The sequence below is a fragment of the Halorubrum sp. B53 genome (assembly GCF_059752395.1).
Genome location: NZ_MWTH01000001.1, coordinates 1 through 57,322, shown reverse-complemented (window position 1 = coordinate 57,322; position 57,322 = coordinate 1). Strand labels below are relative to the sequence as shown.

The 57,322-nt window shown below is 59.5% G+C and carries 54 protein-coding genes and 6 pseudogenes; 47 read left to right on the top strand and 13 right to left on the bottom strand.

Going from position 1 to position 57,322, the window contains the following annotated elements; genetic code table 11:
- Positions 1-110: 110 nt before the first annotated feature.
- From B4V06_RS00300 to B4V06_RS00270, 7 genes are all read right to left on the bottom strand, one after another.
- A complete protein-coding gene (locus tag B4V06_RS00300) occupies positions 111-494 on the bottom strand; it encodes a SpoIIAA family protein (RefSeq protein ID WP_142987657.1) in 384 nt (127 codons plus the stop codon).
- A 26-nt stretch (positions 495-520) separates the two neighbouring features.
- On the bottom strand, positions 521-1,447 hold the full coding sequence (locus tag B4V06_RS00295; RefSeq protein WP_498166502.1) for a cation diffusion facilitator family transporter: 927 nt from the start codon (positions 1,445-1,447) through the stop codon (positions 521-523).
- 22 nt (positions 1,448-1,469) lie between these two features.
- Positions 1,470-4,118: a heavy metal translocating P-type ATPase gene (locus tag B4V06_RS00290; protein WP_498166499.1), complete on the bottom strand. Its 2,649-nt coding sequence runs from the start codon at positions 4,116-4,118 to the stop codon at positions 1,470-1,472.
- A 109-nt stretch (positions 4,119-4,227) separates the two neighbouring features.
- Positions 4,228-4,533, bottom strand: a complete 306-nt coding sequence (locus B4V06_RS00285; protein ID WP_321166838.1) for a cupredoxin domain-containing protein — start codon at positions 4,531-4,533, stop codon at positions 4,228-4,230.
- 141 nt (positions 4,534-4,674) lie between these two features.
- Entirely contained in the window at positions 4,675-5,931 is a 1,257-nt protein-coding gene (locus B4V06_RS00280; protein WP_498166495.1) for a ZIP family metal transporter, read from the bottom strand.
- 1 nt (position 5,932) lies between these two features.
- Entirely contained in the window at positions 5,933-7,192 is a 1,260-nt protein-coding gene (locus B4V06_RS00275) for a multicopper oxidase domain-containing protein (protein ID WP_498166492.1), read from the bottom strand.
- A 128-nt stretch (positions 7,193-7,320) separates the two neighbouring features.
- The gene (locus tag B4V06_RS00270) at positions 7,321-7,998 is read right to left on the bottom strand and encodes a metal-dependent transcriptional regulator (RefSeq protein WP_498166490.1); all 678 of its coding nucleotides are present in this window, start codon (positions 7,996-7,998) and stop codon (positions 7,321-7,323) included.
- Between the two features lie 218 nt (positions 7,999-8,216).
- On the opposite strand from B4V06_RS00270, the gene B4V06_RS00265 reads away from it, so the two are divergent.
- The 5 genes from B4V06_RS00265 (at position 8,217) to B4V06_RS00245 (ending at position 10,628) form a co-directional block, all read left to right on the top strand.
- A complete protein-coding gene (locus B4V06_RS00265; protein WP_498166487.1) occupies positions 8,217-8,384 on the top strand; it encodes a DUF1931 domain-containing protein in 168 nt (55 codons plus the stop codon).
- Positions 8,385-8,459: 75 nt separating this feature from the next.
- Entirely contained in the window at positions 8,460-9,512 is a 1,053-nt protein-coding gene (xseA, locus tag B4V06_RS00260) for an exodeoxyribonuclease VII large subunit (RefSeq protein WP_498166484.1), read from the top strand.
- Between the two features lie 3 nt (positions 9,513-9,515).
- Entirely contained in the window at positions 9,516-9,698 is a 183-nt protein-coding gene (gene xseB / locus B4V06_RS00255; RefSeq protein ID WP_498166481.1) for an exodeoxyribonuclease VII small subunit, read from the top strand.
- Between the two features lie 147 nt (positions 9,699-9,845).
- Positions 9,846-10,220, top strand: a complete 375-nt coding sequence (locus B4V06_RS00250) for a hypothetical protein (RefSeq protein ID WP_498166478.1) — start codon at positions 9,846-9,848, stop codon at positions 10,218-10,220.
- 183 nt (positions 10,221-10,403) lie between these two features.
- Positions 10,404-10,628 carry a hypothetical protein gene (locus B4V06_RS00245; RefSeq protein WP_498166475.1) on the top strand — a complete coding sequence of 75 codons (225 nt, stop codon included), beginning with the start codon at positions 10,404-10,406 and terminating at the stop codon, positions 10,626-10,628.
- 20 nt (positions 10,629-10,648) lie between these two features.
- On the opposite strand, the gene B4V06_RS00240 is transcribed toward B4V06_RS00245, so the two are convergent.
- Entirely contained in the window at positions 10,649-10,852 is a 204-nt protein-coding gene (locus B4V06_RS00240; RefSeq protein WP_498166473.1) for a hypothetical protein, read from the bottom strand.
- A 139-nt stretch (positions 10,853-10,991) separates the two neighbouring features.
- Between B4V06_RS00240 and B4V06_RS00235 the strand changes: the two genes are divergently transcribed.
- The 18 genes and pseudogenes from B4V06_RS00235 to B4V06_RS00150 form a co-directional block, all read left to right on the top strand.
- Entirely contained in the window at positions 10,992-11,414 is a 423-nt protein-coding gene (locus B4V06_RS00235) for a hypothetical protein (RefSeq protein ID WP_004594540.1), read from the top strand.
- 25 nt (positions 11,415-11,439) lie between these two features.
- Entirely contained in the window at positions 11,440-13,095 is a 1,656-nt protein-coding gene (locus tag B4V06_RS00230; protein ID WP_498166470.1) for a DUF8186 domain-containing protein, read from the top strand.
- Positions 13,095-13,997: a hypothetical protein gene (locus B4V06_RS00225; RefSeq protein ID WP_498166468.1), complete on the top strand. Its 903-nt coding sequence runs from the start codon at positions 13,095-13,097 to the stop codon at positions 13,995-13,997. Before B4V06_RS00230 ends, B4V06_RS00225 begins: the two co-directional genes overlap by 1 nt.
- Complete coding sequence (locus B4V06_RS00220) at positions 13,990-15,363, top strand: TrbL/VirB6 family protein (protein WP_498166466.1); 1,374 nt, start codon at positions 13,990-13,992, stop codon at positions 15,361-15,363. The genes B4V06_RS00225 and B4V06_RS00220 overlap by 8 nt, the downstream gene beginning before the upstream one ends.
- Positions 15,364-15,369: 6 nt before the next feature.
- Positions 15,370-16,383 (top strand): TraC-like domain-containing protein, encoded by a 1,014-nt coding sequence (locus tag B4V06_RS00215; RefSeq protein ID WP_498166463.1) that lies wholly within the window; start codon positions 15,370-15,372, stop codon positions 16,381-16,383.
- Entirely contained in the window at positions 16,380-18,464 is a 2,085-nt protein-coding gene (locus B4V06_RS00210; RefSeq protein ID WP_498166460.1) for a VirB4 family type IV secretion system protein, read from the top strand. Before B4V06_RS00215 ends, B4V06_RS00210 begins: the two co-directional genes overlap by 4 nt.
- Complete coding sequence (locus tag B4V06_RS00205) at positions 18,457-22,821, top strand: primase-like DNA-binding domain-containing protein (RefSeq protein WP_498166457.1); 4,365 nt, start codon at positions 18,457-18,459, stop codon at positions 22,819-22,821. The genes B4V06_RS00210 and B4V06_RS00205 overlap by 8 nt, the downstream gene beginning before the upstream one ends.
- 39 nt (positions 22,822-22,860) lie before the next feature.
- Complete coding sequence (locus tag B4V06_RS00200; RefSeq protein WP_498166454.1) at positions 22,861-24,894, top strand: hypothetical protein; 2,034 nt, start codon at positions 22,861-22,863, stop codon at positions 24,892-24,894.
- 469 nt (positions 24,895-25,363) lie between these two features.
- Positions 25,364-25,654 carry a DUF8069 family protein gene (locus tag B4V06_RS00195; protein WP_498166451.1) on the top strand — a complete coding sequence of 97 codons (291 nt, stop codon included), beginning with the start codon at positions 25,364-25,366 and terminating at the stop codon, positions 25,652-25,654.
- Positions 25,654-25,980, top strand: coding sequence for a DUF7558 family protein (locus tag B4V06_RS00190; protein ID WP_498166448.1), 327 nt, complete (start codon positions 25,654-25,656; stop codon positions 25,978-25,980). The genes B4V06_RS00195 and B4V06_RS00190 overlap by 1 nt, the downstream gene beginning before the upstream one ends.
- Positions 25,981-26,135: 155 nt before the next feature.
- Positions 26,136-26,486, top strand: coding sequence for a DUF8105 family protein (locus B4V06_RS00185; protein WP_498166618.1), 351 nt, complete (start codon positions 26,136-26,138; stop codon positions 26,484-26,486).
- A 6-nt stretch (positions 26,487-26,492) separates the two neighbouring features.
- Positions 26,493-26,822 carry a DUF8158 family protein gene (locus tag B4V06_RS00180; protein ID WP_498166446.1) on the top strand — a complete coding sequence of 110 codons (330 nt, stop codon included), beginning with the start codon at positions 26,493-26,495 and terminating at the stop codon, positions 26,820-26,822.
- Positions 26,823-26,906: 84 nt separating this feature from the next.
- A complete protein-coding gene (locus B4V06_RS00175) occupies positions 26,907-27,167 on the top strand; it encodes a HalOD1 output domain-containing protein (protein ID WP_498166443.1) in 261 nt (86 codons plus the stop codon).
- Between the two features lie 583 nt (positions 27,168-27,750).
- Complete coding sequence (locus tag B4V06_RS00170; RefSeq protein ID WP_498166441.1) at positions 27,751-28,611, top strand: DNA-binding protein; 861 nt, start codon at positions 27,751-27,753, stop codon at positions 28,609-28,611.
- Between the two features lie 220 nt (positions 28,612-28,831).
- Complete coding sequence (locus B4V06_RS00165; protein ID WP_142980670.1) at positions 28,832-29,965, top strand: homing endonuclease associated repeat-containing protein; 1,134 nt, start codon at positions 28,832-28,834, stop codon at positions 29,963-29,965.
- A 481-nt stretch (positions 29,966-30,446) separates the two neighbouring features.
- A complete protein-coding gene (locus tag B4V06_RS00160) occupies positions 30,447-31,802 on the top strand; it encodes an AlbA family DNA-binding domain-containing protein (protein WP_142980668.1) in 1,356 nt (451 codons plus the stop codon).
- A 354-nt stretch (positions 31,803-32,156) separates the two neighbouring features.
- Positions 32,157-35,507 carry a KAP family P-loop NTPase fold protein gene (locus B4V06_RS00155; protein WP_498166438.1) on the top strand — a complete coding sequence of 1,117 codons (3,351 nt, stop codon included), beginning with the start codon at positions 32,157-32,159 and terminating at the stop codon, positions 35,505-35,507.
- Between the two features lie 290 nt (positions 35,508-35,797).
- Positions 35,798-36,315 (top strand): annotated as a pseudogene (locus tag B4V06_RS00150) (transcription initiation factor IIB); the annotation flags it as partial.
- A 66-nt stretch (positions 36,316-36,381) separates the two neighbouring features.
- On the opposite strand, the gene B4V06_RS00145 reads toward B4V06_RS00150, so the two are convergent.
- The 3 genes from B4V06_RS00145 to B4V06_RS00135 all read right to left on the bottom strand — a co-directional run bounded on the left by B4V06_RS00145 (position 36,382) and on the right by B4V06_RS00135 (position 39,298).
- Positions 36,382-37,659 carry an RNA-guided endonuclease InsQ/TnpB family protein gene (locus tag B4V06_RS00145; RefSeq protein ID WP_142980666.1) on the bottom strand — a complete coding sequence of 426 codons (1,278 nt, stop codon included), beginning with the start codon at positions 37,657-37,659 and terminating at the stop codon, positions 36,382-36,384.
- Between the two features lie 581 nt (positions 37,660-38,240).
- Positions 38,241-38,729 carry a hypothetical protein gene (locus B4V06_RS00140; RefSeq protein WP_092663182.1) on the bottom strand — a complete coding sequence of 163 codons (489 nt, stop codon included), beginning with the start codon at positions 38,727-38,729 and terminating at the stop codon, positions 38,241-38,243.
- Positions 38,730-38,746: 17 nt separating this feature from the next.
- Positions 38,747-39,298, bottom strand: coding sequence for a DUF7342 family protein (locus B4V06_RS00135; protein ID WP_142980664.1), 552 nt, complete (start codon positions 39,296-39,298; stop codon positions 38,747-38,749).
- A 136-nt stretch (positions 39,299-39,434) separates the two neighbouring features.
- On the opposite strand from B4V06_RS00135, the pseudogene B4V06_RS00130 reads away from it, so the two are divergent.
- From B4V06_RS00130 to B4V06_RS00060, 15 genes and pseudogenes are all read left to right on the top strand, one after another.
- Positions 39,435-39,585: pseudogene (locus tag B4V06_RS00130) on the top strand (biosurfactant protein 1); the annotation flags it as partial.
- A 50-nt stretch (positions 39,586-39,635) separates the two neighbouring features.
- A complete protein-coding gene (locus tag B4V06_RS00125; RefSeq protein ID WP_430639634.1) occupies positions 39,636-39,824 on the top strand; it encodes a DUF8012 family protein in 189 nt (62 codons plus the stop codon).
- Positions 39,825-39,911: 87 nt separating this feature from the next.
- Positions 39,912-40,292: a hypothetical protein gene (locus B4V06_RS00120; protein ID WP_092663175.1), complete on the top strand. Its 381-nt coding sequence runs from the start codon at positions 39,912-39,914 to the stop codon at positions 40,290-40,292.
- A gap of 69 nt (positions 40,293-40,361) precedes the next feature.
- A complete protein-coding gene (locus B4V06_RS00115; RefSeq protein WP_498166433.1) occupies positions 40,362-41,024 on the top strand; it encodes a DUF6735 family protein in 663 nt (220 codons plus the stop codon).
- A gap of 74 nt (positions 41,025-41,098) precedes the next feature.
- Positions 41,099-41,521 (top strand): DUF8025 family protein, encoded by a 423-nt coding sequence (locus B4V06_RS00110; RefSeq protein WP_498166431.1) that lies wholly within the window; start codon positions 41,099-41,101, stop codon positions 41,519-41,521.
- A gap of 103 nt (positions 41,522-41,624) precedes the next feature.
- Positions 41,625-41,744 (top strand): annotated as a pseudogene (locus tag B4V06_RS00105) (DUF7995 family protein); the annotation flags it as partial.
- A gap of 79 nt (positions 41,745-41,823) precedes the next feature.
- On the top strand, positions 41,824-42,021 hold the full coding sequence (locus B4V06_RS00100; RefSeq protein WP_498166429.1) for a hypothetical protein: 198 nt from the start codon (positions 41,824-41,826) through the stop codon (positions 42,019-42,021).
- Positions 42,018-43,280 carry an RNA-guided endonuclease InsQ/TnpB family protein gene (locus B4V06_RS00095; protein WP_498166427.1) on the top strand — a complete coding sequence of 421 codons (1,263 nt, stop codon included), beginning with the start codon at positions 42,018-42,020 and terminating at the stop codon, positions 43,278-43,280. Before B4V06_RS00100 ends, B4V06_RS00095 begins: the two co-directional genes overlap by 4 nt.
- Positions 43,281-43,639: 359 nt before the next feature.
- Complete coding sequence (locus B4V06_RS00090; RefSeq protein WP_498166425.1) at positions 43,640-45,193, top strand: ATP-binding protein; 1,554 nt, start codon at positions 43,640-43,642, stop codon at positions 45,191-45,193.
- Between the two features lie 193 nt (positions 45,194-45,386).
- On the top strand, positions 45,387-47,036 hold the full coding sequence (locus B4V06_RS00085) for an ATP-binding protein (RefSeq protein WP_498166423.1): 1,650 nt from the start codon (positions 45,387-45,389) through the stop codon (positions 47,034-47,036).
- Positions 47,037-47,222: 186 nt separating this feature from the next.
- Entirely contained in the window at positions 47,223-47,723 is a 501-nt protein-coding gene (locus B4V06_RS00080; protein ID WP_498166615.1) for a DUF7995 family protein, read from the top strand.
- 6 nt (positions 47,724-47,729) lie between these two features.
- The gene (locus B4V06_RS00075) at positions 47,730-48,095 is read left to right on the top strand and encodes a DUF7568 family protein (RefSeq protein ID WP_142980775.1); all 366 of its coding nucleotides are present in this window, start codon (positions 47,730-47,732) and stop codon (positions 48,093-48,095) included.
- 72 nt (positions 48,096-48,167) lie between these two features.
- Positions 48,168-48,562 (top strand): annotated as a pseudogene (locus B4V06_RS00070) (DUF7567 family protein).
- 82 nt (positions 48,563-48,644) lie between these two features.
- Complete coding sequence (locus B4V06_RS00065) at positions 48,645-49,229, top strand: hypothetical protein (protein WP_142980774.1); 585 nt, start codon at positions 48,645-48,647, stop codon at positions 49,227-49,229.
- A 44-nt stretch (positions 49,230-49,273) separates the two neighbouring features.
- The gene (locus B4V06_RS00060; protein ID WP_142980773.1) at positions 49,274-50,224 is read left to right on the top strand and encodes a MarR family transcriptional regulator; all 951 of its coding nucleotides are present in this window, start codon (positions 49,274-49,276) and stop codon (positions 50,222-50,224) included.
- Positions 50,225-50,260: 36 nt separating this feature from the next.
- Here B4V06_RS00060 and B4V06_RS00055 read toward each other — a convergent pair whose 3' ends face one another.
- Positions 50,261-51,625: a restriction endonuclease gene (locus B4V06_RS00055; protein WP_498166418.1), complete on the bottom strand. Its 1,365-nt coding sequence runs from the start codon at positions 51,623-51,625 to the stop codon at positions 50,261-50,263.
- A gap of 137 nt (positions 51,626-51,762) precedes the next feature.
- Here B4V06_RS00055 and B4V06_RS00050 point away from each other — a divergent pair, with 137 nt between their 5' ends.
- The 3 genes and pseudogenes from B4V06_RS00050 to B4V06_RS00040 form a co-directional block, all read left to right on the top strand.
- The gene (locus B4V06_RS00050) at positions 51,763-52,209 is read left to right on the top strand and encodes a hypothetical protein (RefSeq protein WP_498166415.1); all 447 of its coding nucleotides are present in this window, start codon (positions 51,763-51,765) and stop codon (positions 52,207-52,209) included.
- A gap of 32 nt (positions 52,210-52,241) precedes the next feature.
- Positions 52,242-52,760 carry a DUF6166 domain-containing protein gene (locus B4V06_RS00045; RefSeq protein ID WP_498166413.1) on the top strand — a complete coding sequence of 173 codons (519 nt, stop codon included), beginning with the start codon at positions 52,242-52,244 and terminating at the stop codon, positions 52,758-52,760.
- A 78-nt stretch (positions 52,761-52,838) separates the two neighbouring features.
- Positions 52,839-53,027: pseudogene (locus B4V06_RS00040) on the top strand (DUF6166 domain-containing protein); the annotation flags it as partial.
- Between the two features lie 232 nt (positions 53,028-53,259).
- On the opposite strand, the gene B4V06_RS00035 reads toward B4V06_RS00040, so the two are convergent.
- Positions 53,260-53,736, bottom strand: coding sequence for a hypothetical protein (locus B4V06_RS00035; protein WP_142980877.1), 477 nt, complete (start codon positions 53,734-53,736; stop codon positions 53,260-53,262).
- A gap of 287 nt (positions 53,737-54,023) precedes the next feature.
- Here B4V06_RS00035 and B4V06_RS00030 point away from each other — a divergent pair, with 287 nt between their 5' ends.
- The 6 genes and pseudogenes from B4V06_RS00030 to B4V06_RS00005 form a co-directional block, all read left to right on the top strand.
- Positions 54,024-54,509: an HNH endonuclease signature motif containing protein gene (locus B4V06_RS00030; RefSeq protein ID WP_142980876.1), complete on the top strand. Its 486-nt coding sequence runs from the start codon at positions 54,024-54,026 to the stop codon at positions 54,507-54,509.
- The gene (locus B4V06_RS00025; RefSeq protein ID WP_498166409.1) at positions 54,506-55,123 is read left to right on the top strand and encodes a DUF6166 domain-containing protein; all 618 of its coding nucleotides are present in this window, start codon (positions 54,506-54,508) and stop codon (positions 55,121-55,123) included. Before B4V06_RS00030 ends, B4V06_RS00025 begins: the two co-directional genes overlap by 4 nt.
- Positions 55,123-55,254 (top strand): hypothetical protein, encoded by a 132-nt coding sequence (locus B4V06_RS00020; protein WP_498166406.1) that lies wholly within the window; start codon positions 55,123-55,125, stop codon positions 55,252-55,254. The genes B4V06_RS00025 and B4V06_RS00020 overlap by 1 nt, the downstream gene beginning before the upstream one ends.
- Positions 55,251-55,916, top strand: a complete 666-nt coding sequence (locus B4V06_RS00015) for a hypothetical protein (protein WP_498166403.1) — start codon at positions 55,251-55,253, stop codon at positions 55,914-55,916. Before B4V06_RS00020 ends, B4V06_RS00015 begins: the two co-directional genes overlap by 4 nt.
- A complete protein-coding gene (locus B4V06_RS00010; RefSeq protein ID WP_498166401.1) occupies positions 55,913-56,455 on the top strand; it encodes a hypothetical protein in 543 nt (180 codons plus the stop codon). Before B4V06_RS00015 ends, B4V06_RS00010 begins: the two co-directional genes overlap by 4 nt.
- 121 nt (positions 56,456-56,576) lie before the next feature.
- Positions 56,577-57,322 (top strand): annotated as a pseudogene (locus B4V06_RS00005) (hypothetical protein); the annotation flags it as partial.

Genomic DNA, 57,322 nt, shown 5'->3' with positions numbered 1-57,322 from the left:
TGATTCTTCATCGAAACTCACAGCAGAGACGTATCTCATCCGCTGGGATGCCAATCTCCCGGGGCGAGAACGTGCTGTTTGCGGTACGGGAACCGAAGCCAATCTGTCACTCATCCCTTCTCGGAAAGCCAGTCGAGCGCTCTCTCGCGCTCGATACTGTCGAAATATCGCATCTCGTCGGGCGCGACCGGCCAGATCGGCCGGATGACACGCCACCAGTCAAAGAGCAGCTTCGCCCACCTCGAATCGCCGACTGCGGCGTACCGGTCGATATCGAAGTCAGGACCGTACCGGAGATCGGGAACCACCCCGTGGAGATGTGTGAGAAACGTCCCGAACGTCCAGTTCGGAACTTCCTCGTACACGTGGATGCGTCCCTGCTGGTCGCTTTTTTCGACGAGTAGCGAGTACAGCTCTCGATAGCCTGCTCTCGTCCCTCGCCCGACGCGAATCGCAACGAGGTTCCCGTTCGTCTCGTCTAACACTTCGAACATTCGATTGGGTGCTGCGTGAGCCATCGTTAGTGGGAGTGATTCGTCGTACCGACAGGGTCGGTATCGGGGTCGGCACTCCCGACGAGCTCGACGGTTGCGTGGTCGATTCTTCGATCCGTGAGATGATCGTGAACTCGCGCCCGGATCTCTCGTTGTTCTTCGAGAGTGGTCGCTGTCTCGGTGAGCCGGACGGTTGCGACGGTGAGTTGACTACACATCTGCCAGACGTGGAGGTCCTCAACTTGGTCGACGCCGTCGAGTGTCGTCAATTCATCCTGAAGCTCTTCTGACGACACCGGGCTCCGTTCCAACAGGATCGAGGTGCTTTCCCGGAGAACGTTCCCGGCCGACGCGAGTACCACCAGCCCGATGACTACGGCCGCCATAGGGTCTGCGATGGGGAGATCGAACACTGCGACAGCGGCAGTCGAGACGATTACCGCAACAGAGCCACCGGCGTCTCCGAGCAGGTGGTAGAACGCGCCCCGTTCGTTGAGGCTCATCTCATCACCTTGTAACACGTACACGGAGCCGATGTTTACCAGCAGTCCACCCGTCGCGATGATCAGCGTCAACTCCGGATTGATCGCTACCGGCTCAAGGAACCGCTGGTAGGACTCCCAGACGATGTATCCGACCATTGGAAGGAGCAAGACCCCGTTCAGGAAGGCCGCAACCGGCTCCAGTCGGTGGAGACCGTACGACCACGCCTCACCGCCCTGGAATCGTTCGGCGGTGTAGCTCGCCCCGAACGCCATCGCGTACGCAAGCATGTCGAACAGCATGTGGAGTGCGTCGCTGATGAGCGCCACCGAACCGAACAGGAGTCCACCAGCCAGCTCGACGGCGAAGCCGACGAAGTTGATAACGGCCACGAACGCCAACCGTCGAGTACTCTGCTCTGTCGTCTGACGCCGGTCCTCGTCGTCGTGCTCGTGCGTATGGAGGGACATCGTCTCGACCAGTGAAGAGTGGTTAGCTGTCGGCCACCGCGTCTCTATCGTCAGTCGCAGGACGGATCCGCGAGAGTCGCATCGCGTTTCCGGTCACCGCGGTCGTCATGCCGGCGTCTCCGGCGAGGACGGCGAGCCAGATCGGAACGTATCCGAAGGGGACCGCGAGCGCCAGTCCAGCCTTCACTCCGAGACTCGCCCAGATGTTCTGTCGGATGACGCCGTTCGCGTCGTTCGCGAGTTCGTAGAGGTACGGGAGCTTCGCGAGGTCGTCGCCCATCAGGGCGATGTCGGCCGTCTCTAACGCGGTGTCCGTCCCGGCCGCGCCCATCGCAACGCCCACCGTCGCCGTCGCGAGTGCCGGGGCGTCGTTGATGCCGTCACCGACCATCGCAACGCCGTCGTACTCGTCGACGAGCTCCTCGATCGCCGTCACCTTGTCCTCGGGGAGTAATTCGGCCTGGTACTCGTCGACGCCGACCTGCTCGGCGATCGCGCGGGCAGTCCGCTCGTTGTCACCCGTCAGCATCACCGTTCGGGCAACACCGAGCTGCTTCAGTCGCGCCACCGTTCGCTTCGCTTCCGGCCGAATCTCGTCGGCAACCGCGATGACGCCTTCGAGTTCGTCTTCGGTCCCAACGAGAACGACGGTCTTGCCTTCTGCTTGGAGTTCGGGAACGGTCTCTTCGAGGAGATCGAGACAGTTGTTCCGGTCACACATCTGTCGGGCTGTCTGCGTCACGACGCCACCCTCGGTCGTCGCGTGAACGTGCGACAGGTCGAACTCTAACTCCTCAAACAGACCCGGCTTGCCTGCGAAGTGAGGAGTCCCGTCGAGATCGGCGCGAACACCCTTTCCGGTGATGCTCTCGAAGTCATCAACCTCGCGCTCGGCAACCCCTGCGCTGCCGGCTTCGGCGACGATTGCCTCGCCGATGGGGTGTTCACTCCGTTGCTCGAGCCCGCGTGCACACCGAAGTACGTCCTCCTCCGAGTTCCCGTTCAAGGGTACGACGTCGGTGACGGTGAGCTCACCTTTGGTGAGGGTCCCCGTCTTGTCGAACGCGACCACATCGACGCCCCCCATCGCTTCGAGGTGATTGCCGCCCTTGATCAGGACGCCGTTCTTCGCGGCGCTCGTAATTCCCGACACCACCGAGACGGGCGTCGAGATGACGAACGCACACGGGCAGGCCAGGACCAGTAAGGTCAGCCCATAGACGACGGCCGTGGACCAGGTTGTGCCGAGGATATACGGGCTTGCTAGTGTCGTCAGGATGGCGAAGGCGACGACCACTGGCGTGTAGTACGTTGAGAAGCGCTCGACGAACTGCTCGCGCTCGGTCTTGTTTGACTGAGCGTCTTCGACCATCTCCACGATACGCGAGAGCGTGTTATCGCCGGCCTCGGAGGTAACCTCCACCTCGAGATACCCCTCTTCGTTGATCGTACCGGCGTACACCTCGTCGCCAGTCGTCTTGTCGACGGGCACGCTTTCGCCCGTGATAGGCGCCTGGTTGACGGCGCTTTCACCGTCGACGACGCTTCCGTCCATCGGGATTTTCTCCCCTGGCTTGACGACGACGATGTCACCAACAGCGACCTCGTCGACGGGAATCGTCTCCGTGCTCCCATCACGCTTGACGGTCGCTTCATCCGGCGAGAGGTCCATTAGCTCGCGGAGCGAGTTCCGGGCACGGTCCATCGAGTACCGCTCCAGCAGTTCGGCGATGCTGAACAGGAACGCGAGGGTGGCGGCCTCGAAGTAGAGTGCCTCCCCGAAGGCGAGGCTTGCAACGAGTGCTCCGAGGATAGCCACCGACATCAGGAAGTCGATATCGAGGTTCAGATTTCGCGCCGAGTAGTAGCCGTTGCGAAGGATTTCCTGGCCGCCGAAGGCGACGGCGACGAGGAATAGTCCGTCGGCAACGAACAGCTCCGTGCCGAGAAGGCTCGCAATCTCTCCGTTCTGCCCAGTGAGGAAGAATTCGAGGAGCAGACCGAGAGCGACGAACCCACCGCTGATCCACGTCTTGAGTGCCCGCGGACTCACCCAGATGCTCTCGCGTTCCTCGGTCGCGTTCTGACCTTCGGACTCGTCGCTCGAACTGTCTGTAACCTCGTATCCAGCACGTTCGATAGCACTGATTATCTCGGCTTCTCCGGCCTCCGAAGAATCGTACGTGACAACGACGGTTCCGGTCGTTGGCTGAGTTTCATATGCTGTGACTCCGGCTTTGTCGAGTGACTTTTCGATCTTCCCCGCACACGAGGGGCAGTCCATCTCGGGCACCGTAAATTTCGTCGTTATTTCGTCGACGTCCTCAACGGTGTATCCCGCTTTTTCGACCCGATCAGCTATCTCGGTAGCGCTGGTTTGATCGCGGTCGTATGAGACTGTCAACGTTCCCGTCGTCACTTGCGGGTCGAGACTGTTGATCCCGTCCAGTTTTTCGACGCTGTTCTCAACTTTTCCTGCACACGAGGGACAGTCCATCTCCGGAACCGAGAGCTGTGCAACATTCCCTTGTCCGTGTGGTGGGGAGGTGTCATCGACATCCCTTGTATGCTGAGTGGACTCGTGACTATGCTGAGATCCCTCTTCGTGCGTGTGGGTTCGATTCGGCGGTTCGCCACGTTTGTCGTGGGAATTATCGTCAGGTGGGGTCATTACTCGCCGGTTGCCGCTACAGATTTATTAAATCTACTGCGATAAATGCTCCCTATTATGTTAATTATTAATAAAAACTATGTATTGAGCTATTAATATTCCCGTCAGATCATCTCACTCGAACTGTCCCGACCATTCCAGAACTCTCATGCGGAATACAACAGTACCCATACGTTCCGGGTTGATCGAACGTGTGCTCGTAGTTCTCCCCCGGGGCGATGAGTCCCTCAGTAACCCGGTTCCTCGCAGCACGCTCTGACTCGAAGCCACCACTTGCGAAGTACACGGCCTCGGCAGGAATCTCGTCTTCGTACGCTGTGACCGTGTGCTGGATGTCGCTCTCGTTCGTCCACGTCACTGTCCCTTCGGTTTCGATCGTCGCAGTCTTCGGCTCGAACGTGTGATCGTCGGGCATCGTGACGGCCAGGCTCGACGATGCCTGCCCGCTCAAACATCCAGCGGTGCTCAGCGTCGCCAAGGCGGCAGTACTGAGTCGCAATACCGTCCGTCGATTGTAGAATTTGAGTGTCATTGGAACAGAGATGGGTGGTGCCTATCAGAGCGCCACGAAGAGGTCGGTCACGTACATCACTCCGAGGCCGAGCAGGAACGCAAGCAGGTTCGTGGCGCTGGCCACGCGACCGCCTGCATCCCGAACCATACCCGCGATCTCCCAGTTGACCTGTAGGATCGCACCAACCCCGATCGCGAGGAAGAAGGCTCCGATCGTCGGCGAGTACGCGAGACTACCGATCCACCCGCCGAGGATGACGGGGGCACCGGCGATGACGCCGAGCGCGGCGAAGTGCTTGAACGACGGACGCTCTCCGCGGGCGACCGGTGCAACGACGGCCGGGCCTTCCGTCACGTTGTGGAGCATGAACCCGATCACGAGGAACGCGCCGAGCGACACACGCCCGAGTGCGAACGAACTCCCGATCGCCAGCCCTTCCGCGAGGTTGTGCAGGCCGATCCCGACCGCGACCAGATAGGCGATCCAGAGACCGCTACTCGCCCGACTGTCACCGGCGGCGACACGGCCCTTGCGCCACGCGCTGATTGCCTGAACGAGAGTGAGTGCGCCGAGGATCCCGAAGACGACCAAGAGGTCGCCCTCGTACGCGCCCGGAACCCGTTGAGCGAGTTCGAACGCCTCGAATCCGGCGTCGAACGCCAAGAAGCCGAGGACGCCAGCCGCGAACAAGAGCACGGCGTGTAGCCACCGATCGCTCATCGTCTTGATGTAGGGGAACCACAACATCCCTAATGCGACCGGGATCACACCGACAAACAGCCCGATGACTGCAAGCGTCCAGAGCAGACTGAGGCTGAATCCAGGTGCCTGACTCGGAGCGATGATCGTATTCTCGAATGTTGCCCCGTCAGAGAGTACGAGGGCGACGTTGAGATCCCATCCCGGATTCCAGTGATACGGGATCACGATCTGTGCGCTTTCCATCGGAGCGAGCGTTTGGTCGCCACCAGCTCCTTCGACCTGAAAATTCCAGTAGGCCTCATCGACGAGGACCTGTGCTATCGTCACGGAATCGGGCCCGTTGTTCGTTACGTGTAACACGACCGTTTCGTCGCTCGGAAGCGTCGTGTGCGTGATCGTCACGTCGGGAAGCGGTTCACCACTCTGGCTCTGAATACTCGCGAGTGGTGACGTGAACGCGAACACACCCAAGACGAGCACGAGCAACACGATCGGGAGTATCGCGCTGACCCATCGCGGTAGTCCGAGCGGCTGTGTGACCTCGTTTTCAGTAGATACACCACCGTCTGGCGTTGGTTTTTGTGTCTCATCTGCCATGTTAGACCACCTCAAAGAAGCTCATCCAGCCGAGTTCGGCGAACTCGGATTGGTGGGCGTGGAACATGTACAGCCCGGGTTCGTGATCCGAGTAGTCGAGCTCGATGATACCGCGTTGCGCCTGCGTCTGCATGATCGTGTCTACGGTCTTGCGCGTCGGTGTCAGCGTAGTCCCGTGGTCATAGTAATCGAAGAACTGCGAGTGCGTGTGGAACGAGTTGATAAGGTCGAACTCAGTCGCATTGGAGAGATACACGCGTTGCCGTTCGTTCTTGTCGATCTGGATGGGACGCTTCGTCTCGCCCGCCGTCCAGTTGCCGGTGCCGTCGGTACTACCGACCCCGTATGCGAACGCCCGTGTGTTCGCCGCGTAGACCTCGTTCCCGCCGTCGAAGTTAGTGTCGAACGAGTTCATCACCATGACCATCTCGTTGACGGCGTCGTTTTCGGCGTACTCGTGGTTCCGGCTCTTCGCCTCTTCGACGAACCGCGTCCGCATGTCGTCGGTAATCGGTCCGGGGTAATTGACGTAGTCGCGTGGATTCTCCCTGACGCATTCGGGGTCCGGATCGACGATGATCGTGCCGTAGAGTCCGCGGTGGATGTGCTCTTTCAGCGGGAGCGAGTGGCAGTGATAGAAGTGCGTACCGGCGGGCTGGGCGATCCACTCGTAGGTGAAGGATTCACCCGTATCAAGCACACCGGGGCCGTTCTGGGGAATCCCGTCCATTCGCGGGTTGAGGTTCTTCAGGTGTGGATGAATCGTGTGTGCGTGTCGTCCCAGATTCGTGAACTTCACGCGGATCAGGTCACCCTCGACGGCGCGGATCGTCGGGCCCGGTACCTGGCCGTTGTACGCCCACGCTTGAAACTCGACGCCCGGCGCAATCGTGATCGTCGTGTCGACAGCAGTGAACTCGAATTCCCGTACGGTTTGGCCGTCCTCTTCGTAGACCTGTTGGGGAACGTTATCCTGTCCGCTCTCTCCGGTATTGAACGCAGTGAGGAACTCGTGCGGGTCGAAATCCAAATCCTGGTATTCACCTACCGCACCGAAGTTTCCGTGTCCATCCTCATCGTCGTGCTCGGATGAGGCAGCTGCTCGGGAACTCCCGAGTCCAACTGCTGCACTGCCTGCAACACCGAGACTGCCAAGGACCGTGCGGCGACTAACACTCGTTTCACCAGTGAGTGATTCGACCAGTCGCTCCTCAAGCCGTTTCGTGACGTCTGCTGCGCTATTGTAATCTATCGATGGCATGATCTCCTCCGCTGGTCAAGCCTTCGCATACCCATACACGTCCATTGCACCACCCAATATATAAATTAGACCCATCTAAACTTAGATTGAGGCTAAACTAATAGACTCGCTACTGGAGACACATCAGTTTAGTTTGAGGCTCCAGTGAGCGTTTGAGCGGTTATGGATCGGGCCACTTCCTCTGGGAGTGCAACTCGTTCGTCGGTGCCATCTGGATCAAGCGTCACCATCCCAAATGAGGTGGTCTCAACAATTTCGACTACAGTTGTTGGGGTAATCCCGTGTTCAGACAGGTACCGGAGTAGATCTGGATCATTGTCTGGCACCCGTTCGATTCGAACCTTGTCGCCGACCTGCTGATCAGCGAGGGTTTCACCGGATTGTGGCGGTGAAACGTCCAGATCCGCTGTGGGAATCGGGTCGCCATGCGGGTCAACTGCCGGATTCCCTAACTGCTCTGCAATTCTGTCGGCGAATTGATTGCTGATATGGTGTTCGAGGCGATCTGCTTCGTCGTGTACCTCAGCCCAATCGTACTCGAGGCGCTCCGTTAGGTATCGTTCTAAGAGCCGATGATGGCGAATGATCTCGAGCGCAACAGGAATTCCAGTGTCTGTGAGTACAACGCCCTTGTAGGGTTCGTAATGGACAAAATCCCGCTCTGCTAATTTTTTTACCATACTGGTGACTGACGGTTGTGCTACGTCCATATGCTCAGCGAGCGTCGAGGTCCGCACCCGTTCATCCGTTTCGTCCTGGAGGTAATAGATCGCTTTGAGATAGTCCTCCATGATGGCGCTCAGCATTAGAGTGAAATTAGACTGGGCTAAGTTTATAATTTGCCGCGAGATGATTTGTCTTGTCGACAGCTGTGAGCGTAAGTCTGAGATGGGCCGGTTATCGCCACGGTCAACACTTGCGTATTGATTTTCCGTATCTTCCTGCTGTGCCACTCACTGATGCTCAGAATGGCGCATCGAGAATTCGAACCTTTATAATATAGACGGGAGAAGTCGGCGATGGAATGTCTGACCTGATCGTCAAAGCAGCCGTGAAGGACGCACTTTCGGACCACAACGTCTCGGCAGATTTCTACGACGCCCTCAACGAAGAGGTCGCCGAACTGATTGACGACGCCGCAGAGCGTGCCGAGGCTAACGACCGGAAGACGGTCCAGCCCCGCGACCTGTAGGCCTACTTTGCGTAGCCGACCCCGCCACTCGAACGTAGCTTTTTGAGGTTCCTGTTCAGAAGTTAGGAAACGGAGATGGCGGACGCACCGGATACCGAACGGCAGGCGGTCGAACCCGATGCGAGAGAGGTCCTTAGCGTGTCACAACTGAACGACCGGATCGCGTCGGTCGTCCAGGACACGCCTGCCCTCAACGGCGTCCGCTGTATCGGGGAGGTCACTGACCTCCACGAGAACAGTACGGCGCTCTACTTCACGCTGACCGACGGCGACGCCGAACTCCCCTGTATGATCTGGGCGAACCGTTACCGGGGGATGGACACCGACCTCGAGGACGGGACCGAAGTCATCCTCGAGGGCGATATCGACTACTGGGTCGAAGGTGGGAAAATCGACCTCAAACCGTGGGAAGTGATCGTCGTCGGCGACGGCGACCAAGCAGCTGCCGTCGAGCGGCTGCGAAGCGAACTCGAAGAGCGTGGCTGGTTCGACGACGAGCAGAAACAGCGCCCGCCGGCGTTCCCGGAGCGGGTCGGTGTCGTGACCTCACTCCGAGGGGATGCTCGGTACGACATCCAGAGCGCGATCCACGAGCAAGACCCTACAGTCGACATCCTGGTGAAGGATGCGACCGTCCAAGGGTCAGAGGCCCCGACGTCTATCGCGAATGGGATTCACCATCTGGACCGCTCCGAGGACGTCGATTCGATTATCGTCGGCCGCGGCGGTGGGAGCGATTCGAACCTTCAGGCGTTCAACACCGAGCGGGTCGCGGAAGCGATCTTCACCGCGAACACCCCGATCGTCACGGCAATTGGCCATACTGACGACCGACTGATCGCGGACCGGGTGGCGGATATGGCTGCAATCACACCGACAGCGGCCGGCGAGTACATCGTGAAGTCTCGGAATGACTTCCTGGCTAGCGATATTGACCCGCTTGAGCAACAGCTTGAGGCCGCGTACGAGACCTTTGAACAGGAGCACGAACACGAACAGGAACTGGCCGAGGCAGTCGAAGAGGCGACCGCGCCTGAGGGTCTGTCGCCGGTTTACTACAAGGTTGCAATTGTCGTGCTCCTAATGCTGTTGCTGCTCATTACTGCACTCTGGCTGGGGGTGATCTAAGCGATGGCGAAAGACTCGGATATCAGGAGTCGGATGAACCGCATCGAAGAGATTATCGATCAATTCGACGCGGATGAGGTTTCACTTGATGAAGGGAGTGAGCTGTACGAGGAAGGGCAGGAGTCGCTGACTGAAATCCGCGAGCGACTCCACGAAGGCCAGGGCGAGGTCATCGAGATCGAATGAGGAACGGGGACAGTATCGACTGTTTCTCCGCGTTAACCAACAGCCTGCCGTTGATCACGAGATTGTTGGTTAAGGTCGCTGGCCACGGCTACCCTTCAGGCTTAACTGCGATGTGCTCCCATCTCGAACCGTTCGGCGAGAATTCCAATGTTCCATGAGACGGTTCTGATATTCGGCGTCTACCTACTCGCGTGTGGTGTAGCGTGGCTCCTCCACGAGTCCGCACACTACGCCGTCCACAGTTTCTATGCGGAATCAGTCTCGTTCGGTGTCAATCGACGTGGCCCATACGTCGACGCCGTTTACGCCCCGTCTACTCCGACGGTCGCTATCCGACTCGGTTCGATCGCGCCGACTCTCCTCTATACCCCTATTGTCGTACTCGGAATTGGAGCCTATCTCTCGTCGAATCCGGTTCCACAGCTGGATCCAGTCGGGTGGTCGCTTGTCGCCGTTCCCCTCGTGATTTTGACTTTTCCGACTGGTGCTGATATCCAAGCGTGTCTCAACGCCTCAGAATAGCGTTTCTTAACGTGTATTCGGTCGGCGTCAGACAAACACTTCATTAGTTATATAGTCAGATTTTAAGAAAGTCATTGGCCGTCAGTATTTAGTAGATAAGACGCAAGTATGTGCAAATGTATCATGGCACAAGCCAGTCCCCGCAGTACCCACCGTGAACCTGATACGGACGGGCGGTCCTCCGTGTCAATTGAAGCGTGGTTGGAGGCGGTCAGTAGAGAACTGGATCCCGCCGAGTGCGAGGACCTCTCCGAACTCGGCATCTACTCGATCCACGAACACAGCAGCGCCCGCACGATCACCCTTCCCCAGAATGCAGACGAGTTCGAGGACGCGACGACGGTAAAGCAGTACTATTTCGAGGGCGAGGATTGTCCGCTTCTCATCGTTGCTCCGCTGCAGATCTAAGTCGCCCTGTGGGTCGTAGATCAGCAGTCGGCGTCGTCTTCTTTGTGGTCGGAATAAAACTGGATGAGGTACTGAAATCGGCCTGTATCACTCGTGAATGAATCGAGTTCATCCTGTAACCACTCGTATTTGTCCTGCGGGATTCGCATATTGATTCGGGCCACATCGTCGCTAACATCCGAGCTGGAGTTACTGGCGCTGGTCGCTGTGTCTGCGTCTGACATTAGTTCGACCCAAGCTATGCGGTCGCATATATCCACGCGGAATGAGAACTTCTCTAGAGAACTTGGAGAACTTTGAAGATCTCCAAATTCATCCAAATTTTCTGACCTCTTTTGGTCGTGCTATCCTTTCCCACAAACGATGTGTGCTAAGGTCCCCTCCGGCGAGACGCCGGCCAGTACTGAGGAATCGACGTCCGTCATTCGGATCATCCACAGGTCCATCGGCCCGATTCTGCTGGCGCTCCTCCCGCTGATCCTGTTCGTGGGGACGGCGGCCGCACAGTCGGATCCAGGGAGCGCATTCTGCGACTCGAACATGGCCGATACCATCCAGAACATCTTCACTATCATCCAGTTCGGTGGACCGCTCATCGGCGGCGTCCTCGCGCTCGGCGCGACGGTGGCGATCCCGTTCACCCGTCGCTCGGACTGGAAGAAGGAGATGAAATCCGTCCGGAATCAGGGCCTGCTCTGGGGCGTGATCGTCGCCCCCCTCGGGACGGAGATCGTCCAGTTCATCCTGAACAACATCGTGGTCGGTGGCACGAGTTGTGGGTTCTAACTACGCAACAGGATTCGCACTCGTCATGTCCGCCGTCCTCGTCGCATCGACAGCCGCCGTTCCAGTGGGCGCCCATCCCCCGAATAGTACTGACCACGGCGTCCCGGAGGAGACCTTTCACAAACTGTGGTCGGGGGATCAAGACGGTGCGACCGACGGTGCGAATCTGAGTAACGGGTCGGCGGTCGAGCAGCTTGGCGAGGGGACCGATGTCCCGTTCGATTCGCCCCCGCGGGCAGTCGAGCGATGGAACCGGGGCGACCACCAGGAGTTCCCGGCGACCAACAGCTCCGTGTCGATCCATCCACCAGATGCGGACCTCACCAGCGACCAGTTCATCAAGGAAGCCTATACTGAGGTGTTCGCCGTCCAGCCGTCCACCCGAGCGCGCCTCTCGTCGTCCAGACAGCCGCTTTACGTCGCTCCAGACGGGACGCTCCGCGGCACCGTCGATTACCGGGTGGCGGTGCCGCCTGACGACACCTCCAGCGATCGACGCGTCTATTGGAGTCTGGAGAGCCATCAGGTTGAGGAGACGAGACTCCTCGTCGATGGCGACGAAGAGACGACGGCTGGTGGTTCCCACACGCCGGCACTGTCGTACTCCTTGGATGGATACGCCGGCGAGGACCATCAGCTCACGCTTCAGGCGAACATCTCGGTCCGACTTCGGAAGGAGGTCGAAGTTTGTACCGCTCACAACGACGAAGGCGATTGTACCAACTGGGAGAGTTCCGTTTCATACCCGACCGAGACCGTCACGGTAACCGATTCTATCGAGGTCACGAAGTACGACCTCGCGGTATCAGGGTTCATCGCGGAGTATCCGAACGGTGATCTCGGCCTCGTCGTTTACAAGAACCAGCCGTGGCTCGGCTACCAGTTGCCCAACGGTGACGTCCGAGGAGTCTGGCGGTTCTACTCGGCCCGTGACAAAGACTGGGACACGCTGGTCTACAGCTCGGACGATGGACAGCGGACCGCTCACTCACCGCTCCATCCACTCCAAGTGAACGCGTACCCCATCGAGACGGGGCCGACGCCGTCGCCCCGCCGGAACGTGACGATACTGGATGTGTACGGCACGTCGACGTCGCCGCCGACGCTCCCGTCGAGCGTCCACTTGGACGTTCTCACGGAGCCGTACACGGCCAGCTACGGCATCGCGACGCGAGCCACGACCGACGAACAGCCTGAGACCGTCCGTGCGTGGGGACTCGTCAGAGGGGTTGAGGCGGAACGACCCGCCGATGAGTTCGCTCGAATCCAGATCTACGAGAGCAACCTCACCCTGGAGGTGATGAACCAGACTGAAGACACCGTCACCGTCCGGGTTACGCTCCTGAACGCGAATACCGACGCACCAATCAACACCGCCGAACGAGACGGCTACGTTGTCGTCAACGGGCAGCGTGTGAACACGACCGGGAACGGAACCGTCAGGATGACGATTGAACGTTCCCCTGGCGGTGTTTCGGCACGATACGAACCCGGCCACTGGTGGCTCAATCCTCCCGGCTATACCGGCGACTCGGATACCGTCCTGCTGCAAGGCTCGGTGCTCCAGCTGGTGTCGACGCTGTTCCGGATCGGCGTTCCCGTCTCGCTGTTCCTCCTTGCAGTGTTCTTCATCGATCGGATTACAGGGTGGCGTATCTGGCCCCCGTGGAGGTCACTATAATGATCAGAGAACATTCAGAATCCCATGACCGGAATTCGGAACGGTGGATTAGTCGACGCCGTCTTTTGGCTTCGTCTGGAACAGCCCTGCTTGTAGGAGTAGCAGGGTGTTCCGGAACCGATGGTCCCGGCAACCAGACTGAATCCCCAACAGATTCGTCCTCAACGTCGCCGTCTACAGATTCGGTATTTGAGGAAATCAGCTTCGCGGGATCCCACCTTGTGGTGACGCTGGCTGATGATCACGACGTCGACCAACTCAATCTGATTGGCCCAGATGGTACTACGTTCGAACAGTCAACCGTTGCACAGGGAGCTACAAGAGTCGAAATACAGATCGTCTTCAAGACTGGTGGGACGTACTCTGCTGGCGAGTACGAGTTAGTCGCTGTTACCGGGGAGTCATCTGAGTCGATGTCGCTGGAGCTTCGGCCCGATATCCAGATCGTCGATGTCGAGCCGGAGTTCGATGAAGATGATGGCTACAGTAGCGGTCGGCTCTTTGTGACGGTCGAGAACGTCGGTACTGGCCCCTCTTGGGTGTATAATATTGGCTTCCGGAATGCGCCGTATCGGAACGCACCTGAGGTCATCGAAGGAGACGGCGTTGCTGATACAACGTTCGAGCGTCCGGAGGCGAGCGAAGAATTCCTCAGCCCCGGTACTGAACGGGAATTCCTGAAACAACGGGGTGTTCTCGTCATCGATGACAACGACGATGTCTCATGTCAAAGTGATACTACAGAATTAACCGTCGTTGTTCAGACCCCACACGGAGATATTGAGCAACCGATTCGGGCAGAGCTGTCCGGTGGATACCATATCGACGACCAAGGCGCGATCCAACACCCGTGTAAAGACGTCCAGATTGAACTACTGGACGGGGGTGGAGACAATGCGTAGTCCCGTTCGATTCCTAATTCGCTCTATCGTCGTCTTCTTCGGGCTACTGAGTACGGGCACTGCTCCGGTTTTAGCTCAAAGTGACGGGGGCAGCGATGGCGGTGCCCTTGGAGACATTATCATCAACGCTATCCAAGAACTCCTTGAGATACTCTTCAGCCCCATAGAGACCGTCATCGAAAATCACGGTGATGCAGTCTTGCGGACAGTGGTGGGTACTCCCCATCCAGATTCGGTGTTCAATCAGCCGACGAACGCAGCGTGGCCTGGAATTTACGACTACTACTGGGAGATAATTATCCCGCTTTCGCTATCGCTGTACGGTCTCTCGCTTGGGATCGTCATTTTCCTTGAATCGACGAGCCACTTGTTCAACGGATACCATCGCTCGAAGCTCAAGAAACGCGCCTTCGCCGGACTGCTCGGTATCTTGTCGTGGTGGTGGATCTCAGCGCTATCGTTGCGGTTTATGGATGCATTGGCTGGGTTCCTCGTCCCCTCGGTGTCAGAGATCTCGCTATTCCAGACGCTGTCGTTCACTGGGATGGGCGTGCTCGGCACGGTCGTCGCTCTCTCAACGAATTTGCTCCTATTCGTGTTGATCGGCCTGATTTACCTCGCGAGACAGCTGGCGCTCTACCTATTCGTGTTCCTGATGCCACTACTCATCGTATTCTGGATCCCTGGCGTCGGGCCGTTCGCCCTAGTCTCGAAATTCATGAAGAAGTTGGCCGGGTTCTACGTCCCTTTCCTGTTTATGACGGTCCCGGTTGCTCTCCTGTTCCGTCTCGGGGACATCTTGGGAACGAGTTTCGGCCCCTCAGCTGGTGAGTTCGGGGCTTGGTTGACGGCACTCGTTATCCCGCTTCTCGCCGTTGCCTCTCCGTTTGTTTTGTTCTGGCAGGCCGGGGCGTTGTTCTTCATCGCCGACAGGGCGGCCAGACATATGTCTGCTGAGAAGGCCCGTAGTCGGTTGTCTAGAGGGCGTGAACAAGTCCAATCGGCCAAACAGGGTGGGAGAAACTTCGTTCGAGGAGTGCGCGATGAGCCCGCAGTCAAGAGCGGTGGCCAATACGTCTTGAACTCTGGTGATTCGAGAGCCCACTCTACCGGCCAACGACTCAATACGACTGGCTCTCGCCTCCGTGAAGCGCTCACCGACGGCAGTGGTGGAGGGGGAGGAAACAGCGGAGGCGGAGACCTCGACGGCGGAAATGATGGTTCTACGGCCGATTCCACCACCAGCGAGGATAGTAGTGGGAACGATGGAAGCGAGGAGTTCGATCGAGACGATGCGTTCCGGGACCCCCAGACTCGGAACCGGAATCGAGACTCAGCAGATGACCCGCCACGCTACATCCACTAACAACCCATGAGCTCCGCAACTGACCCCGCAAAACGCATTCCGAAGTCGCTCGGTACCGACACCCAGTTCCTCGGGAAGTACTCGCTGACGGACCTCGCCGTTGCGGGCCTTCCCGGCGTACTGGTAGTCTTGGTGACGCAGGTCGCTATCCCACCGTCACTCACCGTTCGCGGCATTCCGGTGTCCGCCCTCACGATCCCACTCGCAGCGATTGCGATCGCCTTCGGTGGGCTGTTCGTCTACCTCACCCCCGGCTACACCAACAGTCTCGACTGGCTCGGCCTGTTCGTGAACTTCCATCGCAGCGAGACGGAGATCGCCCACGAGGAAGCGAAGGAGTACACCCACGTCGAGCGCGTCTACCCGCGACACAACGCCATCGAGCGGACGGATCGGGCCCTTGTCGGAGCCGTTCAGGTGTCGCCACCGACGATGGCGCTCGCGACCGACGAGGAGTGGGCCCAGAAGGCGGAGGCCTTCCAGGACTTCGTCAATACGACCGTCGAGTTCCCGATCCAGATTTACTCGACGACGCAGGCGTTCCCCGCCGACGAGTACGTCGGGCGGTACGAAGACCGGTTGAGCGACCCGGACGTCAAATCGAACGAGAAACTCCAGGCGCTCATCGAGCACTACGTCGACTGGTACGACCGGGAGCTGGCGCAGCGTCAGATGACCATTCGCGACCACTACGTCCTGATTCCGGTGCGACCTGAGGAGGTCCGATACGAACGGGCCAGCCTCCTCGAAAAGCTCGCTGGGATTCCTGTACTGGGCATCCTCATCCAGATTGTCACGGCGCCGCCGGAGGAGGAAGAGCGAGCCGCGATGCTCGAGGAACTGGACGAGCGGCGCCGGCGGGTCGAGCGCGGCCTCCGCGGCATCGAGGGGTGTGACACGCGCCCCGTTGATGCAGCCGAACTCACCCGCCTCGTCGCGGAATACTGGACCGGCACGGAAATCGAGTACGGCGACCCCGAACAGGTGCTTCGAACGTCCCCCGTCATCAACAAGTCATGATTGGAAACCTGCTTCCGTTCACCAGCTCGGATAGTTCGGAAACCGACGACGAGGCCACGGCAGACGAGGGCCCCGACGAAGAGGGGGAAGATGCTGAATCACAATTTACCGTGGACTACGAGGCCGACGGTGAGGCAGTCGACGGCATCCCCGAGATCCATCAGACCGTCGTCTCGCCGTCGAGTATCGAGCGAACGCCCAGCGCCCTCCGGACTGACACCCAGTGGGCGCAGAGTCTGTGGGTCGGTGAGTATCCCGATGCGCCGATGGATGGCTTCCTCGAAAAACTGTACGCGGCCGCCGAGACCCAACAGACAGATGTCAGCATCCACATCGATCCTCGTGATACGCGAGAGACGTTGGATTCGCTGGAGAACAAGATCGAGGACCTCGAAGCCGACTACGAGTACCTGACCGAGAAGCATCGTGCGAGCGCCCGGGGCGTCGAGAAAGACCTCGAGGACCACCAGGAGATGTACGACGTCCTTCGGAACACGTCGATGCAGGCGTTCGACGTCTCAATGTATCTCACGGTCAGGGGCGACGATCGCGAGAACATCGACACCGAGTCGGTGTCGACGACGGCACGGCAGGCCCCCGCGAATCTGACGCCGGTGACGCCCCGGTGGTCACAACTGAAGACGTTCACCTCAGCGAGCCCGATCGCCCTGGATCAGTTCAACGAGACGCTCGACAGCAAGACGCCGATGCTCGGTGGGGCAGTCGGTGCGATGTTCCCCTTCGTTTCCGGTGCGTTTGCGGAACCCGGCATCGAGTACGGGACGTACGCGCTGAATTCGAGCCCGCTCATCCTCGACCGATTCAAGCGGCAAACCGGCTACTGTATGATGGTTATCGGCCGGCTCGGTGCGGGCAAATCCTTCGCGACGAAGCTCCGGCTGGTGCGGCGGGCGATGTTCGACGAGGATACGGTCGTCATTATGCTCGACCCGATGCGGGGGTTCGCCGGCGTCAACGAGGCACTCGATGGCGAGCGTATCACGGTCGGTGGCCGGCGAGGGCTGAACCCACTGGAAATCAAACCGACGCCCGACCACGTCCTGCAGGAGGTCGACGACATCGACCCGTGGGGCGAACAGATCAACTGGGTGATGACCTTCTTCGCGACGTTCTTCGAGCACGTCGCAGACCATCCACTCGGCGAGCGCAACCAGACGCTCCGGCGGGCCGTCCAGGAAGCCTACGAGAAGCGCGGAATCACCCGCGATCCGGAGACGCACACCCGGAACTCGCCCACCATTCACGACGTCATCACGGTCCTCGAAGAGATGGTGGAAGATCCCGAAGAGTACGGGTACGTCACGGATGGGGAGCAGGAAGCCGTCCAGTCCGATGCCCAGTCGCTGCTGAAGGACCTCCGGCCGTCGTTCCGCGAAGGCGGTGAACTCGAGAATCTGGCCCGCCCCTCAGAGTTCGACCTCGATTCGAAGGTCATCTACCTCGATCTCCACCAGGAGGAGGGCACCCGTGGCCGAGCGGAAACCAGCCTGATGATGCAGGTGCTGTTCAACAGCGTCTACGAGCGGGTCAAGCAGACCGACAAGCGCGTCGTCTTCTGCATCGACGAGGCGCACTACCTGATGAACGACGCCGTCTCGCTGGACTTCCTGGAGACCGCCGTCCGACACAGCCGCCACTTCGATCTGAGCCTCGAATTTATTACGCAAACGGGGGGCGAATTCGCGCTGACGCCGGAGGCACGCACTATCGCGAACCTCTGTTCGCTGACTGTCCTCCACCGCGTCAACGAGGAGAAAGAGAAGATCGCCAAGTGGTTCGACCTCAGCGAGCGGCAAGTGAACTGGGTCACCTCCGCGAAGGCCGGGGAGGACGAGGACGGCTACTCGGAAGCGCTGGTCGGCATCGACCAGGAGGGCTGGTTCCCACTCCGAATTCGGGCGAGCGACTATGAGGCCCACGTCATCGACGGCGGCGCTGCGGACGTGGCCGAGCTCGAGCCCGAACCGACGACGAGCGTGACGAATCCAGATAGCCGACCCGCCGGCACGCGTGCCGACGGCGGTGAACCAACTAGCACTACCTCTCAGGAGGATGACTGAGCAGCCCCCGTCAGAACTCCCGGCAGTGGCTAACGCTGACGAGTACATCCGGATCACTCCCTCCCGAAGCGACCTCGCGCCGGAGACCGTAGTCCGCCAGCTGGCCGGCCTCCACGGCCTTGACGCCGGCAACGACGGATTTCTCGCAAGTATCGGTCCCTTCGGCGATCCGCCACCGTTGTTCGAGTTCCTCGCAGTGAGTGAGGGGGCAGACGAGCCGGTCGAGTTCTATTACGGGGCCGACCGTCGGTTGGATGCCTTCGAGGAACGCCTCCGGACGCTGTATCCACCGACCGTCACGTTCGAGCGGGTCACCCTTGACTTGGAAGCGAAGCTACTCTCATCGACGGCAGACCCGACGCAGGACCACAGTGCCGGGGGATACGAGAGCTACGGAATAAACTCTAGGACAGCTGAGGAATCATCCGGAGACCCAAGTTCGGATTCAGAGCCTGTGACTCTCTTCGATTCATCGGGGGAGGAACCGGTCGGTGACGGCGGAAGTGTGCTGTCGGAGAGCTCTACGTCGCAGGACGAGGACGAAGTCTTGTTCGAGGCCGATTCGAGTGACAAATCCACAGCGGCTGGTCCGTCCGACTCCGAACTCGATGCCGATCACCAGCCGGCTCATACGCAACCGACCGTTGACGAGACGACCCCACTCGGAATCAGTTGGCACGGGCAGGCTACCCGGCGGGAAGACTGGATGACGACACTACCCCAATTCACGAATACGGAAGACGACGATGACGATCACGCTCGGGCCCCGCTCGCGTCACTCATCGATCAGCTGACCCGGGCCGAACACCCGATCGCCTTCCAGGTACTCTTTCAGCGGAAATCGGACTGGACGCACGAGGCACGAGAGCGCCAGCGGAAGCTCCGTGAAGGCGAAGACCGAGTCGTCGACTGGTTCTTCGGAGAACTCCTTGGAAACACGGAGAACGAACCACAGAGTCCGTCGAACACCGGGCGACAGCGTCGGTATCTCGACATCGGTGGGCGGGAGCGAGTGGAGGCTATCGACGAGAAGGAGCCACAGCACACGTTCACGGTGAATATGCGGGCGCTTTCGCTCGTGACTTCCGACCGACAACGAGAGCGGGTTGACCATCGTCTCGACGATATCGGGTCGGTATTCGATCACCTGAACGGGCCACACTATCGGCTCCGACCGAAGCGCATCCGCCGTGGGCTTCGAAAGGGGCGGCGGACCAAGAAGCACGCCGACCGGGTACTCAACGCTACGTTGGCTACCAAGAGCAACTGGCGGAAGACCCGCCCCGATCTCGTCCTCGGGCCGGCTGAGTTAGCGAACTTCGTGGTCGTTCCGCCAGCGACTGACCTCACGACCGAGGGCGGGCGGGGGTCCGACGCCGAACCCGAGAGCCGGACGCCCCTGCCACTCCCGGCGCAGGACCACATGGATGCGTTCACGGACGCCGGGATGGCGATCGGCCGCGGTCTTGGGGAAGACGGTACGCCCACGTCGGAGCCGATGCGGATTCCCCCGCATCTACTTCCGTTCCACGTCGGCCGGTTCGCGAAGAGCGGCGCCGGCAAATCGGTCGCGCTGATCAACGACGCGCTCTCCCTGTACGACCATACCACGGGCCCAGTGTTCCTCATCGACTCCAAGGGCGGGAACCTCCCCGAGAACTATATGCGGGCTCACGGGAAGCGCTTCGGCACCGACGACCTCGAGGAGAACGTCCTCCACTTCTCGGTGCCTGACATCCTGCCTGGCTTCGCGTTCTTCGACATTACGCCGGCGCTGGAAGATGGGGTTCGTCGCGTCGACGCGATCCAGGACAAGGCCGACCACTACGAGGAGCTCATCAAACTCGTGATGGGGCCGGAGCGGTACGAGGACGCCATCGCCTCGCCGACGCTCATCAAGTACCTCATCAAGGCGATGTACGACGAGGAGTACGGCCTCGAAAACGGACATTTCCGGCAGGATACGAACTACTTCACCCACGACCAGTTCGAGCAGGCGGTGACCCAGTTCCACGCCGCCGGGCCACCAGATTCGACACCCGAAGACGCACCGCGAGCCAGCGACCCGCAAGTCGCGGAGAAACTGGAGCGACACCTGCGCTCGAACCCGGCGACGTTCTCGAACGTCGTGAGCGGCATCAGCAACCGGATGGACTACATCACGCAGGACGCCCACCTCCGGCGAATCTTCAACAATACCCAGTCACAGTTCGACTTCCGCGACCTCCTCGACGAGGACAAGGTGGTCATCTTCGACCTCGGCGATCTCCGCGACGAAGCCGCCCGCGTGATGACCGGCGTCATTCTGACACAGCTCTACGACGCCGTCAAGCGTCGCGACGGCGACGAGCTGGCCCGCAAGCCGGACGACTACGTAGCGAACCTGCTCATCGACGAAGCGTCGTCGGTCGTCGTCTCGGATACGCTGACGACGCTGCTCGAAAAGGGGCGGGAGTTCCGGCTATCCATCGAACTCGTGACGCAGTTCCCCGAGCAGATGAAGGAGGCTGGCAACCGCGAGGTCTATCTGAACGTTCTGAACAACATCGGCAGTCCGCTCGTCGGGAAGATCGCCGTCGACGCCGACATCGCCGAGGCACTCTCACACGAGGCGATGGATCCCGTCGAGTTCAAGAATCGGATCAGTTCGCTCCCGCGTGGCGAGTGGATCGCGCAGCTCCCGAGCCCAGAGTTCGGCGAAACCGGCCCCGACCCGTTCAGTATCGAACCCCTCCCGATTCCGTCTGGGCATCTTGATAGCGAGCAGCCTCTGACTGGGGCGCAGGAAGAGCGGTTCCAAGACGCCCTGGAGGCTGTTCACGAGCATACCCGCGAGGAGTACGGGGTCGCCGGCGGCACGACCGTGGAAAGCCGTGACGCGGCGACTGACGTCGCTCTGAAGAACGCCGACGACCTGCCGTTGGAGGTCGCGATGGCCCGGGCGATTCGCGCTGTCCAGCTGTCGAACGACGTCCGCGAGACGAACGGCTGGGTCTCCGTCGAGGAAGTCGACGAGGAACTGCTCTCGCGAATCGAGGAAGGAACCATTGAGGCGCAGGGCTACGAGACGCTTCCGGAGGTACGGGAGGCGTCCTCGCTCATCGAGGTCGATCTCCCGGACGGGGGATCGTCGGTTCAGTGTCGGCTCACAGATGAGGGTGAGGAGGCAGCCACGCCCGACACGTCGACGTCACCGACCGGCGGGGGCGAGCACCACGATTCAGTTCTTGAAACGGTCGAGCAGTCGCTCGCAACTGCGGGGTTCTCTGTGGAGGTCCTCGATCAGAACGGGGAGTCCCGACCCGATGCCATCGCAACCCATTCTGACCTCGACTGGGAGCTCCAGGTCGAAGTCGAAACCACCACCCATGTCCGCCCGGCGAAGGTCCTCTCGAACCTCCGGAAAGCCCAGGAACAGGAGCGACTCCCGTTGTTCGTCGTCGCAGACCACGACGATCAACCAGCCGCCGAGATCGCCGACCGGCTCGCGAAAATCCTCAGCGAGCCGCGAAATCAGCTCTCCTCCGGTGAGACGCGCTTGTATACGATGAACCACAACGTCACGTTCAACGGCGGTGCGCGAGCCGCGGATGGGGTGACGGCTGTCCGGCCGGCCACTGGCGGCAGTCGCCACACCCGCTGGTTCGAGCGGGACGGTGCGTTCGTCCTCGAGGATAGTGCCGGGGACCAGCACGCCCGGATCGACTCCTTCGACGCCGTGTCGAAAGACCAGTTCCCGGCGACATACAGCTACGACGCCGAGAGCGAGACATACACCGTCTTCAGGCCGGGAGAACTCCCCGAGACCTACGAGTCCCGCGAGGCATTCGAAGCGGAGTGGGTGCCTGTCAAGCGCCCGTTCGTGCCCAGTACCGACCTTCCGGTTCCGGACTACACGGAGCGCACGTATGCGATTGCGACCACCGAGGGCGACCAGACGCTCGACATCTACACGCCAGACACGGAGACGGCCACCGGCGTTCCGGCACTCGTGGACGCGATCCAGGACAGGACGCTCCATCCAGCAGGGGAGCCTCCGAGTGACTCGACCGATTCCGACGCGCAAGAAGACAACGAGGTGGACCCGTACGGCATTCGGGCATTCGTCCAGGACCGGCTCACTGAATCCGACGACGGGGTCGTCGCGGTCGCTGAGGTCTACGATGCCTACGAGCAGTATGCGGCGGCCGGGGGATACGAGGTGAAGCCGAAAAACCGATTCACACAGACGCTTCGCGACCACGCTCAGTTCGAGCGTGACAAGAAGTGGTTGGACGGCCAGACGCGGCGGTGTTACGTCGGAATCGAGTTGTCCGACGCCGGCGACCAGGAGGGACCAAGCGATGCCAGTGCGTAGTCGTTTCGCTCCCGGTCAGGAGGTGCAGGAGCACACGAGATGACGCTCTCCGAATCAGCTATCCGCGAGCACTACCGTCGTGCCAAACCCGTCTACGAGGCACTGGCGACCGTCAAGGACTACCCGACCATCGGGCTGAACGACTTCGTCGGATGGTACATCAAACGCGACCACGACGACGTCGAGGCGATCAAGGCCGGGTATCCGCAGCGCGGGCGGGTTGCCCGCCTCGATCGTGACTACGACGAGATCCACGACCGCCTCGAACGGACGCTCTATGCCGTCACCACCTACAAGACACCGTCCGCCTTCCAGCAGCGGGAACCCTGTCGCTACGACGAGTCCGAGGAGACGACTGTCTGGCAGGATGAGCCCCCGACCCCCGGGTATGCCGACCTCCGGGCGGTTCCGACTTGGGGCGACATCGACCTCGCCGACGATATCAAGCCGCAGCGTGGTGACCTCGATGCCGAGACGCAGGCGCTCGTCGAGCGAACGCTCGACGCCTACATCGAGGAGTATGCCACACTCTACGGCACGCGGGACGCGGTGTATGCGCTGGACTCCGTCGGGGGCGCGTACGTCTTCGGGGCCCCGGAGGCTACGCTCCCGATTGCGGACCACTTCAGGGACGATCCGGATGCGCTCGAACGGGTGTTCGACGAGTTCCTCGACCGCTCGAACGCATGGCTCCAGGAGGCAGAGGCCCGCGTGAACGAACACATCGACGGCGCCGGTGACGTCATCAAGCCCGACTGGGTGAACAACAAGAACCGGCAGTACAAGCCGCCGCTGTCGGTTCACGCCAACCACGATGCCGTCGTCACGCCCATTGCGACCGACCACGTTCGCTACGAGCTCCGTTCGTTCGAGACCGTCGACAACGCTCTCATCGAGCAGGCGGTCAACTGGGCCGACGACCTCACACGGGTTGAGCACACGGACTGCGTCGATTCGTTGGTCGCGACACTCTGGCCGGATCTCTACGAGGACCACGACGGGTGGCGGGCAACGCTGGAGGCGTGGGTCGAAGCGGAGCGTGAGCGGGAACAAGAGCGACAGCGTCAGCGTGAGGCGGCGCTCCAGCGACGTAAGGAGCGGCTGGCAGAACTCGATGGCACCCTCGAAGGCCGTCCCATTACGCCGTTCAAAGAGGATGTCTACGAAGCCGTGGAGAACATCGACATCACCGAGATTGCCCGCCACTACGCGAGCGATGCCTACGACACGGATCCGAACCAGCCGCGGCCGCAGTTCGACCCGAGCTGGCGGCACAGTGAAAGCGGGCAGTCCTGTTTCGTCGACGAGCAGGCCAACACCTTCGGCGATTCGAAGGTGAACGCCGGCGGCGGGCCGGCGAAGCTTATGGCGCTCGCGACGGGGATTATCTCCGACGCCGATGCGGACCTCGGCGGGGAGGATTACTGGGCGGCCGTCGACGAACTGCGGAGCGCAGGCTACGACATTCCAGTGTGGATTCCAGAGGCCGGGTCAGACCGCGTCGACGGCGGAACCTATGACCAGATGCCCTTCTGGGCCGTTCGGAAAGCGGCTGTCGCGCTTGAGGTCTGTCCCGAGGACGCATTCGTCGATCGCGAGGGAGAGGATGGAACCTACGAGGGATTCCCCGGCTACGAAACCTACAACGAGACGCTAGAAGCTATCGAGGACGCCGGATTAAGACACGGACGCGATCCGATCTCACCGGAAGAAGGGCCCGATACCGAGGACCAGAACGAAGAGGACGCGAGTATTGATACGGCCTCGGCAGATAGCCCAGCTTCGCAACTCGATCAAGCTCATCTTCGCGAGAAGAATCGGCTCTTATCGGCGAAAGTGGATCAGCTCGAAGCAGAGTTAGACGAAAAGACCCACCGGATCGATACCCTAGAGGCTGAGCTAGAGCGTCTACAGAGAGAACTCGAAACGGTTCGATCGGAACGTGACCACTTGGAATCCGCTCTCAAAGACGATGTATTGACTCAGGATTCCGAACAGCAGACGGAAGAAGACCCTGCTGACGACCGATCCGCGCTGGATCGAGCGAGACAGCTCGTCTCTTTCGATCAGTAGAGTGTATCTGTTATTCAGGTGGACGGAGTAATCATAGCGACTCAGCTACGCTGCCCGATCCACCTGACACCCCCAGCGACGCTACCTGACAGCCGACAGGCATCACCCCTCCCAATATGGGAAAATCGCCAGACGGGAGCACTAGACAGCTGTTCCGGGAGTCTGTGTTTTTCGGTCGGCCCTGAAATCGGCTGTCAGGTAGCGCCGTCTTGCGATTTGAGGGTACTTGACAGCCGAAAAATCAACCGATATATGGTGGGGGTGGCCGCCCAAAATTGCGTTCGCGGCCAACGGGGCCGAGGTGCCAGGCCGCAGGCCAAGCGAGAGTAGGCTGCCACCCGGACGATGGCGTGGGGCGTGGAGGGTGAGGGAGCAGGTCGACATCGTGCCTGAGAAGGATGACTGTGGTGACTGATTTTTCTGCCCCGGAATGGGGTGTGGGGCGGTTCGTGCGCTGCCCCTGATTCGTATGTTTGGTCCGGATAGATACGACGATACGGCAGACGATCACGAACAGTTCGAAGCGGAATTGCTCGCGCAGGATCGGGATGCCCGGTCACCATCGACGGCTGATCTCGACGACGAGACGGCCCGCCAACTGGTTCGAGAGCTACTCGATGCCGGAACGATCACACCGGTCGTCGACCAGCGGCTCCTCGTTCACGAACCCAGCAACACAGCGTTCGAATCGATGCAGCAGCTCGCCGTCTTCCACACGGGCTGGACGGCCGCCCACGATGCCGGCGAGGGTGATGAGTGATGCAGCAGACGCTGGCCGGCTGTGCCTTCTGCGAGGCGCCACCCGGGACAGAAACCGGGATCGCCTACACGTGGGGGAAGGAAGAGCGGGTCAGCCACCCGATTTGCGTCGACTGTGCGATCCAGGAGACGCCGGATCCCGATGAGCGTGATCACTACGCCTGTGACAGCTGTGACCTCGTCGTCGACGCGCTCGCAGCGCTCACACGGTCTCGGATCGAACTCGGCCATCTCGAAGGCCCGATACAGGTCTGTAGGAGATGTAGTCCAGGCGGGCCGGCAACGTACTGGACGCGCGACCTCGAGCCGCACATCGTCACGGACTGACCCGCCGAGCGGTCGTCACCAGGAGTGGCACGGCGCCCACGGCGGGAGGGTCACAGTTGTCCGTAGCTGTCCCACCCCACGCCCCTACAGCGTTGGTTGTGTCACTGTCCCGTCGCTCCGCTATCTTCAACAGACGGGCGCTCCTCGGGATGACTATGGACTGCCCCGCGTGCAGGTCCCCAGTCACCCTTGAGGTCGGACCGGACCGGCCGCTTTCGACGTCGGTGTCCGACGCCGTCCTCGCAGCGGAAGAGGACGAGCAGATCGAGGTGACCCGAGACTGTTGGAACTGTGGCTGGCACGAAACGCGGGCGCTTCGCGTCGCATCGATCGACACGACCGCCGGCGACGAGACCGTCGTCAAGCGAGCCGCACTCATCGACGAGATTACCGACGAGCTCGCGTCGATCGAGAGTGTGGGTACGCTTGAGGAGACGCTGGCTGCGATCCGCCGGCAACGAGAAACCGACCCGGCGAGGACCGATACGGACGACGCCACGGAGTGACTCGCAATGCCTGATACAGAGGCCAACTATGACGTCTGTGAGCAAACCGGGAATCCCGAGCACGCATCGGTTGACGATGTGGTTGACCTCGTGATCCAGCGAGCGCAGAACCCGCGAGCCGAGCATGAGGATGCGCATTTCGATCCGGCGGTCGCGGCTCTCGTCAACAGGTACGGAACGGAGTCGGTCCGGACAGTTATCCACCGCATCCTCGTCGACGACGAGCCGTTTCGGACCGCCACGAACGGCCTCGAGATGCGCAACGTCGACGGCGTTCGGATCGGGACCGCCGCCAGCTGGTTCCTCGAGGAGCTGAACGCACAGGACGACCACTGAGGGACCGGTTGAAAGCCCGCAGCGACAGTCCATCGAATCCCCATTTTTAACTCCTATTCGCCCTACCTACCCGTCAAGGCCACAATGGCTCCCTCCACCCCAAGAGACTCAGATACATCCCCCGATCTACTCGTTGAAATCGTCGAGACACTGGAAGCCCACGGGTTGGCGAGTGATTCGTATCAGCTCCACGATGCCGTCGACGTCGAGGCACTCGAACAGCTTCTCGCATCCTCAACCGGCGACGTCGAGGTCCGGTTCACTGTGGAAGGGATTCAGCTCGCTGTCACCCACGACGGCGTCGATGTCCTTCTCGACGAGCCAGCCGGGGCACCTGACCAATAGCGCGATCGAATTCGGCGACAGCGACGTTCCCTGAAAGCCCTCGGCCGCTCGGCATCCCGCGACCACCGCTGCGCTCCTCGTCCCTGCGGTGCTTACGGGGTCGGGGGACGGCCGAGGCGGCCTCGCCCTTTCTGAGTCCGCCAGGACGGTAGCTGGGTCGCCGAGTGTCGCGGCCGGTTGGACAGGTGTGTACGTCACGGCCCGCCCCGCTCGCCGCTGCCGCCCTCCGCGTCGCTCGCGACCGACCATTCCGGGCTGCCTGCCTGCAGTAGCGGGCGGGCTGCCGGGCTAAAATGAATGTGCCCTCGGCGCCAGCGGGAAAGCGCGGGGGGCTGCGCGGCGTAGCTGCTCACCCCCCACGCTTTCTCCGCTGGCCGCTCGCTCCGGGCGGGTCGGCGCGCGGAGCTGGTTGGGGTCGCCGCACTCGGGCGCGCTCTCGCTCGCGCCCGGTAGGGCGCTCGCGAAGGCGCGAGCGAGAGCGCGCAGTCGGTGCTATCGGACGTCGACATCGTCGGAAAACCGCGATGTTAGGGGCATCGCGGTGGCGGCGCGCGAGCGCCTTCACAGGTACGGTGAGTACCCAATGTCTAGTAACAACTCGAGTCGCAAGGTCGTTACGGTGGATGAACAGGCATTCGAACGAACCGAAGACGCCGGCGTCGACGAGGACGGTTTTGAGGTCGTCGACGATCAGCCGGAGTTCCGGGCGACGGTCCAGCAGGAAACGCAGGCGAAGGTGGATTCCAACCACCCAGACGGCATCGTCCAGGACTTCTCGCACCTGCCCCTCGCCCAGGAAGAGAAGATTCGTGCCCTGGAAGCCGAACTGGACCACATCAGCGCCCAGGCGGAACTCGGCACCCAGGAGGGCCGGGCGAAGCGAACTCGCGAAGTCGTCACCAAACGGCGGCAGCGCAAGCGGGAGGAACGCACCCCCGAGCGGACGGATCCGCGCGAACGCCTCTCCCGGATGGAACTGGCGAAGGTGAATCAGGAAGCAGACCGGATGGCACAGCGGCTTCGCACCGGTCATAGTCGGGCGGCCGTTTCGCGGGCGCTCGCAAAGCGGGTCGCCAAGGGGCAGGACATCACCGAAGCAGTGTTCGACACGATGGACGCGCTCAAGGCGGCTCCCGGCGCCATCTGCCCGATCGAGGACGTCCCGGACGTGCAGACCGACGAGGTGAGCATCGAAGGCGAGATCGTGAAACTCTGGCCTCCGAGCGATTCAGCCATAGCCCAAGTCGGTCTCATCGCAGACGACACCGGGAAAATCAAGTTCACGTCCTGGACGGCTTCAGAGCCAAAATTCGTCCGAGTGGGTGAACGGGTGCGGATGCGCGCGCTCAAGAAGAACTGGTACCAAGGCCGGTGTTCCCTCGCAGTCACCTACGACAGTATGATCGTTTTCCCAGAGCGCGACGACCGCTGGTGGGAAGAATAGGGGCGTAGCCCCTTCTTTTTCTGGTGAGTGCCGGACCGACCCAAGCCCCGCCGCCCCGCCCACCGCTCCGTGCTCGCTCCCTGCGGTCGCTGCGCGCGCAGCCACAACCTCGGGTACGGGTCCAACGTTTATCAGTGAAACCGGGGGAATGGGTGTGCGACCCGAGTCCGTTTATCCGGCCCCGCGAGGGGTGCGGACGCACGAGTGCTCGGGAGTACGTATGACCGTCGAAGGCGACTATACCTGTGACATCTGCGGGGAATCGTTCGAACGAAACGTCGATATTGCCACCCACGTTCAGAGCCACCAATCATCAATCGATCCGGACCACATCCTCGCTGAACTTACCCGCGTTGCCGACCAGAAAGGTCGGGCCCCGACACAACCCGAATTCAACGAGGAAGCAGATTGTACCCACGGCGCGGTCCAGTCACACTTCGGCAGCTGGAAGGCTGGTCTGGAAGCCGCAGGCCTTGAGCCACTCTCCCATTCCCATTCGGAGCAAGAACTGATCGACGAACTCCGACGTGTAGCTGATGAGCTCGGCCACTCACCCTCAGTTGCGGAAATGGACGCGGAGGGAACCGTCTCATCCGCCACAATCTCCAAGCGGTTCGGATCGTGGAACGAGGGACTTGAAGCAGCGGGATTGGCTACTACGAAAGCCACCAAAACGTCGCCCCAAGAGGTAGTCAAAGCAATTCGTTCACTCGCAGATGAACTTGGACGGGCTCCGACCGCCACCGAGATGGAAAAGCGCGGAGCGTATTCAACAAAAGTCGCTCAGCGGCGTTTCGACAGCTGGAACGCCGCACTCCGGGAAGCAGGATTCGAACCACTCTCAAAAAAGAATGTTCCAGAAGACGAACTGATAGCGGAACTGAGGCGGCTTCGTGACGAATTGGGTCATGTTCCATCTTCCACGGAGATGCACGAACATGGCCAGTTTACGATGAACCTCTACCTCGACCGGTTTGGATCGTGGAAACAGGCTATCAAGGCGGCCGGGATGGAGTATCGTGGCCAGCCAAGCGGTCCCGATCATCCGCTCTGGAAGGGCGGTTACGGAGACATCTCATACGGCCCGAACTGGTACAAGCAGCGCAAACGGGCGTTGGAACGGGACGGCTTCGAGTGCCAGATGCCGGGCTGTCCCATCGACCGTGAAATCCATCGCGAGCGCTGGGACCGCGACCTGAACGTCCACCACATTACGCCGCTTGGTACGTTCATCGACGCCGACGGGGTTCTGGACTACGAGCGGGCGAACCGGCTTGAGAACCTAATCACACTCTGTCAGCGCCACCATATGATATGGGAGGAGTTCGCCCCGCTTCAGCCCGATATTCGCTAACCGCACCAGGTGGTGTTGCTCGCCCCCGGCGATGGGTGGCGGGGCCACCAGCAATCCCGTCCCACTATGACCGACGACACGACACTCACGGCCCGTGAACGGCTTCGTGTTCACCTCCACGAGGCCCGCCGCACGACCGACTCCCCGATCGTGGAAGCACAGTTAGAGGCCGCACTGGACGCCTGGAACGACCTGCGGCCGACACCCCTGCGGGAGTGTCCCGTCTGTGGGAAGGTCGGGCTGCCTGAACGAATCCAACAACACAGGTGTGGGTCGAAGACATAGCGCACTTTGGTTTTTGTCAATCAAACAAATTTTTTGACCTTTTGGAACTCAAAGAGCCCAATTTCTAAGCGTGGAATTGAACGTCATATTTCCGATCATTCGAACCTTCGGTTCGTTAGCCACGGTTTTCTGGTTATGGAGAACCATTTGAGGCTAACATTGATTTGAGCCGCATAAGACTACTCTATCAACTCAGATGAATATTCGCGAACGAATAGATTGTGGTGATCCAGAAGATAGTCGTCTGGAATACAAGAGCAAAGAGGTGGGCAATCAGAAGATCGCCCTTGAACTCGCTGCTATGGCCAACAGCCAAGGGGGGAGCCTAATCCTCGGGGTTCGCGAAAACAACGACGGCGAACCAGATCTAATACAGAATGTGTCGAATCCGCACGAGAGGGTGGAGGCAGTTACCAACGTAATCTACGATCGTGTAGAGCCAAACCTGGATTTCAACAGCGATACGCTCCGAGTTGATGGGGATACTCTAGTAGTTTTCACTGTCGACCAGACCAATACGCTCCACAGTTTTCTTAATTCGAAGATTGATGAACCGGTCTTCCCGGTCCGGAGAAACACTCGAGTCGGGTATCTGCACGGCCACGAAGTCGCCCAACACTATGAGGCGAGTATTGAAGGAGATGAGTCTGATGAAGAGTATCTGAGGCTCCCGGACGGTGAATCATCGAATTATTTTCTTAGAGCCCCGGATGGTCACATCTCCGATATCTGCATCTTTTCGAACGTCTACTATCCGGGGAACCCGGTTCGGATTGATGTTCGAGCCGGACGCTTACACGAGGTTGAGGTCGAACACATCTTCGCCGTTCTAGAAGACCTGTTCAGCCTTTCAAACGGTGAATCATCCTTTACCATCAACCAGTCAAACGCGGCCTGGATCGGCAGAGGATTCTCTAATTTCGTTCACAACCTTCGGGATCAAAAAGAGCGATACAGCGAGGCAGAGCAGGAGTATAACTACAATCTCGATCTCTATGGAAATGAGCAGGCGGTCTTTATTTCTAACCTCGATATGGTGTATCCGGAGTCGACCATCATGATTTACGCCGGCCCCTTCGTACAGCACGAAGGGTATCGGAATATCGCCGTCAACTTCTTCATTGACGGACATCCGGCTGACGTCCGGCCGTTGATCGAGTTTTCTGAACGGACTGGTCTGTCCCTTTCACAGGCCCATAATGTTGCTATCCCCACCGACGGCATCAGAGAACCGAGCCGGATACCCGTGAAAGTGATAAATAAATCGGTCCGGACAGATGTGCCACAGAGTGAAGATCATCGAACGGTGGATGGAGTTGTCTGTGTGAATCCGTTCGTCGATAACCTAGAGTTCCTAGAGCAGGAGTTGGAACTTGAGGGGCTTAGCCCCGTCACGAAATACGAATGTCTGTTTGCGTACCTGCGCGACTGGGATTACGTTGATGAGGACAACGAGTACGAGGGCAAACGGTTCTTAGTTACGGACTGGAATGAATTCACAAAGGGGATCTATGCGAATGTGAAAGAGATACGGTTTGAAGTAAACTGGTGAACCTGAGATTTGATACTGACCACACACTTCGGACGATCTTGATCAGATGAACCGTTCGTTGAGGAAGATTCCAGCGCTGTTCAGCACCCTCAAATTTCTGTAGGATGAATTCGATGGCTACTTCGATCAATACCAGCTAAGTTTCGGCTTAGAGGGGGGAGGCAGCCAGCAGTTCGGTCTACTCGCTATGAACTAGTTGGTCGTCCTTCCATCCCGGTCAACGGCAGCTGGAAAGCGGCCTCAAAGCACGAGATACGATATAGGGGGTAAACTGGAAGATGCAGTAATCGGATTTTTAGATTCCATTTTCAGCAGAAGGTTATCTTTTATCCGTGTGCTGGCAGATTTGTACTCATGACCGGTGAGGATGGACGTGTCTTTCTCTCTGACGAGCCGATAGAGTCTACAGATCAAGATCGATTCGAGCATCGGGAGTACGTCGACGCCCTTGAGCAGATACTGGAGAACGCAGAGCCACGATGGAACATCGGTGTCTTTGGCAAGTGGGGGACAGGAAAGAGCTCGATAATCAACCTCCTGTTCGATCGGCTGAGCAACAATCCCGAGTTTGGGGAAACGGTTTGTGTAGAATTCGATGCGTGGACCCACGCCGAAGAGTCGATTCGAACAGATTTACTTCTCGGCATCGACCACGAACTTGGAGCGAAGACGAACACGAGGGTTGACGACGATTACGGTATCCTTGGAGAGGACTACATCACCGAAGAACTCTATGACATTACGGAAGATCAAGATAGCGACAACCCTTCTCTTCGTGAATATGCTCAACAGCTCCTCACACATTCAAAATTCGTCACAGTCATCGTTGCGATAACCTCGCTAATTCTGATAGCAGGGGTTCTCATTAATATCCTGAACGCTCTTGGGATTTTTACCCCGGGACAAGGTCTAATGGGTACCGTAAACAGTATTCTCCAACTAGCTGTCCTACCTCTATTCCTTAGTCTCTTCATCTTCATGGCTAAGCAGGTCGAGGACGCGACTTCGACCCTCCGCCAACGATATCCACGCAACGATTGGTCCGGTGCGTACGAACAACTATTCGATGAAATGCTTGATGAGTTGGTCGAAAAGACGGATTACGACCGGGTCATCATCTCTGTAGACAATCTGGACCGGTGTGAGAGTGATACTGTCTACGATGTGTTGGTATCCCTCAAAACATTCATGGGCAACGACCGTTGTTTATATATCATTCCCTGCGACGACGAGGCGCTTCTCAGCCATATCCAGTCTATCGACAGAGGTGAGTACTTCGAAGAGAACGAAAATGAGCGGGAGTTCCTACGGAAACTCTTCCAAGCCCACGTCCGTATTCCGCCGTTCACGAGCAACGCCATCTCTGATTATGCTGCTGAATTGAACGACCAACTCAAGAACGATTATGGTGAGGAGGTTCTCTCAGTCGTCACGAAAGCATACGTCCGGAATCCTCGACGTATCAAACAGGCTCTCAACCGTCTGACGACGCTACGAATGTTGGCCGAGGAAATAGAGGACACTCAGCGAATGCGTGAAGGAGTGATTACCGGCAACCTTCCATTCTTGGCGAAGATATCAATACTGCAGGAAGACTTCCCAGAGTTTTATCGGTCTCTACAGGCAAATCCGCGTCTCCTTGAGGAATTCAATGACTACTTTGCCGGTCGTGTGATGGACCCGGAACGAGAGGAAGAACTAGCATCACACTTCGAACCGTCAGAGGACGGGAACGGGAAGTCTGTGGAGGGGCTTCGAGAATTCCTGTCTTCCACACGGTACATCACCGATGATAACCCACGGCGGTTCATCTATCTGAGCGAGCCCCCGTACACGCTCACACTCGAAGACGGCGACCGCTTCGTCGAAGATTTACGTGCTCGGCAGGTCGATAAGATTCGCGACGAACTGGATACCCTATTTGAGGACGGTGGTGACTTCGGTCCGTACCGTGAGGCAATCAACGATACGCTTGACGAGTGGAGTCATCTCGATTCAGAACTCTTCAACATCATCGAGGGGTTGATGGAGGTATTCGATGCTCTGGATGATGACGCCCAGACTCAGGTAGCCCGAATAGTAAGTGAGTACCTGGTTTCCGTCGACAGGCGGGACTTCTTGGAGGATTTAGATCCCAATATCTCGTTCCCGATGATACTCAAAATGCAACCACGCGACTCGCGTGTGCTCTTTGGGGCTTATGGTGAACTGGTCGCTGATTCAGAAACGCTTCAGGAGAATATCCTCGATGCGTTCGTCAAACACGCTGAAGGAATTCCGAGCTCTGCGAAACGACCCCTGACCGAGAATCTCATCCAACTACGTGAGAATCAGCAGGAAGACACGTTCAAAACGGCGCTCGACAAAATTCACAATTCGGCAGCCGCACGTCAAAAGTTCGCCACCACGAAGCTGCTGAAGGAGGCCATCAAGTTGATTGAGTTGGGTAACAACGAACGTCAGTTTGAGAACGAGGACTACTACCAGAAGTTCGACGCGGATGCATCCGCTGAGGCCCGAGGTACGTTCGTCGAAAAATTGCTTGAACTCCGGAACGAAGTTGAAGATAACAATATCAATCACATCAACGACAGTATCTCGAATATCCTTCTCAATATCGAATCTGACCTACCACGTCAGACTGCGAGTCATCTCTACAACGAATTCCACGGGATGGTGAATGCCCCGAGTAATAACGAAAAGAATCTGGTTGAGACGCTCTTCTATCAATATGACACTCTCTCATCGAGTGACCAGAACCGATTCCGTCAGGAGTGTTTGAAGCAGATTCAGAACTGGGGCGGGACTGGTCAGCAGTACCTCAAATGGGCGCAGCAGTACGATGTACCCCTGCTTGATTCAGAAGACGCAGTGACGGCGACACTCGACCCGTTCCCGGAACAGAACACCAATTCGAGGCTGCTCACCAACACGGTCCTATCGCTGATACCTGAGGTATTCGACGAAGAAGTGACATCGCCGAAGTTGATCGAGATCTTGGAGAACAACGAGGACTCCAAAGCACAGCTCGGTGCAGAGATGTTTTCCACCGCACCGAAGCGATTCAAGAGTGTTCAGGATGAGGTGGTCAGTACGTGCCTGAACAAGGCAAAGAGGACAAACGACACGAACAGTAAACAGATCTACCTGACTGCTGTTGCCGAGGTGTTCACCGAACTTGAGGACAGTGACCAAGAACGGTTCCTCAGTCGGCTAACCGACCTTGCGGGTGGCAACAACAAGGACAAGCAAGCGTTCTCGCGTGTTTGGAATGAAGTCAAATCAGATCTCACCTCTAATCACCGTCGCAAGGTGGGTCAGAACGTGCTCACCATTCTAGAAGACGAAGTGAGTGACCAGAATCAACAGGTTCCGACTGACGACTTGGTCGAAGTTCTCCAATCAGTGACTGATGATCTCGCCGCAAACGCGCACGAAGAGTTTATCCAACGATTGAGCGACAAACTGACCGACGGCAATCGCAGATGGCAACAGAAACAGAATATCGTAGGTCAACTTGCTGCATTCACCGATCTTGCTGGCCAGGAAGAACTTGTGTTAACTCGCATTGAAGGGATGTTGAAGGAGAACTCACAGAACCAGCTCCACCAGACAACCAAAAAGAAACTAGATATCCTCGAACAGCACGATGGAATGGATAAAGCCCGAATCAAAGAAATCCGTGAGCAGCACCTGAAGACGTAGTCAGTGGGGCATAGCGGCTCAATCTTCTACCGCTTACCCCTAACCGTACCGAATGTTTGCAATATGGGGGGAAGCAAGTCGACGAACTGCCCGTCGGCCGTCGTGTACACCGCTCGGTCCTCCGTCCTGTTTTGCTGGTACAACGTATATAACGGATTCAACCGCTCAGGATATACTCGAGTGTTGTTTTCGGGAATTCTTAAGCCATAATAGGAGGACTCAAGCACCATCATCTGAGCGCTAATCCAGCTGAAACGAGTTCCGTACTCGATAGCGTCTATTTTCCCCCAATGGGTGAGGGGTTCGCTGTACTGGCGAGTTCCTGAATACGGTGAGAACAATGGCAACGAGAGACATCTACGAAACCGGCTTCGACGAAGACGTCCAAACGGAGTCAAGCGCAAACCAGTGTCCCGAGTGCCACGGACACGTCACTACGAACGTCAAGGAAACGGTCTGTGAGGACTGTGGCCTCGTCATCGAAGAGCAACGTATCGATCACGGGCCGGAGTGGCGAGCATACGATGCAGACGAGCGCGAGCGAACAGGCGCACCGCTGACTGCGGCCCGCCACGATCGAGGCCTCTCGACGGAAATCGGCCGCGGAACTGATGTACACGGAAACGAACTCTCAGGGCGGAAACGCCGGCGGCTGGCCCGGATGCGGCGCGAACAGACCCGTGGGCGCTGGCGGTCGAAGGCGGAACGGAATCTCGCACACGGGCTGGGCGAGGTGCGTCGGTTGGCGAGTGCCCTCGAACTCTCTGAGTCGATTCGTGACCAGGCGTGCCAATTCGTGATGAGCTCAAGCACATGCTCGACGACGGCGACCAGCTGTGGATCGTCCCAGCAATCGCTGGTCAACTACCCCACCCTACTTCGCTGACCCTGACGGGTTCGCTCGTTGAAGATGGGGCTTGTCCGTGGACTCTACCTCTGACTCGTGAGAGTACGGGGTGTATCCCCGATTCGGCGTCACCGTCCCGGACTTTAGGGCATATTGACTGATGCCCCTCCCACGCGAGGACTGTTGCTCGCGTCGGAGATACACGTCTGCCACGTTCTTGGCAGCGTTGTAGTCGGCGTGATTCCGAGTTCCGCACTGCTGGCACTCGAACGTATCGCGTGACGGGCGATTGTCATCGTGGATGAACCCACACTCAGCGCACCGCTTGCTGGTATTCTTCGGATTCGTCGTGTCCACGAACAGCCCTTCGGCTTCGGCCTTGTACTCGACGTACTCGAACAAGCGGTTAAACGCCCACTCGGAGTGCCACGCTGCGTCGGGCAGTCGCTCACGGATACCAGCTAACTCCTCGAACACGATCCCGTCACAGGCGTAGCGGAGAGCTTCCTCGACGATGCCGTTCGCAACGCTGTGGAGGACGTGTTTCACGTACTCGTCTTCGCGTCCGCTCACGGTCTCCAGCGTGCGGTGGGCGCTCCGCGTGCCACATTCTTGGAGGTCCCCACGCACCCGCTCGAACTCTCGTCGCTTGTGGTTGAGCTCACCAGCAGAAAAGAAGCGGGCCGTGCTGGTGACCGCGATCTCGGTCACGCCGAGGTCAACGCCGAGAACCGTTCCGTTCTCGGTCGCTTCCTCGTCGTCAGGCTTCGGTTTGCGAAAGCCAAGGTGCAAGTACCACTCCCCGTCTCGATAGTGTAGCGTGGATTCGGTCGGTTCCCACTCGTCGCGGTCGAGATACTGGTGTTGATAGCCGTCCTCGTCGTCGGGAAGCACGAGGTCTGCTCGAACCCGAGCGTGGTCGCCGTGGATAGTAAGGGAAACCTGCTCTTTCTCGGGGAAGATGGTCATCGTCCGACTGTCGTAGGTGACGGTCGGACTGGTGTACGTGGGCTTGCTGGCTTTCTTCCCGTCTTGGCGACGGGAGATGCAGGATTTGATGTTCTCGGCGGCTTGGTGACACGCGAGAATGGCGTGCTGGCTGCCGAGATGCGTGTTCTCGCGCACGTCGTCGTAGGCGAGTTGTTGTACGTCGGACTTTGAGTGACACCGCTCCCACGCCTTGTCTACGGCAACTTGGCATCCCCGTTTCCACGCCTCAATGGTCTCTCGGAGGAGTGACTCGTCGGTGGGGGAGACAGCCAGCCGTGTGATGGCGGTTCGACGGTGATAGTCGTTGTCCGACACTATCTTCAATGTTGTACTAAAGTTACTTAATAAGCGGGTTGTCGTTTCCTCCCCGCCCTACTGCGCTACTCACTCGATCCGCTCGTTGCGTTGCTCATTGGGGAGAAAGACTCCACTCGACAAAATTGAAACAGTACCCCACGAAACGGAATCCACCAGTGCCGGAGCCGAAATTCCGACCGTGACAGGCCTCGAGTGCCAGCACTGTACGAGAGAAACAGAACATCGGTTCAGGACACGCGAGTCGCTCTCTGACGAGACCTGGACGGGCCAACCAATCTGGGAGTGCCAGGTGTGTGGCACAGGTCGCTACGGGCCTGCTCCCGAATAGGGCAGGAGGAATCTCGCCGATTAACCAACAGTCGCCGATAGAGATGGCTTCTGTTGGTTAATACGGTGAGTACCCTCAAGTCCGACGGCAGTCACCGCGGGCGTTCATCAGGCAGAGTTCGCAGCGGCTTGCCTCCACAAATCGCGGCGGGAACAGGGGTAGTGGGTAACGCACCGTGACATCGACGAGTCCGGAAAGTCACGCCGACCACGGCACGGACGCATCACCAGACGCTCGATGAACTCGCTGTCTAGACGGGCCAGGTCGGGAGCGAGGGCGCTCCATTCTTCCAGTGAATCGCATCTAGCGCGGGCGGGAATTGCTGTAGTCGGTCATCGAGGACGGCAAGTGGATGCGCATCGAGAAACGTCGCCTCGTGGCGATCAACCGGCGTGTCTTCGTGATTGAGTTGGATGTGACAGGGCCCGAGGTCCGGATGATCGGCGTCCTGGTGGAAGCCGAGCATCAGGTTCCGGTCCGGTTCGACCCAGTTGATGCGGTAGTATTCGTGGTCGACGCCAGCGGGGTACCAGAAGCGAATCTCCAGTCGTGCAGTCGCGACATCGTAGGAGTCACTCAGGAAGGTTGTCGGATCGACATCCGCGATGACGTACCGGGGTCGACGTCGAGACGGACGATAGCGTACCTCCACACACCCAGCTTGATTCGTCAATCGGTCGTGAACGTCGCGGAGGAGGGTCCGCTGTGTATAGCGGTCGCGACCGGCAAGAAAGATCATTCTGTGAGAGAGAAGGATTAGCTCGTGGCGCGGTCAGCCACGTCGGTCATCTGCTCGCGGGCGGCTTCAACGTCAGAGTAGAGTTCCAGTGCGTGCTTGATGAGGCGGCGATCCTCCTCGTTCTCGCGCCAGAACGCGATGACGTCGCGGCGGTCCCGGAGCTCCGCACTTGCGAGGTCGCCGTCGGCGAGCGACTGTTCGAGCTCCTCCCACGTCTCGACGTCGTAGGTCGCCTGCCACTCCTCGATCTCCTCGGTAATCGCGGCCAATTCACTCCGCAGCTCCTCGCGGGTATTTTCCTCGATGAGCGTGCGGATCTCCTCGAAGAGCAGGCGCGTGTAGTCCGGCTGGTAGCGCGTGGTCTCGCCGGCCTCGACGCGACGCAACTGGCCCTGGTCGACGAGATCCTGAAGTTCCTCGTTGGTCGTACTCCAAGCGGCGTCGGCCTGCTCGCTGATCCAGTTAACTGAGCGGGGTTCGCGAAGTGACTCGGCGACCGCCCGAATGCGGTCGCGGGCGCTCATCGACTCAGTCCACGATTGGACCCCATCTCGCGAGGATTCGGTCATGGTTGGCACCTCTTGGGACAGTGTTCGCGCCCTGCTCTCATATATGTTTGTACTGTCTCGCATAATCAAGAGTGGGATGCGAGCGAAGGCGTCCGGACGTTGAAATGCGATACCGACAGAAGTTATGCACCAACCGATGTACGACCGATATTCTGACTTTGCAGAACTACGGCCGACCGGCGAGACATCCCACATCCCGGACACGATGCTGGACGACGGGTGTGAGAGTGACCTCCTGGCGCCAACGCGGTGCGACGAGCACTGGTGGCGACGCTGATGCGCCGACGACAGTCTCGTAAGGAGTCTTTCTGCGCCGGCGAGTGGTGAGGCGCTTCCGATGAATCAGCAAGTCGAACAGGGCTACCGGATGCACCGTGTGCTCAGCAATCTCAGTCGGCTCGACGTCGACCAGTTGGACGACGCGGATCGAGAGCGAGTCGAGACTGCAAGAGACCTCCTGGAAGAAGTGAGTCTACTCACTCGACCAGAGGACGGGAGCGGACCAGACGCCCCAACAGATGACTGATCGCCATCGCCGTCGACGCCAGGGGCACTTCCAGTGTCGGTTTATCGCCCCCCAAGAGGGGTGCGGGACTTCCCCGTGAGTCCAGACATGGCGACACTACAAGCTGCGACGACGTCAACCGGCGCAATCGTATCGGATCCACAGGCAGTCCGCGAGCTCTGTGAGAGCTACTGCTTCGGGACGCTCGACTGGGAGGTCACCGACAAGGGCGAACTCACCATCTGGGGGTACGATGACTTCGAAGTGTACGAGGCGCGGGAGAACGGCCTCCCGGACTACGAGGGCGGCATCGTGACCCACGAATTCTTGCGAGAACTCGCCGACCACCTCGAAGCCGACGAGGAACTCGACATCCAGACAGCGGGGTTCACGAAGTGTCGCTTCCCAGTGCTGGCGAAGCGGTACGTCGTTCGCGACTGCGAAGTCCTCCACGCAGACCTCAATTCCCCCGAACCGATCGACGAGTAGAGTTGTTCGCCCCCCGGGAGGGGTGCGGGGCGATCCAGTCGTGGGACGCCCTGCGAGGTGATTATTCAAATGGGTCACCGCGCACTCGTTGCGTACGAACGCACAGACGGACAGTATACGCTTCACTACTCTCATTGGGGCGCTGCGAACCTGAAGCTCAAACACCGGATTTCGGCTGAGTCGCCGTTCGGTGGCGACGACACCGACTCCAAGTGGGCGAAACAGCTACTGGCGGAACTGGCCGATGGCCTCGAGGCAGAAGCCGTCGACGGCTACCTCGCCGGCGAAGACCGCCCGTCGACGGTCGTCGAACCGAAGCCCCGCGCCACCGGGCTCACCCTCGAGGAGATCGTCGCTGACCATCTCGACTATCTCCACCACGAGGCGTTCTTCGTGGTGTCGACGTCGTTCGAGGTGACTGCCTACCGGACGCTGTGGTTCGGGCTGCAGTACGACTCGGAGACAATCGACCACGGTGAGACGGTCGGGAACGGGGCGCTCGCGACCGTTCGGTGGCACGACGGCGAGCCGGTCGGCGACGGCCATCTGAAGGGGCAGTTCCGGGCGCTGAAGGACGTCGTCGGCGATATGGTCGACAAGGGTGTGTTCACCCAGTCGACTGCTCGCCAGTACCTCAAGCAAAAACTCGGCGAGTGGGTCGGGAAGCGGCAGGAGTTGCGCATCCCGAGCGGTGAAGTACCGTCCCCGGACGCGACACTCGGCCGCTCGTAGGCCGATCTGCGTCGACGCGATGGTGGTTTTTCTGGGGCAGAAAGGACTGAGCCCCACCATAGGCTCGTGATTGGATGCCCAAGAAACCAGACAACGACCCATTCAACGATTGCGAGTTAGGTCCCGACGCAGTCCTCGGGACCCGCACCTTCCACGATGTCCTGTTCACCGACGATACCGAGACACCGGTGAACGTGCTAACCGGTGAGACGCCCGCACATTCGCAGGCGACTGTCGAGGAAGCGAAGGCGTTCACTGCGAGTATCGACACGGACACACCACAAATCGCGCTCCCGGCCTCTGTCGAGACGCAGGTCGAAACCCAGAGCAAACCCTACACCTCGGCTGCGTTCTTCCACTTCAAGGCGACCGGGTCGCTCGAACTGCACCGTGCCTACCACGCCGCCTACGACTCCGACGCGTTCAACGTCGATTTCGAGGCCGACTACGAGTCGGGCAATCTGACGATCACTGTCGAGCGGACACGCGACTCCTGAACGCGATCTCGCGAAGCAAGTTTTTCGAGCGCCGGCGATGGGTGCCGGCGCACCGAGCAGACAGAGTCGAGCCCGGTGAGTCGGCGCTCCGAGGTGATCAAAGATGCATATGGTCATCTACGCGTTAGTCGAGGCACCGACACGGCACGACGCCCTGGTCGAAGGGAAAGCAGTCTTCGACCGTCTCGTCGGGGCGAATCCCCACGGCTGCGCCGTGTTTGAACAAAAGCAGCGTAATTCTCGGAGAGGGGCCACCCCGCCAACATTCAAATACCAAACCGGGGATACCCGGGAGCGCATCGATGGACGATAGCGATCCCGTGGCCATCGAGAACGCTCGTGCAACACTCCAGAGGCTGTTGGCCGAACAGGCGCAGGCAGGCGTCCCGGAGCAAGTCCTCGTCGGGCTTCTCCGAGAACAGGCCGCCGCAATCGAGCGTCTGGGCTACATCCCGCGTCGGTGGGGTCAGCCCGACCAGCAGGAGGCGAGCCAACGATGAAGCGGACCAACACCTTCGAAGTGCGTCCCCGCTCGGAGTCGGATGAGGCCCTCCTGCGGGAGGTCATGGACGCGACGGCAAGTTTCTGGAACGAGCTGACCTATGCCCGCCGGCAGCGGTTCTTCGACGACGAGAGCATCTGGAAGACGGATGAGTTTCGCGGGCAGTACAAAGGCCAGCTCGGCGCGGTCGGGGTCCAGACGGTGACACGGAAGAATAACGCCGCTTGGAAGTCGTTTTTCGCGCTGTTGGAACGCGGTGAGGACGCGTCCCCGCCCGGCTACTGGGGGAACGCAGAGGACGGGCGCGACCTCCGGTTGTTCGTCCGGAACGACTCGTACGAAATCCAGTGGGGCGACTGTTCGCGGGTCGAAGTCCCCGTCGGCCAGGACCTCAAAGACGAGTACGATATGGGGTACTTCGAGCGGCTTCGATTGGAGGTCCGTGGCGATCCGAAGTGGTCCGGCGAGCAGGGTGAGCTGGAGATTCAGTACGACGAGGTCGAAGACACCTATCGGGCATATCAACCAGTGACGATCGACGAATCGGAACTGGATTCACCGCTGGCTTCGGAGGAAGCCGCCCTCGATCTCGGTGTCAACAACCTCGTCGCGTGTACGACCACCACCGGACAGCAGTACCTCTACGACGGCGAAGACCTGTTCGAGCAGTTCCGAGCGACGACCGAAGAGATCGGTCGCCTGTCATCGAAGTTGCCGCCGGAGCAGGACACAAGCCGGCGAATCCGCCGGCTCTACCGCAAACGCTCCCGCCGGCGGAGCCACGCCCAGAAGGCCCTGATCCGTGAACTCGTCGAACGGTTGCACGACAAGGGGATCGCAACGGTGTACATCGGTGATCTCACCGGTGTCATCGAAACCCAGCTGTCCCCTGAAATCAACGAGAAGCTAGAGAACTTCTGGGCGTTCAAGCAGTTCGTCGATCAGCTGCGGTCCGTCTGTGAGGAGTATGGGATAGAGGTGGCGGAGAAGAGCGAGGCATGGACGAGCCAGACGTGTCCGGAGTGCGGGGAGCAAGCTGAAACAGTTCGACACCAGGAGACGCTGACCTGTCCATGTGGGTTCGAGGGACACGCTGATCTCACAGCCGCAGAGACGTTCCTCCGGCAGAACACCGAGCAGCAAGTGAGGCCGATGGCGCGGCCCGTGCGGTTCCAGTGGGATAATCACGAATGGCGTTCGACCACAGACGCCCCCGAACTCGGGCCAAATCCCAACGAACAGCGCACAAACCCGTAAGTCACTCTCGTGGACCTTCGCGTCCAGCGTGGAGGAGCCTCAATTCGAGGTGGACGTCAATATTGTACGTTTGACGAGGACGAGAAAATCGACTCATTCAGGGAGATTGGCTCTATTTGATTAAGAGAGGGCACTCGGTGTTGTATTTAGGTGTTTTTTGCTGAACTGGCCACACAGTGTACTTGCGAATTAGCTGTTGACATTTCTACCACCTCAGAGAGATGTTCTGATAGCCGTGCAAGATGCAGGTATCTTGCACCTGAACTCCTTTCGGTGATGTATACCCGAATTTACGAGGAGATAGTGCGAGCTGATTGGGCCACACAACTTTCATACGAGTTGACGAGGTGCATTCCGATATGGAGTCCGTTGCGTATCGAGACCAAATCTACGAGATATTTGCCGATCCGAACGCCGAATTTGAGACTCAAATTAAGCAGGCACTCACGACGGGTACTGAATTTCTCGACCTCTCTGTGGGCTTTTTTACGCGTATTATTGACGGTACGCAGAAAATCCTTCACGCGACCGGAGATCACCCGTTGATCCAGCCCGGCGAGAGCTGTCCGCTCAACGAAGCGTACTGTCGTCGAACCATCGAAATCGATAGCCAACTCGCCATCGAAGACGCTCATGCGTCCCCAGAGATCTCCGACACCGCTGTTGAGACGTTTGATTTAGGCGCGTACATCGGCGCAAAAGTCATCGTCGATGGTGAGGTGTATGGGACGGCGTGCTTTGCCGATACGGAGCCACGCGACGATCCCTTCGTTGACGCAGAGCGGTTCTTCGTTGAACTGGTCGCGCGACTCGGTGGGCAAGCCATCGAACGACGACGATACGAACGAGAACTCACACAGCGCGAAGAACGGTTGAACGAACAGCGAGAGATATACCGAGCCGTCATCGACGCCAGTTTCGACTCCGTCTTTCGCTTCGATACCGACGGAAGGTTCACGTATGCCTCTGAAGGCGTCCAGGACCTGTTGGGCTATTCGCCGGCAGAACTGATCGGTCAACCGGTAACGATCACCCATCCGGACGCACAGACCAGCGATCGGGCGCTGAAAGGTCGCTCACAGATACTGAGCGGGGAGCCGACCGAAGCCCGAGATCTGCCACTACAAACGAAATCGGGTGACATCGTCTACACGGATATTCGCGGTGTCCCTGTCTATGACGGGGGCGTGCCCGAGTCGGAACGCTCAGAGGACGACATCGTCGGGATACAGCTACTGATCCGTGATGCAACGGAACGTCGTCAGCGCGAAGGACTCATCAGCGTGATCAACCGAGTACTCCGGCACAACGTACGAAACGAGATGACTGTGATCCGAGGGTGGGCCGATATGCTTGCCGAAGAGATGGACGGCGAGCAGGCTTCCAAAGCGACGGTTATCAGGGCAGCTGCGACGCGGTTGCTTGACCTGACAGAATCCGCACAGCAAATAGAGGAAAACCGCGATATTTCGCCCGAGTTGGAACCGATGGACATCATGCCGCTGGTCGATCGGATTGTCACTGAGTGTGAAACACGGTATTCGGATGTCTCAATAACTGTTGACGCGCCGGACAAAGCGATAGCGGAGACGCTTCCACGCATCGAAGTGGCGTTGTTTGAACTTGTAGAGAACGCCGCGAAGCATGGGGGGAGTCCTGTATCTATCGATATCGATGTGCATGTGTCCGATATGCAGGTAATCTGTCAAATACGCGATGACGGACCGGGACTTCCGAATACAGAACGGGGTGTCTTAGAGACAGGCGAAGAGACACCACTCGTCCACGGACAGGGGCTTGGACTGTGGCTGTGTTATTGGATCATCACGACGTTAGATGGGAAGATCGAAGTCACAGAATTCGATCGAGGGACAACAATCGAGGTTCATCTGCCGACACCATCACGGGAGTAGAGAGAACAAGAACAGCTTGGACAATTTTTAAGATCGTTATTGAGCAATTTGGCTCTGTTGAAATCCTATTCTTCAGACAAATTCTCACCTGAAACAGCCGATCGATGAGAGCTGCGCGTCTATCACGCGCTATCAAGACATCGTCACCTTACAGATTCATAAAGTATTACCCTGGCCCCCGGGACGGTCCAATATGGCTGTCTCGACGACATCTCCTCTCTTTCTGCTCTATGTTGGTCTCTTCGTCGTGGCTGCATTGGCCTGTTTTATAAGTCTCACACGCCTTCAACGTATCACAAATGCTGATACGCGACGGGGATTGTGGGCACTCCTCCTGACGAGCGGCGGGTGGGCGACCGCTCACGCCGGATTTCTCGTCTCTCCAACGATATCACTCAAACTCGCGTGGTATACGTTCGGGCTCGTGCTGGGACTCGCAGCTGTCGGCGCATGGCTCTACTTCTGTTCAGCGTATACTGGTCGGACCTACCATCGAAATCCGACATACCGTCGCCTTGCTATCGCCGTCTACATCGTACTTGTCGCGGTGAAGGTCACCAATCCTCTCCACCAAGGATACTTCACGACGACAGCCGTCGCCACCCCGTTCCCTCATCTGTCCGTGTACACAGGGCCGCTACATTGGACTACAATGGGGCTCTCGTATGCACTCGCCTTTGTCGGCTATTTCATGCTGTTGGAACTGTTCACCGAGATCGATCTCGACACACGAGCGCTCCTCGCTCTCGTTGGAATCACCGGCCTGCCTGTCGTGTTCGATATCATCGGGTACACCACGCCCTACCTCATCGATATTACCTACGAGCCGCTCGGGGTCGCCGTCTTCGCCGTTGGTGTCGCGTTCGTCTATATCGACCAGTTCGATGCCATCCAATTGGCCGGCGAACGGGACGAGCCAATTATTGCGCTTGACGCGAGCAACCACATTCGAGACATGAACCACGCTGCGCAGACCCTCTTCCCTGACCTTGACGGTGCCGAGGGCACCCCTCTGAAGACGACACTTCCACGAGTAGCTGACTGTCTTGACAGCGACGACGCTATTTTGAAACTCCAACAAGAGGACCGCCCCCGGTATTACCATGTTACAGAGACACCGTATGGGACAGCAAAAGCTGGGCTCGGCCGAACCATCCTTCTGACCGACGTGACTGACCGTGAGCGGTACCGTGAGGAATTAGTGCGACAGAACGAACGTCTCGAACAGTTTGCCAGTTTAGTGAGTCACGACCTCCGTAATCCTCTCAACGTGGCCACAGGGCGGTTCGAATTACTCCGCGAGGATGTCCAGGAGGTTGCAGAGAATGAACACGCAGCAGCCATCGAACGGGCGCTAACTCGGATGGAGGACCTAATTAGGCAAATTCTCTCGCTCGCCCGTGATGGCCAACCAGTCGAGCAGTGGGATGCAGTGTTGCTCTCGTCGGTCGCACAGAACAGTTGGGAGATGGTTGAGACAAACGCTGCCGAGTTACGCGTCGAGGACGACCTGACGTTCAAAGCGGACCCGACACGGCTCCAACGACTGTTCGAGAACCTGTTTCGGAATTCAATCGATCACGGCGGCCCGGACGTGACGGTCTCCGTCGGAGTGCTTCCTGACCGGCCGGGATTTTACGTGGCTGATGATGGGCCCGGTATCCCTGAGAGTGACCGTGAGTCCGTGTTCGACCCGGGGTATACGACCCGCGAGGAAGGGACCGGGTTTGGACTCGCTATCGTCGCCGAGACAGTTGCTGCACATGGGTGGAAGATACAGGTGACTGAGAGTGAGACCGGTGGAGCTCGCTTCGAGATCCTCGGCGTTGAAACCGTAGCGTGATTCTGTACTGACAGGCTCTGACTGTTCTGCAAAATGTGTCCGCTGTACTGAACGAATCTATCTACTGAGTGACACCGGTTTCGTAGGGTCTCCTGAACCATCCTCTCCTCTGGTAGCTGTTTATTCGCGCCAGCGAGAGAGTGGCGCGCGTCGGTGACCGTACCGGCGGGCGTCGGAGTGGTTCAGATGCATATGGTCATCTACGCGCTCGTCGAGGCATCGACAGAAAACGAAGCACTGGCTGCGGGGAAAACGGTGTTCAATCGATTGGTTGGCGCTGAGCCGCATTCCTGCGCAGTATTCGACTATTTTGTGACCTTCGACGAAGACGACACGACGGTCGCCGGGAAGGATCGCTGGGGAGACCTACCGACGGCAGCACCCATCAATTCAGAGGAGGGCGGTGAACTGCTTGACCGAGCCTGGAACGCCACAAAGGAAGAGTTCCAGCGGAATCTCGACCGCGTGAAAGAGTCGCTCGACGAGCTCAGCGACGAGGCGATCATGCGCGACGAGGATCTCGCCCGACACGCGTTCCATCAGGTCGGCGCCTACGAGGGGCCATCAATCCCGATGTACGACCAGCACGCGATGGGGATTCGCCACCGCGATCAGCTCGATCGTGTCCTCGAGGAAGAGGAAGACAGCCAGACACTCTGGATTGTCCCCGCAGACGTCCACTTCTGATTGACAATGCCCAGAATCACAAACTGGTCCCGGGAGAGTCGTACACCAACACTCGCGTATCGAAACACCGAGACTGGAGCGCGAGCTGTTCTACACCGGGCTCCGGATTCATACCGGTACAAGTGGCGCGGGGCGATCCTCGTCGACGGCTACCCGATCTGGTCGCGAGGCTTCGAGACGAAGGAGGCGACAACGTTCCGGGATGCGCTTCGGGAGCGGCCAGCGCCCGAACTGAACTGTCCGGAGTGTCCAAACGACGACGTCTTCGTCGGTGAGAAGACAGCTGATGGAGCGAAGGTACAGCGCTGGTACGACTGTCCGGACTGTGGGTACGAAGCCCCCTCGCGCATCGTCTACGGCCCTGAACGCTGAGAACGTACACACGCAGGGTGTTTTTCGGCCGGGGCGGAGAGAGTGACCCGGTCGAACCGGGTCGGTCCAACAATGAGTCTCGAAGTACTCGACCGACACAGCGAGGCACTGTTCGAGTTCCTCTGGTGCCCCGTCTGTGGGCAGGAAGTGTTCACCCACATTCCCTTCGAGGGAGTGTTCTGCAAGAACTGTAACACGCAGGTCGTCCTCCGAGAGTCCCGAGAAAACCGTGGCTACGAGGAGGTGTGCTCGCGTGCTTCGACACCGACTCGACGTGGAACCTTCACGTCGACGAGAAGCTCCGTCGCGACCTGCCTGACGGCTCGGCACGGGCAAAAATCCTCGGTGCACCGGGTGCCTATGAGATCGACTGGTGGAGTCCAGCACCTGGGGAGGATTGGGAGCCGGTCGAGCGTGGTGAATTCGACGACGTGGAGGAACCAGACGAGGTGTCACATCTCGCGTAGCGGATTGCAATCCCGCTACGACTGTGTGGTGTTGTTTCAGCGCCGGCGATGGGTGCCGGCGCACACGCGCCGGCGAGTACCGATGTCGACACGGAGCCAACTCCGATTCGTCCAACGAGTCGAACAGACCGATGAGACAGATGGCAGCGCCGACCGCGTCGCGCAGGTGTACCGGCATTCGGACGGGTACCCCGGGAGCGTCCTCCGGGATCTCGCACAGCTGAAAGAGCTGCTCGATGCGACCCGCGCAGAGCGGGGACCGGGCTATACGGCGGCGACCTTCGTGTTCCTCGACAAGCTCTCGACGGTCGACCTCTATCTGGATGGCGACCCAGAGCGAACGATCGACGCAGCTCAGCCAGCGGATCTCCTCGAGCCGTCCAATATGGAGCATCTCGACCAGCCGCTGTTCCTGCTGGGCCACGGCGTCGAGAATCCGGTCGATGGCATCCACGGCGACGAGGAATACCTCTACGTCGTGGAACTCCCGACGGAGAACCCGTTCGACGAGCCGACCGAGTGGACAGTCAAAGTGAGCGGTCACTCCGCGTTCCCCCGCTGGGACGGCCCGACCGACGAGGCCTTCGAGCAGGCGAGCTGGCAGTTCCACGGGTCGCTCGAGGACGCGCTCACAGAACTGGTCCGGGACGAAGTAGTCGTCAAGTAAAATACCAAATCGTATTTATACAGTTAGGGTTTAGAAAGACCCAGATGATTTCGAAGGCCGGACTCGCCGTGCTTGACGCGCTGAGTACCGGCCGTGAAGCAACACCGGTGGAACTCGCGGCCGAAACCGGATATTCACGAGACCATCTGTACGACGTACTCGACGAATTGCTCGCAGCGGGATTGCTCACAGAAACCCGTGGGTCCAGCAATCAGCGTCGTGTCCGTATCGCGGAACATCCAGTTACCGAAGCGTATCGAACGCTGCAGTCGGAGTTCAGCCACGTGGACTGGACGGAACTGCTCTCCCCAGCCACACTCCGCGTGTGTTGGTATCTCGATAGACCACGACACATCGCTGATATCGCAGACCGGCTCGGAATCACTCGACAAGGTGTCCACAGCGCGTTATCGCCGCTCAAGCACCGAGCACTACTCTCCCGATCCGATTCGAAGTACGCCCTTCATGACGAAGTCTCGCCGCTGTTGGCGTTCGCCCGGGCTACTGTAGAGCACGAACATCGAGCCCGAGTCCGGGAAATCGCCCCCAGCGCCACGATCGCGTGGTGCGATCCGAAGCGAGCACTCGTCCGCCTGCAGACCGACGAGGATACGGACGCACTCCAAGCAGCTCCGGACTGGGAGATGACCGGACTGGGTCGGTTTGCAGCGTATGGTCTACAGTTTTTCCTCGCCGGCGAGCCTCCGTTCTGGTATGCTCCAGGTGAGGAGCTAACGGCTGCTGAAGTCGTATGCCATACGCTCCTTCTGGATAGCGGATCTCGGCGGGTTAGCTATTCGATGCTGCTGATCGAGGCGGAGGATATCGATCAGGAGACACTCGTCGAGACCGCACAGTGGTACGACCTGGAAGCCACTGTGAAGGCGTTGTATCGGCCACTTCAGGGCGACTTCGACAGAACAGATGATCTGCCAGTCATCCTCCCAAAGAAGGTCGAATATATGGCACTCAAAGAGCAGTACGGTGTCTCGTAACACCAACCCCGCAGTCTGGCGGAAAATTGCGACGGGTTAGATGATGCCGCCGATCACGAGTAGTCCGACGACGAGCAGCAGCGTCGCAACCACGCTCCCGCCAGCCAGCAGCTTGTTCTCCATCGCCTTCTCGTGGAGGGGCATCTCGGCGTACTCCTTGCGGAACGCGCCGAGGTTCTCCTCGTCGTAGAAGTACTTCCTCTTCAGCGCGAACCGTTCGGTCACCGCACAGCCGGTACAGACCGGCTCCCCTTCGAGCCGTTCGGTCTTGATGTGGGTGTCGCAGGCGATCGCCCCGCAGTTCGGACAGTAGGTGTACGTCTCGTCGACGCCGCTCGTTTCGCAGTGGACGCAGCGATGAATCCCGTCCTCCAGAGTGACCCGTGAGGGGCCAGCAGCATAGTATTCGTACGGATACGAGTACTCCAGTATCTCTGTCGTCTGCCGAACCTCAGGTAGATACACCGGCTCAATCGATTGCACTGAGATGTCCGAGAGATTCGGCTCACACGTCTTGTTGTACGTGACGTTATTGTCGCCGGTGTAGGTCACCGTCGTCGTGTGGTAATCCTGGAGGCGGTCAACAGCCCACTCCTTGTACTTCGTTTGGGTCTGGCCGAACCGTCGTTCGTCGACGTCGTCGAATACCTCGGTAAACTGCCCGGTATCGAGGGGGACCGTCGCGTGGAAGTTCTCGGTGACCAGCGTCGCGACTTCGTCGTCGGCCACCTTCGGATGGCCGCGCTCAGCGTGGACAACGAACTGTGTGCGGTCGTTGACCCGGTGGATGACACCGACTGAGGTCTCGAAGACAGCGTTCGTGTCGGCGGTGATCGCAACCACTGGTCGGAACGTCACTTGCGAGTGCGGCACCGGCAGATCCGCGGCGTCGATGTTCTCGATGTCGCGGAACGCCTCCTGGACAGGTGCGTCGACATCCGCCGCTGGATCGTACGGTCGGAGCGTCTCGTCACAGAGGATCTCGATGCGCCCGTTGTAGAGATCGAGACCGATCTCGTCGGCGATCTCCCGGAGGTCCTCGCCGTCGATCAGCTCGATGGGATAGGGATCGTCGTTCCGCTGGAGCCGGTCAGCGTACTCCTCGGCAGGGTTCGTAAATCGACCAGTGGTGGCGACCATCCCACGCTTTGGACCGTCGAAGTCGAACGTCGCGATGGCCGAGTGCAGCTTCTGGACGACCGGCCGGCCGACCGTCCCGGTGTGCTTACACTCGACGATTATCGCCCGTCGCGTGCCGTCGACGACCTCCTCCATAATGACGTCCCGCCCCTCGTCGGCCGTCCGCTCTGCCTGGCGGACGTTTTCGTAGCCGAGGTTGCGGAAGACGTCCTCCATCAAGTCCTCGAACTCGAATCCCGAGAGGTCGTCCAGTACAGCCATCCGAATGTAATTGGACAGTATCTTGCTATAACTAAATACGTTGCCGACGGTGGCGACGAAGTCCCGACGACGTGAGCGCTGGTGTTGTTGTTCGTCCCGCAAGGGGTGCGGGACGACACATTCGTCCCGGATTACCGATGAGTTCTGAGAGCAACAGCGAGATCGCTCCCGACAACTGGTGGTTGCAACGCCGAACAGACGACGACCATTTCGTGTTCGCCTACGAGTTCTCGAAATCCGTCCTCTGCCACGTCCAGCAACCCTCGGACTGGCTGGTCCGGATCGATCGAGCCGATGGGACGATCCTCTTCAGTCAGCACGACCTCCGGTCGCGAGCAGCGGCGTTCGACCTCGCCAAGAGCGTCATGGAGCTCTGTACGATGCTCCATCGGGAGGTCGTCACGGAGCGAAGTCAAGCGCGAAAACCGATGTACGTCGGGCCCCGACCAACCGAGGCCGCGAGTGGGAGCAATCAGGGAGCCGGACGCGGTCCAGATACCGCCCGTCGGCCGTCGGATTCCTTCCCCCGCCAGCGCCCGGAACGACCACGAGGTATGGGCCACTGGGAGGGTGGGTTCCGATGACCGGCGGCCGAGCGTACCGCGGTAAACGCTGTATGGGTGGACAGCTGGTGTACACGCCCGATGGCGACGTGCTGGACAAGCACCTCCACGTCCTACGCCGCGCCCCTGGCGGGTTCGACTGGGGACCACAGGCTGACGAGGCCCGCATCGATCAACTCGCGATCGCGCTGCTGGCCGATTCAGCGACGAAGAACATCGCGCTCGACCACTACAAGGAGTTCGCGCAGTACCTGCGTGAAGAGCTCGAGAGTGACGAGTGGCGGCTCCCGACCAGCGACATTTCGGCCGATACCTGGTCGCGAGACATCGACGTCGCTGATGAGACGCCCTCACCGGAAGACGTCGACATCACAGCAGTCGATTTCGACGAGATGACCTTCGCGGTCGAGCGAGCGCTCTGCGAGCAGCACGACATTAGCATCCACCAGAGCGTCGACGACCGCCGCGAGGCACTAGAAGATTCCCTCCAGGCAGTCCAATCAGAAACTACCGACTCGGAGGAGTCACAGCCCGACACCGGCGGCTTCGAGTTCCCCGCAGCTAGCCAGTAGGGACGGTGAGGGCGTTTCCGGCTCTGTTTGTAGAACCCCCGAGAGGGGTGCGGGGGTCACCACTCCCGCAACGTACCAATGAACGGGAACGCACGACGTCCCACGTCAAGCGGAATCGAGACAGAAGCGCTCGCTCACCGTCGCGACGGCCCCGTCGAATACGTCGGCTTTCGCGTCGACGGCCACGCCGTCGTTCTGAATCTCTCCGAACACCAGCGTCTCACTCCTGATCGAAGTCTCGATCTGGTCAACCACAGTCTGAGAGGCCGGACAAAACGACTGACGTGAGACGGGACTCTAAAATAGTTCTCACGCTGGAGCAGGTGAATCGGTCAGTATAGAAGTCCGCTGGGACAGTCCAGAACGTGATTTGCTCAGTATCTGTCAGAAGGTGGCTGCTGAATATAGAGTGTGTGTTCAGCACTCGACGACGTGCCCGGGTCGTTCGGCTACGGACGCTCCCAGGGAGACGGAACGAACAGGACTCGTCGACGGAGGGTCAGTTCTGTCCGCTGGCCAGGTTCCGTTCGTATCCGTACCCCACGGACGCCGCTATCGGAGCGATGATCGGGAGCGTGAAGAGCAGCCCGAATCCAACGATGAAGGCGACCAGCTCGATGGCTTCGGAAACCGTCCTGTCCGGGGGCGGGCCAGGGGGAGACCCGATGACGGCGGCTGTGATGGCTATCAGCGTCGTGAATACGAATACGGAGACGGCCCCCGAGACGGCGCCGGCGATGGCACCGTAGCGTGGGTTCGGTTCGTCCGGCATCGTCACACGCCAGACAACAGTCGCGACGATCAGCGCGACGACGGGCGTGACGATCATCCCGAGGGTGGGAACGGGACCTGCCCGGGACCCGGAGCCCGACAGGAGATTGAAGATGGCAAATAGCGCGGCAGCGACGTACGCCGCCCCGGCAGTAGCGAGCCCCGCTCCAACATCTCGTCGGGACAGACCGAGATAGCCATTCATTTTCCAATCGACGAACGTTTGTGGTCACTCGAGTATAAACCTTCGACGCCCGACCGTCTCGACCGACACCGCCCACTCGTGACCGACTCGCGCGCTCTATTCAGCACGACTCGCGGAACAATACTACGACCTGATAGAAACGGCCGTGGTACATTGGTAGGGCTATTGGACTGCTTCCAGCTTCCTGTAGGCTATCTATCGGGCTGAAATTCAAGTACGATTTCGGGCCGATAGTGTTTATTGCCCCCGAGAGGGGTGCGGGGGGATTCACTCTCCGTCACCGAGCCATGACCGAATCAGAGTACCCCTGGCGAGACGAATCGCTCCTTCGCGACCTCTACTGGGAACAGGAGTTGAGCACAACCGAGATCGCTGACAAACTGGGTTGTACGCAACAGACAGTCTCAAAGTGGATGCAGCGGCTCGACATTCCACGTCGAGACCCACGCGAGGCAGCCCCGAACCGGCGACGGCATCCTGCTGTCTTCACTGACCGTGGCTACGTCATCTGTGCCTCGAACTACCGCGGGACGACCGACTCCGTCGGAATCCATCGACTCGTAATGGTGGCAGAACGCGGGTTCGACGCCGTCGCCGATAAACACGTGCACCACAAAAACGGCGTCAGGTGGGACAACCGACCCGAGAACCTCGAACTCCTCAGTCGCGCCGAACACGCCGACCGGCACGACTTCGGGACCGAAATTCGGCCATCGGACGACGAGTGGGACAGATCGGACCGCGACCGTGACGATCGGGGGCGGTTCAAATGACGACAGCCTACCTTGGCCGCCGGCGACAGGGCGACCTCGTCGTGACGCGACTCCCGGAATACACGGAACTGACCCCTGACCGTAGTCTCGGTCTGGTCACCCACAGTCCGAGCGGGTTCGACGTCGGGTACCGAGGCAGCGGGCCCGCACAGCTCGCCTGTGGGCTCCTCCTCGACTACTACAACGACGCTCAGGTCGCCCGAGAACACTACATCGCGTTCCGGAATCGTGTGATCAGCCAGCTCGAGTGTGATGGTCCGGCGGCGTGCTGGCACCTCACCGGCGAAGAGATCGACGCGGCGATGGCGACGATCACCGACGACGTCGTCGCCCTTCCCGACGGCGGGGGGCCGTCACCGACGCTCCCCGAGAACTGGCGAACGGTCACACGCCCCGACCGGCGAGTCTTCCAGCGGGCTGATCGCGACCACTACATCGTGCTCGGCGAGGGGACCGACGGCTGGCTAGCCGTCCTCTGCAGTCAGGGCGATCGCGCCTATCCGGCGCCCCTGGCGAGCCGGACGGTTTCGGACGACGCCGATGTCGAGCGGGCTATCCGCGCCCCCGCCGACGAGAGCAACGACCTCATCGAGCCACCGGAGGGGGAGTGCTGATGGAGAGGCTTCGACTCTCGCGAACCACCCACCAGCTGATCGAACGCGGGGTCGAGGCACTCGAGAAAATCGGTCGCGAACTGGAGCGCTACAACGACCGGCAAGAGCAGACTGACGGCACCGACTCGTGACACAGACACATTCTCCCGGCCAGCGGCGGAGTACCGGCTTCCAATACACGCGCACTCCCGAGGGGTGCTCGTGTCCCATTCATCGCAACGACCAGCCGGTCACGGCGCCGCTCGGGTTGCGGTTCGCAAAGCGCGTCCATATCGAATCGATCCCGCGGCACGTCGCCGGCGCGATCTACGAAGCCCATCACTCCTATATGGACAGTGTCCCGCGGACGAACCTCGTCCATCACGGGCTCTGTTACCAGGACCAGCTACTGGGTGCGATTACGTGGCGCTATCCGCTGATTCGCTCGCTGGAGTACGACGGGACGCGATACGAGGGTGACGAGATCGTTGAGGCAGCACGGATCTGCATCGGCGTCGACTTCCCGAATCTCGCCTCCGCCGCCCTCGCCCGGTCGATGGAACGGTTCGTGCGTCGGCACGGCCGGCGGCGAGGCGTTCGCCTTCTGCTGACGTTCGTGCGAGCTGACTTCGACGGCTCGATGATCAAAGCGCTCAGAGACAAGGGCTGGCACTGCGCGGGGAAAACGGAGCCCGGACAGGCAGGTAACCGGCCCGACAAGCAAATCCGAGAGCGGCCGAAGTGGCGGTTTCTCTGTGAGGTTCCTGCCGAGTCCGAGCGGGAACAGACCTCACTCGGACGGTGGACCCAGTGACCACAAACGCTCGTCTCGATGAGTTCGGAGCAGAGGAGGATTCGGACAACCAGCCGGAGCGCGAGCGCTCAGTAATTGAGCGACTGTTGGACCCGATATCACCGGCCATGGGGCTGCGAGTTATCCCCGGCCGTGGTGACCCGGTGTACCTCCAAAACAGGGGAACTGAACGTTACCTGTTCCGGGATGCCCATGAGCGGTGGTTCATCCTCCAGCCCTCGGCCAAGGAGTCGGTCGACGGCTTCGTTCGCTGGGTGTATCTCCCCGACGGCAAACCCGCCGAGATCGCCCGGACAGCGATCCGTCAACGGACGGTTCGCGGCTACCGGTACGTCCAGCGAAGCGGAGCTCCCGAGCCGGTTGGGACGACGGTGACAGCGATGTACGTCAGTGAGCCCTGGCCCGACGATGTCTACGAGTGTGGATCCTGCGGAGCCGAGTTCGAGTCGCCCCGTGCTCAGGCCCTTCACTGCTGGGAGGACCATCCCTGGGTTCCGAACCCGGAGCAGGTTCGGCTACGCCGCTCCAGCACCGAGTAACGACAGTGCGGCAGTTTCCCGACGGTGGTTCGATTAACCAACAGCCAGCCCCTTCCTAGGTCAGTGTTGGTTAACGTGGTGTTGTTGTTGCGCCCGGCAGAGGGGCGCAGGGCGCGAGACGATGCAGGCAGCCGTCGATGAGCGTTCCTGCGTCGAGGTGACTACGATGAAAGACCCAGAGTCGAGAACCATCTTCGCTGGCGTCGATGGACGTACCGACACCGAACTACCCGAGTGGTATCGTCAGCGTCACGGCGGCAAAGACACCGTGAGCTTCGCTGAGGCGATCCGCGACCTCCCGCAGGCCGTCGAGTCGACCGTGGCCTACAAGAACCCCTACACCGACGAGTGGGTGGAGACGGAGCGATTCAACGCGCTCGTCGAGCCAAGTCGCGCTCGAGAGCAGGCCCGTGAGGAGGACGCCGAAACGGATTCCTTGTTCCATATTCCGACCGACTCGTACTCGATCATCAACCCGGTCGACGTCTACGGCCCTCTGGAGGAGGTCCTTCGGGAGGAGACTATCGACGGAACGCCGCTGGGTGACGTGATGTTCGGCGAGATTCGTCGCTACCGGGGCGGCGGCGAGGTCCATATGGACATCATGTTCGACGGCCTCGAGGTGCGCCTCCCCGGCCGGTCGGACCCGATCACGATGGGCGTCACGTCGGGCTACGACTTCTTCGGCGAGCACGCCGTCTACGTGGAGGGATTCGCCCAGGACGGGTACTGTTCGAATACAATGCGCTCGCTCACCGACAAGGAGGTCATCAAGCACGTCGGCGACGTGCGGAACTTCCGGACCTGGTGGGAGGAGATCCTCGCACAGGTCGAACTCGTCGCCGACGACCTCTTCGAGTTCATCCG

What these genes read in the sequence shown, in the direction of transcription:
- B4V06_RS00300 (WP_142987657.1), bottom strand. Translation starts at nt 494, where the DNA reads ATGTTCGAAGTGTTAGACGAGACGAACGGGAACCTCGTTGCGATTCGC.
- B4V06_RS00295 (WP_498166502.1), bottom strand. Translation starts at nt 1,447, where the DNA reads ATGTCCCTCCATACGCACGAGCACGACGACGAGGACCGGCGTCAGACG.
- B4V06_RS00290 (WP_498166499.1), bottom strand. Translation starts at nt 4,118, where the DNA reads ATGACCCCACCTGACGATAATTCCCACGACAAACGTGGCGAACCGCCG.
- B4V06_RS00285 (WP_321166838.1), bottom strand. Translation starts at nt 4,533, where the DNA reads ATGCCCGACGATCACACGTTCGAGCCGAAGACTGCGACGATCGAAACC.
- B4V06_RS00280 (WP_498166495.1), bottom strand. Translation starts at nt 5,931, where the DNA reads ATGGCAGATGAGACACAAAAACCAACGCCAGACGGTGGTGTATCTACT.
- B4V06_RS00275 (WP_498166492.1), bottom strand. Translation starts at nt 7,192, where the DNA reads ATGCCATCGATAGATTACAATAGCGCAGCAGACGTCACGAAACGGCTT.
- B4V06_RS00270 (WP_498166490.1), bottom strand. Translation starts at nt 7,998, where the DNA reads ATGCTGAGCGCCATCATGGAGGACTATCTCAAAGCGATCTATTACCTC.
- B4V06_RS00265 (WP_498166487.1), top strand. Translation starts at nt 8,217, where the DNA reads ATGTCTGACCTGATCGTCAAAGCAGCCGTGAAGGACGCACTTTCGGAC.
- xseA (WP_498166484.1), top strand. Translation starts at nt 8,460, where the DNA reads ATGGCGGACGCACCGGATACCGAACGGCAGGCGGTCGAACCCGATGCG.
- xseB (WP_498166481.1), top strand. Translation starts at nt 9,516, where the DNA reads ATGGCGAAAGACTCGGATATCAGGAGTCGGATGAACCGCATCGAAGAG.
- B4V06_RS00250 (WP_498166478.1), top strand. Translation starts at nt 9,846, where the DNA reads ATGTTCCATGAGACGGTTCTGATATTCGGCGTCTACCTACTCGCGTGT.
- B4V06_RS00240 (WP_498166473.1), bottom strand. Translation starts at nt 10,852, where the DNA reads ATGTCAGACGCAGACACAGCGACCAGCGCCAGTAACTCCAGCTCGGAT.
- B4V06_RS00235 (WP_004594540.1), top strand. Translation starts at nt 10,992, where the DNA reads ATGTGTGCTAAGGTCCCCTCCGGCGAGACGCCGGCCAGTACTGAGGAA.
- B4V06_RS00230 (WP_498166470.1), top strand. Translation starts at nt 11,440, where the DNA reads ATGTCCGCCGTCCTCGTCGCATCGACAGCCGCCGTTCCAGTGGGCGCC.
- B4V06_RS00225 (WP_498166468.1), top strand. Translation starts at nt 13,095, where the DNA reads ATGATCAGAGAACATTCAGAATCCCATGACCGGAATTCGGAACGGTGG.
- B4V06_RS00220 (WP_498166466.1), top strand. Translation starts at nt 13,990, where the DNA reads ATGCGTAGTCCCGTTCGATTCCTAATTCGCTCTATCGTCGTCTTCTTC.
- B4V06_RS00215 (WP_498166463.1), top strand. Translation starts at nt 15,370, where the DNA reads ATGAGCTCCGCAACTGACCCCGCAAAACGCATTCCGAAGTCGCTCGGT.
- B4V06_RS00210 (WP_498166460.1), top strand. Translation starts at nt 16,380, where the DNA reads ATGATTGGAAACCTGCTTCCGTTCACCAGCTCGGATAGTTCGGAAACC.
- B4V06_RS00205 (WP_498166457.1), top strand. Translation starts at nt 18,457, where the DNA reads ATGACTGAGCAGCCCCCGTCAGAACTCCCGGCAGTGGCTAACGCTGAC.
- B4V06_RS00200 (WP_498166454.1), top strand. Translation starts at nt 22,861, where the DNA reads ATGACGCTCTCCGAATCAGCTATCCGCGAGCACTACCGTCGTGCCAAA.
- B4V06_RS00195 (WP_498166451.1), top strand. Translation starts at nt 25,364, where the DNA reads ATGTTTGGTCCGGATAGATACGACGATACGGCAGACGATCACGAACAG.
- B4V06_RS00190 (WP_498166448.1), top strand. Translation starts at nt 25,654, where the DNA reads ATGCAGCAGACGCTGGCCGGCTGTGCCTTCTGCGAGGCGCCACCCGGG.
- B4V06_RS00185 (WP_498166618.1), top strand. Translation starts at nt 26,136, where the DNA reads ATGGACTGCCCCGCGTGCAGGTCCCCAGTCACCCTTGAGGTCGGACCG.
- B4V06_RS00180 (WP_498166446.1), top strand. Translation starts at nt 26,493, where the DNA reads ATGCCTGATACAGAGGCCAACTATGACGTCTGTGAGCAAACCGGGAAT.
- B4V06_RS00175 (WP_498166443.1), top strand. Translation starts at nt 26,907, where the DNA reads ATGGCTCCCTCCACCCCAAGAGACTCAGATACATCCCCCGATCTACTC.
- B4V06_RS00170 (WP_498166441.1), top strand. Translation starts at nt 27,751, where the DNA reads ATGTCTAGTAACAACTCGAGTCGCAAGGTCGTTACGGTGGATGAACAG.
- B4V06_RS00165 (WP_142980670.1), top strand. Translation starts at nt 28,832, where the DNA reads ATGACCGTCGAAGGCGACTATACCTGTGACATCTGCGGGGAATCGTTC.
- B4V06_RS00160 (WP_142980668.1), top strand. Translation starts at nt 30,447, where the DNA reads ATGAATATTCGCGAACGAATAGATTGTGGTGATCCAGAAGATAGTCGT.
- B4V06_RS00155 (WP_498166438.1), top strand. Translation starts at nt 32,157, where the DNA reads ATGACCGGTGAGGATGGACGTGTCTTTCTCTCTGACGAGCCGATAGAG.
- B4V06_RS00140 (WP_092663182.1), bottom strand. Translation starts at nt 38,729, where the DNA reads ATGATCTTTCTTGCCGGTCGCGACCGCTATACACAGCGGACCCTCCTC.
- B4V06_RS00135 (WP_142980664.1), bottom strand. Translation starts at nt 39,298, where the DNA reads ATGACCGAATCCTCGCGAGATGGGGTCCAATCGTGGACTGAGTCGATG.
- B4V06_RS00125 (WP_430639634.1), top strand. Translation starts at nt 39,636, where the DNA reads ATGAATCAGCAAGTCGAACAGGGCTACCGGATGCACCGTGTGCTCAGC.
- B4V06_RS00120 (WP_092663175.1), top strand. Translation starts at nt 39,912, where the DNA reads ATGGCGACACTACAAGCTGCGACGACGTCAACCGGCGCAATCGTATCG.
- B4V06_RS00115 (WP_498166433.1), top strand. Translation starts at nt 40,362, where the DNA reads ATGGGTCACCGCGCACTCGTTGCGTACGAACGCACAGACGGACAGTAT.
- B4V06_RS00110 (WP_498166431.1), top strand. Translation starts at nt 41,099, where the DNA reads ATGCCCAAGAAACCAGACAACGACCCATTCAACGATTGCGAGTTAGGT.
- B4V06_RS00100 (WP_498166429.1), top strand. Translation starts at nt 41,824, where the DNA reads ATGGACGATAGCGATCCCGTGGCCATCGAGAACGCTCGTGCAACACTC.
- B4V06_RS00095 (WP_498166427.1), top strand. Translation starts at nt 42,018, where the DNA reads ATGAAGCGGACCAACACCTTCGAAGTGCGTCCCCGCTCGGAGTCGGAT.
- B4V06_RS00090 (WP_498166425.1), top strand. Translation starts at nt 43,640, where the DNA reads ATGGAGTCCGTTGCGTATCGAGACCAAATCTACGAGATATTTGCCGAT.
- B4V06_RS00085 (WP_498166423.1), top strand. Translation starts at nt 45,387, where the DNA reads ATGGCTGTCTCGACGACATCTCCTCTCTTTCTGCTCTATGTTGGTCTC.
- B4V06_RS00080 (WP_498166615.1), top strand. Translation starts at nt 47,223, where the DNA reads ATGCATATGGTCATCTACGCGCTCGTCGAGGCATCGACAGAAAACGAA.
- B4V06_RS00075 (WP_142980775.1), top strand. Translation starts at nt 47,730, where the DNA reads ATGCCCAGAATCACAAACTGGTCCCGGGAGAGTCGTACACCAACACTC.
- B4V06_RS00065 (WP_142980774.1), top strand. Translation starts at nt 48,645, where the DNA reads ATGTCGACACGGAGCCAACTCCGATTCGTCCAACGAGTCGAACAGACC.
- B4V06_RS00060 (WP_142980773.1), top strand. Translation starts at nt 49,274, where the DNA reads ATGATTTCGAAGGCCGGACTCGCCGTGCTTGACGCGCTGAGTACCGGC.
- B4V06_RS00055 (WP_498166418.1), bottom strand. Translation starts at nt 51,625, where the DNA reads ATGGCTGTACTGGACGACCTCTCGGGATTCGAGTTCGAGGACTTGATG.
- B4V06_RS00050 (WP_498166415.1), top strand. Translation starts at nt 51,763, where the DNA reads ATGAGTTCTGAGAGCAACAGCGAGATCGCTCCCGACAACTGGTGGTTG.
- B4V06_RS00045 (WP_498166413.1), top strand. Translation starts at nt 52,242, where the DNA reads ATGGGTGGACAGCTGGTGTACACGCCCGATGGCGACGTGCTGGACAAG.
- B4V06_RS00035 (WP_142980877.1), bottom strand. Translation starts at nt 53,736, where the DNA reads ATGAATGGCTATCTCGGTCTGTCCCGACGAGATGTTGGAGCGGGGCTC.
- B4V06_RS00030 (WP_142980876.1), top strand. Translation starts at nt 54,024, where the DNA reads ATGACCGAATCAGAGTACCCCTGGCGAGACGAATCGCTCCTTCGCGAC.
- B4V06_RS00025 (WP_498166409.1), top strand. Translation starts at nt 54,506, where the DNA reads ATGACGACAGCCTACCTTGGCCGCCGGCGACAGGGCGACCTCGTCGTG.
- B4V06_RS00020 (WP_498166406.1), top strand. Translation starts at nt 55,123, where the DNA reads ATGGAGAGGCTTCGACTCTCGCGAACCACCCACCAGCTGATCGAACGC.